At 70.4% G+C, this 57,671-nt stretch carries 45 protein-coding genes (1 of these 45 running past the window's edge); 27 read left to right on the top strand and 18 right to left on the bottom strand.

The features are described 5' to 3' along the window. From ACFY9N_RS13780 to ACFY9N_RS13715, 14 genes are all read left to right on the top strand, one after another. A protein-coding gene (locus tag ACFY9N_RS13780) for a CaiB/BaiF CoA transferase family protein (protein ID WP_391479306.1) crosses the window boundary here: on the top strand, positions 1-126 show its 3' portion. The gene continues 1,140 nt to the left of window position 1, outside the view; only the last 126 of its 1,266 coding nucleotides appear in the window; the start codon falls outside the window, past its left edge; its stop codon occupies positions 124-126. Continuing rightward, positions 126-902, top strand: coding sequence for an enoyl-CoA hydratase/isomerase family protein (locus ACFY9N_RS13775; RefSeq protein WP_391479305.1), 777 nt, complete (start codon positions 126-128; stop codon positions 900-902). The genes ACFY9N_RS13780 and ACFY9N_RS13775 overlap by 1 nt, the downstream gene beginning before the upstream one ends. A gap of 221 nt (positions 903-1,123) precedes the next feature. Beyond that, a complete protein-coding gene (locus tag ACFY9N_RS13770; protein WP_391479303.1) occupies positions 1,124-3,046 on the top strand; it encodes a helix-turn-helix domain-containing protein in 1,923 nt (640 codons plus the stop codon). 245 nt (positions 3,047-3,291) lie between these two features. Next, positions 3,292-4,920, top strand: a complete 1,629-nt coding sequence (locus ACFY9N_RS13765; RefSeq protein WP_391479302.1) for an ABC transporter substrate-binding protein — start codon at positions 3,292-3,294, stop codon at positions 4,918-4,920. Positions 4,921-5,045: 125 nt separating this feature from the next. Continuing rightward, positions 5,046-6,149 (top strand): ABC transporter permease, encoded by a 1,104-nt coding sequence (locus tag ACFY9N_RS13760; RefSeq protein WP_391479301.1) that lies wholly within the window; start codon positions 5,046-5,048, stop codon positions 6,147-6,149. Further along, complete coding sequence (locus ACFY9N_RS13755; protein ID WP_391479299.1) at positions 6,146-7,018, top strand: ABC transporter permease; 873 nt, start codon at positions 6,146-6,148, stop codon at positions 7,016-7,018. The genes ACFY9N_RS13760 and ACFY9N_RS13755 overlap by 4 nt, the downstream gene beginning before the upstream one ends. After that, positions 7,015-8,706, top strand: coding sequence for a dipeptide ABC transporter ATP-binding protein (locus ACFY9N_RS13750; RefSeq protein WP_391479297.1), 1,692 nt, complete (start codon positions 7,015-7,017; stop codon positions 8,704-8,706). The genes ACFY9N_RS13755 and ACFY9N_RS13750 overlap by 4 nt, the downstream gene beginning before the upstream one ends. 233 nt (positions 8,707-8,939) lie before the next feature. Continuing rightward, on the top strand, positions 8,940-13,136 hold the full coding sequence (locus ACFY9N_RS13745) for a discoidin domain-containing protein (RefSeq protein ID WP_391479296.1): 4,197 nt from the start codon (positions 8,940-8,942) through the stop codon (positions 13,134-13,136). A gap of 256 nt (positions 13,137-13,392) precedes the next feature. Next, positions 13,393-14,721: a carbohydrate ABC transporter substrate-binding protein gene (locus ACFY9N_RS13740; RefSeq protein WP_391479294.1), complete on the top strand. Its 1,329-nt coding sequence runs from the start codon at positions 13,393-13,395 to the stop codon at positions 14,719-14,721. Positions 14,722-14,787: 66 nt separating this feature from the next. Next, complete coding sequence (locus ACFY9N_RS13735) at positions 14,788-15,693, top strand: carbohydrate ABC transporter permease (RefSeq protein WP_391479293.1); 906 nt, start codon at positions 14,788-14,790, stop codon at positions 15,691-15,693. Further along, positions 15,693-16,583, top strand: a complete 891-nt coding sequence (locus tag ACFY9N_RS13730; RefSeq protein WP_391479291.1) for a carbohydrate ABC transporter permease — start codon at positions 15,693-15,695, stop codon at positions 16,581-16,583. The genes ACFY9N_RS13735 and ACFY9N_RS13730 overlap by 1 nt, the downstream gene beginning before the upstream one ends. Beyond that, complete coding sequence (locus tag ACFY9N_RS13725; RefSeq protein ID WP_391479290.1) at positions 16,580-16,780, top strand: DUF6903 family protein; 201 nt, start codon at positions 16,580-16,582, stop codon at positions 16,778-16,780. The genes ACFY9N_RS13730 and ACFY9N_RS13725 overlap by 4 nt, the downstream gene beginning before the upstream one ends. Next, positions 16,777-18,219, top strand: coding sequence for an alpha-L-fucosidase (locus ACFY9N_RS13720; protein ID WP_391479288.1), 1,443 nt, complete (start codon positions 16,777-16,779; stop codon positions 18,217-18,219). Before ACFY9N_RS13725 ends, ACFY9N_RS13720 begins: the two co-directional genes overlap by 4 nt. Positions 18,220-18,299: 80 nt before the next feature. Then, positions 18,300-19,325 carry a LacI family DNA-binding transcriptional regulator gene (locus tag ACFY9N_RS13715; protein WP_391479287.1) on the top strand — a complete coding sequence of 342 codons (1,026 nt, stop codon included), beginning with the start codon at positions 18,300-18,302 and terminating at the stop codon, positions 19,323-19,325. 3 nt (positions 19,326-19,328) lie between these two features. Here the strand turns inward: ACFY9N_RS13715 and ACFY9N_RS13710 are convergent, their stop codons facing one another. Continuing rightward, a complete protein-coding gene (locus tag ACFY9N_RS13710; protein ID WP_391479285.1) occupies positions 19,329-21,161 on the bottom strand; it encodes a beta-galactosidase in 1,833 nt (610 codons plus the stop codon). Between the two features lie 146 nt (positions 21,162-21,307). On the opposite strand from ACFY9N_RS13710, the gene ACFY9N_RS13705 reads away from it, so the two are divergent. Both ACFY9N_RS13705 and ACFY9N_RS13700 read left to right on the top strand, forming a co-directional pair. After that, on the top strand, positions 21,308-22,225 hold the full coding sequence (locus ACFY9N_RS13705; RefSeq protein WP_391479284.1) for a peptidyl-prolyl cis-trans isomerase: 918 nt from the start codon (positions 21,308-21,310) through the stop codon (positions 22,223-22,225). A gap of 50 nt (positions 22,226-22,275) precedes the next feature. Further along, positions 22,276-25,581, top strand: a complete 3,306-nt coding sequence (locus ACFY9N_RS13700) for a discoidin domain-containing protein (protein ID WP_391479283.1) — start codon at positions 22,276-22,278, stop codon at positions 25,579-25,581. Between the two features lie 150 nt (positions 25,582-25,731). Here the strand turns inward: ACFY9N_RS13700 and ACFY9N_RS13695 are convergent, their stop codons facing one another. The 8 genes from ACFY9N_RS13695 to ACFY9N_RS13660 all read right to left on the bottom strand — a co-directional run bounded on the left by ACFY9N_RS13695 (position 25,732) and on the right by ACFY9N_RS13660 (position 31,968). Next, positions 25,732-25,857 carry a hypothetical protein gene (locus tag ACFY9N_RS13695; protein ID WP_281732843.1) on the bottom strand — a complete coding sequence of 42 codons (126 nt, stop codon included), beginning with the start codon at positions 25,855-25,857 and terminating at the stop codon, positions 25,732-25,734. 77 nt (positions 25,858-25,934) lie between these two features. Next, positions 25,935-27,479, bottom strand: a complete 1,545-nt coding sequence (locus tag ACFY9N_RS13690) for an MFS transporter (RefSeq protein ID WP_391479281.1) — start codon at positions 27,477-27,479, stop codon at positions 25,935-25,937. A 171-nt stretch (positions 27,480-27,650) separates the two neighbouring features. Next, positions 27,651-28,235, bottom strand: coding sequence for a TetR/AcrR family transcriptional regulator (locus ACFY9N_RS13685; RefSeq protein ID WP_391479280.1), 585 nt, complete (start codon positions 28,233-28,235; stop codon positions 27,651-27,653). Positions 28,236-28,287: 52 nt separating this feature from the next. Next, positions 28,288-28,794, bottom strand: coding sequence for a hypothetical protein (locus ACFY9N_RS13680; RefSeq protein WP_391479279.1), 507 nt, complete (start codon positions 28,792-28,794; stop codon positions 28,288-28,290). Between the two features lie 54 nt (positions 28,795-28,848). Continuing rightward, complete coding sequence (locus ACFY9N_RS13675) at positions 28,849-29,613, bottom strand: hypothetical protein (RefSeq protein ID WP_391479277.1); 765 nt, start codon at positions 29,611-29,613, stop codon at positions 28,849-28,851. Positions 29,614-29,694: 81 nt separating this feature from the next. Then, positions 29,695-30,309: an HD domain-containing protein gene (locus tag ACFY9N_RS13670; protein ID WP_391479276.1), complete on the bottom strand. Its 615-nt coding sequence runs from the start codon at positions 30,307-30,309 to the stop codon at positions 29,695-29,697. A gap of 40 nt (positions 30,310-30,349) precedes the next feature. Next, complete coding sequence (locus ACFY9N_RS13665) at positions 30,350-31,003, bottom strand: alpha/beta fold hydrolase (RefSeq protein WP_391479275.1); 654 nt, start codon at positions 31,001-31,003, stop codon at positions 30,350-30,352. Between the two features lie 80 nt (positions 31,004-31,083). Beyond that, complete coding sequence (locus ACFY9N_RS13660; protein WP_391479273.1) at positions 31,084-31,968, bottom strand: LysR family transcriptional regulator; 885 nt, start codon at positions 31,966-31,968, stop codon at positions 31,084-31,086. A 131-nt stretch (positions 31,969-32,099) separates the two neighbouring features. On the opposite strand from ACFY9N_RS13660, the gene ACFY9N_RS13655 reads away from it, so the two are divergent. After that, entirely contained in the window at positions 32,100-35,552 is a 3,453-nt protein-coding gene (locus ACFY9N_RS13655; RefSeq protein ID WP_391479272.1) for a bifunctional proline dehydrogenase/L-glutamate gamma-semialdehyde dehydrogenase, read from the top strand. Positions 35,553-35,845: 293 nt separating this feature from the next. Continuing rightward, a complete protein-coding gene (locus tag ACFY9N_RS13650; protein WP_391479271.1) occupies positions 35,846-36,331 on the top strand; it encodes an FBP domain-containing protein in 486 nt (161 codons plus the stop codon). A gap of 11 nt (positions 36,332-36,342) precedes the next feature. Here the strand turns inward: ACFY9N_RS13650 and ACFY9N_RS13645 are convergent, their stop codons facing one another. Genes ACFY9N_RS13645 through ACFY9N_RS13630 form a run of 4 tightly spaced genes read right to left on the bottom strand, consistent with a single transcriptional unit; the run spans position 36,343 to position 40,313 of the window. Continuing rightward, a complete protein-coding gene (locus ACFY9N_RS13645; RefSeq protein ID WP_391479270.1) occupies positions 36,343-37,185 on the bottom strand; it encodes a PaaX family transcriptional regulator C-terminal domain-containing protein in 843 nt (280 codons plus the stop codon). Continuing rightward, the gene (locus ACFY9N_RS13640) at positions 37,182-38,456 is read right to left on the bottom strand and encodes a kynureninase (protein ID WP_391479268.1); all 1,275 of its coding nucleotides are present in this window, start codon (positions 38,454-38,456) and stop codon (positions 37,182-37,184) included. Before ACFY9N_RS13640 ends, ACFY9N_RS13645 begins: the two co-directional genes overlap by 4 nt. A gap of 1 nt (position 38,457) precedes the next feature. Next, a complete protein-coding gene (locus tag ACFY9N_RS13635) occupies positions 38,458-39,414 on the bottom strand; it encodes an amidohydrolase family protein (RefSeq protein WP_391479267.1) in 957 nt (318 codons plus the stop codon). Further along, positions 39,414-40,313 carry a tryptophan 2,3-dioxygenase gene (locus ACFY9N_RS13630; protein ID WP_391479266.1) on the bottom strand — a complete coding sequence of 300 codons (900 nt, stop codon included), beginning with the start codon at positions 40,311-40,313 and terminating at the stop codon, positions 39,414-39,416. Before ACFY9N_RS13630 ends, ACFY9N_RS13635 begins: the two co-directional genes overlap by 1 nt. Positions 40,314-40,404: 91 nt before the next feature. Here ACFY9N_RS13630 and ACFY9N_RS13625 point away from each other — a divergent pair, with 91 nt between their 5' ends. Beyond that, positions 40,405-41,898 carry a glutamate-cysteine ligase family protein gene (locus tag ACFY9N_RS13625; RefSeq protein WP_391479265.1) on the top strand — a complete coding sequence of 498 codons (1,494 nt, stop codon included), beginning with the start codon at positions 40,405-40,407 and terminating at the stop codon, positions 41,896-41,898. A 187-nt stretch (positions 41,899-42,085) separates the two neighbouring features. Here ACFY9N_RS13625 and ACFY9N_RS13620 read toward each other — a convergent pair whose 3' ends face one another. The 5 genes from ACFY9N_RS13620 to ACFY9N_RS13600 all read right to left on the bottom strand — a co-directional run bounded on the left by ACFY9N_RS13620 (position 42,086) and on the right by ACFY9N_RS13600 (position 48,194). Further along, on the bottom strand, positions 42,086-43,165 hold the full coding sequence (locus ACFY9N_RS13620) for an alpha/beta hydrolase (RefSeq protein ID WP_391479263.1): 1,080 nt from the start codon (positions 43,163-43,165) through the stop codon (positions 42,086-42,088). A 127-nt stretch (positions 43,166-43,292) separates the two neighbouring features. Continuing rightward, positions 43,293-43,847, bottom strand: coding sequence for an ECF transporter S component (locus tag ACFY9N_RS13615; RefSeq protein ID WP_391479262.1), 555 nt, complete (start codon positions 43,845-43,847; stop codon positions 43,293-43,295). Next, positions 43,847-44,590: a siderophore-interacting protein gene (locus tag ACFY9N_RS13610; RefSeq protein WP_391479261.1), complete on the bottom strand. Its 744-nt coding sequence runs from the start codon at positions 44,588-44,590 to the stop codon at positions 43,847-43,849. Before ACFY9N_RS13610 ends, ACFY9N_RS13615 begins: the two co-directional genes overlap by 1 nt. Further along, complete coding sequence (locus ACFY9N_RS13605; RefSeq protein ID WP_391479259.1) at positions 44,590-46,359, bottom strand: ABC transporter ATP-binding protein; 1,770 nt, start codon at positions 46,357-46,359, stop codon at positions 44,590-44,592. Before ACFY9N_RS13605 ends, ACFY9N_RS13610 begins: the two co-directional genes overlap by 1 nt. Then, complete coding sequence (locus ACFY9N_RS13600; protein ID WP_391479258.1) at positions 46,356-48,194, bottom strand: ABC transporter ATP-binding protein; 1,839 nt, start codon at positions 48,192-48,194, stop codon at positions 46,356-46,358. Before ACFY9N_RS13600 ends, ACFY9N_RS13605 begins: the two co-directional genes overlap by 4 nt. Positions 48,195-48,326: 132 nt before the next feature. Here ACFY9N_RS13600 and ACFY9N_RS13595 point away from each other — a divergent pair, with 132 nt between their 5' ends. The 8 genes from ACFY9N_RS13595 (at position 48,327) to ACFY9N_RS13560 (ending at position 57,329) form a co-directional block, all read left to right on the top strand. Continuing rightward, entirely contained in the window at positions 48,327-49,028 is a 702-nt protein-coding gene (locus tag ACFY9N_RS13595) for a TetR/AcrR family transcriptional regulator (RefSeq protein ID WP_391479256.1), read from the top strand. Continuing rightward, positions 49,025-49,822, top strand: a complete 798-nt coding sequence (locus tag ACFY9N_RS13590; protein WP_391479255.1) for a helix-turn-helix domain-containing protein — start codon at positions 49,025-49,027, stop codon at positions 49,820-49,822. The genes ACFY9N_RS13595 and ACFY9N_RS13590 overlap by 4 nt, the downstream gene beginning before the upstream one ends. Before the next feature lie 141 nt (positions 49,823-49,963). Continuing rightward, positions 49,964-50,980: an ABC transporter substrate-binding protein gene (locus tag ACFY9N_RS13585; protein ID WP_391479254.1), complete on the top strand. Its 1,017-nt coding sequence runs from the start codon at positions 49,964-49,966 to the stop codon at positions 50,978-50,980. Further along, positions 50,980-52,050 carry a FecCD family ABC transporter permease gene (locus tag ACFY9N_RS13580; protein ID WP_391479253.1) on the top strand — a complete coding sequence of 357 codons (1,071 nt, stop codon included), beginning with the start codon at positions 50,980-50,982 and terminating at the stop codon, positions 52,048-52,050. The genes ACFY9N_RS13585 and ACFY9N_RS13580 overlap by 1 nt, the downstream gene beginning before the upstream one ends. Next, a complete protein-coding gene (locus ACFY9N_RS13575) occupies positions 52,047-53,096 on the top strand; it encodes a FecCD family ABC transporter permease (protein WP_391479251.1) in 1,050 nt (349 codons plus the stop codon). Before ACFY9N_RS13580 ends, ACFY9N_RS13575 begins: the two co-directional genes overlap by 4 nt. After that, positions 53,093-53,944, top strand: a complete 852-nt coding sequence (locus ACFY9N_RS13570) for an ABC transporter ATP-binding protein (protein ID WP_391479250.1) — start codon at positions 53,093-53,095, stop codon at positions 53,942-53,944. The genes ACFY9N_RS13575 and ACFY9N_RS13570 overlap by 4 nt, the downstream gene beginning before the upstream one ends. Then, a complete protein-coding gene (locus tag ACFY9N_RS13565) occupies positions 53,941-55,599 on the top strand; it encodes an ABC transporter transmembrane domain-containing protein (RefSeq protein ID WP_391479249.1) in 1,659 nt (552 codons plus the stop codon). The genes ACFY9N_RS13570 and ACFY9N_RS13565 overlap by 4 nt, the downstream gene beginning before the upstream one ends. Further along, complete coding sequence (locus tag ACFY9N_RS13560; RefSeq protein ID WP_391479247.1) at positions 55,596-57,329, top strand: ABC transporter ATP-binding protein; 1,734 nt, start codon at positions 55,596-55,598, stop codon at positions 57,327-57,329. Before ACFY9N_RS13565 ends, ACFY9N_RS13560 begins: the two co-directional genes overlap by 4 nt. The last annotated feature ends 342 nt before the right edge of the window (positions 57,330-57,671 follow it).

Raw genomic sequence — 57,671 nt, 5'->3', positions numbered from 1 at the left:
CGCACGCCCGCTCAGACCGCGGGCCTCGCGCCCGACATGGGCGAGCACACCGACCGGGTGCTGGGGGAGTTCCTCGGGTACTCCGCCGACCAGGTCGCGGCGCTGCGCACGGGTGGGACGATCTGATGGGCATCCGTCTCGACCGCACGGGCGGCATCGGCGTCATCACGATCGACCGCCCCGAGAAGCTCAACGCGCTGACCCTCGCGATGTACGACGAGCTCGGCGCCGCGTTCGCCGAGGTGCAGGGCGACCCGGGCATCGGCGTCGCCGTGCTCACGGGCGCGGGGGAGCGCGCGTTCTGCGTCGGCGCCGACCTGGGCGAGTCGATCCCGGCGCTCACCGAGGAACGCTTCGACATCAGCGAATGGGATGCTGCGCACCAGAAGCACTCCACGCTCGAGAAGCCCGTGGTCGCCGCGATCAACGGACTCTGCCTCGGCGGCGGGTTCGAGATCATGCTGTCGACCGACATCCGCCTCGCGTCGGCCGACGCGCAGTTCGCGCTGCCCGAGACCGGCGTCGGGGTCGTGCCCGCGGGCGGCACGCTCGTGCGGCTGATCCGGCAGATCCCCTACGCGTTCGCCATGGACCTCATGCTGCGCGGTGACCGCATCGACGCCGAGACGGCGCTGCGGTACGGGCTCGTGAACCGGGTCGTTCCGGCATCCGCTCTGCACGACGAGGCGATCGCGGTCGCCGAGCAACTGCTCACGAAGAGCGCCACGGCTCTCGCGACCGTGAAGCGCGCGGTGCGGGCGCTCGCCGACCTCCCCGAGTCCGAGGCGTTCCGTCTCGAGGCGGTGCTGGGACAGCAGGCGTTCGCGAGCGACGACGCCCGCGAGGGGCTCGCGGCCTTCGCCGAGCGCCGCCCCCCGCAGTTCCCGTCCCGCGGAGCCTGACTGGCTCCCTGAGCCGGTCGAAGGGTCCCGCTCGCCGCCGAGTAACTGGGTCCCTGAGCCTGTCGAAGGGTCCCGCCCCGTGCCGCCCGAACCCGCCCAGCCGTCGAAACCCACCACCCCCGTCGAGACCCACCACCTCCGACGTCGGAGGTGGTGGGTCTCGACGCCGCCGATGGGTTTCGACGACTCGGGCATGGGAAGGTGGGGGTGAGAGGAGCCTCATGGTCGAGAACGCCGCTTCCGCGCTGGTGCGCGAGGTCGTCGCAGCGGCGCGCGCCGAGCCGGGGGAGCGGATGCCGGCGCTCACCCAGTTGCTCCTCGAGGCGGATGCCGCGGCATCCGATGTCGAGGAGGTCCTCGCCGCGGTGCAGGAGTCGCAGCAGCAGACGGCACGCCTGCGCCGACGCACCGTCGAACTCGAAGCCCTGTTCTCCACCGCCCGCGAACTGGTGCGGCTGCAGGACGTGACCGACGTGCTGCGCCGCCTCGTCGAGCGCGCGCACGAACTCATGGGCACCGACGTCACCTATCTCTCGGAGGTCCACAACGCCCAGGGCGATCTGCGCGTGCGGTACTCGGCGGGCACGGTCACACCCGAGTTCCGCGACCTCACGGTGCCCGCGGGGTTCGGCCTCGCGAGCCTGGTCGCCGACTCCCGAGAGCCGGTCTGGGTGCGGCAGTACACGCGCATGGCGGATGCTCCGCACGATCCGTCCATCGACGACGCGGTCGCGCGCGAGGGGCTCGTGTCGTTCCTCGGGGTGCCGCTGGCCGTCGGCGACGAGGTGCTCGGAGCACTCTTCGCCTGCAACCGCTTCCCCCACGACTTCACCCCCGACCAGGTGCTGCTGCTCTCGGCGTTCGCCGATCACGCCGCGGCCGTGCTGCACAGCGCGCGCGTGCTGGCCGAGAGCGCCGCGGCCCGGGCGCGCGCCGAGGAGGCGTACGCCGAGCTCGAGCGGCTCCTCTCCGCGACCCGGATCGTCGACGGCATCCACGAGGAACTGACGGCGGCGGTCGTCTCGGGGGCGACGCTGATCGATCTCGTCGCGACCGTGTCGGATCGACTGGGCCGCCGGGTGCGTGCCGTCGATGAGGCCGGTCGACCCCTCGACGCGGGAGCGGATGCCCGGGCGGGCCTGCCGCGCCGGCGCCCGCTGACCGATGCGATCCGGGAGAGCAGGGCGAGTGGTCACGCCGTCGCGGTCGTCGACGGAGAGCAGCACTGGTTGGTCGTCGCGATCCTCGGCGCCGACCGGGTGCTCGGGGCGATGGTCGCCGACGATCCCGCACCGCGTGGCGACGATGTCGGGCGGCACGACGACGTCGCCCGGCCCACGCTCGAGCGGGCGGCCCAGGTCGCCGCGCTCGTCTCCTTCAAACGCGATGCCGTGTCGGCGATCCGCGCCGAACGGCGGGCGCGGCTGCTCACGGCCCTGCTCGACGGCGGGGCCGAGGCATCCGCTCTGGCCGCCGAGGGCGCGGTGCCGCCGTCGTCGGTCGCGGTGATCGATGTGCGCGGGCGCGAGGGTGCGCTGACGCTGGCGGCGGATGCGGTCGGCGACGACGGCCTCGTCGCGATGCGCGAGGGTGCTGTCGTGGTCGGCTGGGCGGTGGCTGGCGCGGGGGTGGCGGATGCTGCGGCGGCGACCGAGCGTGTGCGCGGGTTGCTCGCCGAACGTCTCGACGCTGCAGAGGTCGCGGCCGTCCTCGGCGGGCCGGTGGCGGATGCTCCGGCGCTGCGCTCCTCGGTCGATCGCGCGCTGCGCGACCTGCGGTTCCTCGGGCCGCTGGGGATCGGCGGGGTCACAGTGCGATCCGACGCCTTCGCCCCGTACCACGTGCTCACCTCGGGCGAACCGGAGGCTGCCGCGCGCTTCGTCGATGGGGTGCTCGGGCCGGTGCGCGACTGGGACGAGCGGCGCGGCACCGCCCTGGTCGAGACGCTCGTCGCGTACTTCGACGCGGGGGAGAGCCGGCAGGGCGCGGCCGCGGCGCTGCGCGTGCACACGAACACGGTGCAGCAGCGGCTCGACCGCATCTGGACGCTGCTCGACGGCGACGCATCGGATGCCGAGTTCCGCTTCCGCCTCCAGGCCGCGGTGCGCCTGGAGCGCCTGCGGCGGGAGCTGCTCGGGCACTGAGGTGGTGTCACTCCCTGCTTTCGAATCGCTCACTTTGCCATTCCAGCGCGGGAAAACGGCAAGGTGAGCGATTCGAAAGCCGGAGGGCGCCCACCTGACGAAGCGCCGACCCTATCGGAACGGATGCCGCGGCACACCCGTGTGACGCAATCTGACGCACGGTGTCGCCGCGTGTAGCCCGGCGCGACCGGCATCCGCTGGCGTGGATAGCGTCGGAAGCCCGTGTCGACCCGAGAGGACCCATCGTGGCATCCGGAATCCCCCGTCGCCTCGGCGCTGCCGTCGCAGCAGCCGTGGTCACCGCTCTGACCCTGACCGCCTGCGCGTCCGCCGCCCCCGAGTCCTCGGGTGGCGACGGCGAACCCGTCATCGGCGGCGACCTCGTCGTGGCGGCGCGCTCCGAACCGCCGCAGCTCAACCCTCTCGTCGACCAGATGGGCGGCGCGCACGTGCTGACCCCGGTCGTCGACTCCCTCGTGTGGGACAACGGCGACGGCACCTACGGCTCGTGGCTCGCGACCGACTGGGAGGTGTCCGACGACGCCCGCGTGTACACGTTCACGCTGCGCGACGACGTGACGTTCCACGACGGCACGCCCTTCGACGCCGAGGCCGTGAAGGTCAACTTCGACTACGTCGCCGATCCGGCCAACAAGTCCACGGGTTCGGTCGCGAAGCTCGGCCCGACCGCCGAGGTGCTCGACGAGTACACGGTGCGCATCACGCTCGAGCAGCCGGAGTCGAGCTTTCTCACGCTGATCGCCGCCCCGTATTTCGGCATCGTGTCGCCGACCCAGCTGCTCGACGACCCCGACTCGCTCGCGTCGACCGTGGTCGGCACCGGACCGTTCGTCTTCGACGAGTGGGTCAAGGGCCAGAGCATCAGCTACGTGCGCAACGACGACTACGACTGGGGCCCCGAGGGCACCCACGAGGGCACCGCGTACCTCGACAAGATCACGTACCGTTTCCTTCCGGAGGACCAGACGCGCTACAACGCTCTGCTCACGGGTGAGGCCGACATCGTCGATTACATCGCTCCCGAGTACGCCGAAGAGGTCAAGGCCGACGACCGCTACGAGTCCGACGAGTTCCTGCTGCCGGGTGTCGGCTTCACGCTGCACCTGAACACGCGCACCACGCCGTTCGACGACGTGAACGTGCGCCGCGCGCTGCTCACCGGCATCGACCGCGAGGCGATCGTGAAGAGCGCCACCTTCGGCGCGTACCCGGTGCAGGAGTACCTGGCCACCACGACGCCCGACTACAAGACCGACCTCGAGAACGTCATCGAATTCGACGCGGATGCCGCGGGCGCCCTGCTCGACGAGGCCGGCTGGACCGGGACGGATGCCGAGGGCTACCGCACCAAGGACGGCGAGCGTCTGAGCACCACCGTCCCCTACGCCGATGAGGATCAGCTCGCGCAGCGCACGCTGGAGCAGGTGCAGATCGATGCGAAGGCGCTCGGCTTCGAGCTCGTGCTGCAGCCGGTTCCGGCGGCGGACTTCTCGCAGCGTCTCTACTCCGGCGAGTACGGCATCATGCCGTCGTTCCAGTCGGAGGCGACCGGCATGCAGCTGTGGCGCCTGTACGGCGGCGACAACGTGTCGGACGGGTCGTCGATCGGCTCGAACGCGTCGTTCTTGGCGGATGCCGAGCTCGACGGCATCCTGGCCCAGGCGCGCGCCAGCGCCGACCCGGCCGCCCGCGCCGACTTCTACGGTCAGGCGCAGGAGCTGCTGCCCTCGCTCGCCCCGTCGATCCCGCTGTACTCGCGGGCTCGCGTGGTGGCGTGGCAGCCGAACGTGCACGGCGTCGCGTGGGACTACGCGTGGCCGCAGCCGTACCTGTTCGACGCCTGGAAGAACTGAGTCGCACGGGGTGACCGCCCGGGGATGCTTCGACAGGTTCAGCAACCCGGGCGGTCGCTCTCGTCGCTACTGGGTCCCTGAGCCTGTCGAAGGGCCCCGCCACAAGCCCCCGGAGGAGGAACGACATGAGCACGGTCTGGCGAGTACTGCGCCGTCTCGGCGTGAGCCTGATCACGCTGTGGGGTGCCGCGACGCTCACGTTCTTCGCGCTCCGGCTGGTGCCGGTCGACCCGGCGTTCGCGATCCTCGGTGCCGGTCAGCAGCAGGTCGACATCAGCCCCGAGGTCCTCGCCGTCGTGCGGCAGGAGTACCACCTCGACGAGCCGCTGATCGTGCAGTACTTCCTCTACCTCGGCCGCCTGCTGCGCGGGGACCTCGGCATGTCGTACGTGCAGGAGCAGCCGGTCGCTCCACTGCTCGCCGCGCAGGCAGGGCCGACGATCGCGCTGGCGCTCGCCGCGATCGTGCTCGCCGTCGTGATCTCGCTCGCGGGCGGCATCCTCACCGCCGGTCGCCGGCTGCCGAGCTGGATCTCCTCGGGCGTCGAACTGGTGCTCGCCTCGACTCCGGTTTTCTGGCTCGGTTTCGTGCTGATGCTGGTCTTCGCGGTGTGGCTTCGAGCCCTCCCCATCCTCGACAGCGGCGATCTGCGCTCGCTGATCCTGCCCGCTCTCACCCTCGCCCTGCCGACCGCGGCTCTGCTGCTGCAGGTGCTGCGGCAGTCGCTCGACGACGCGCTCGAGCAGCCGTTCATCCTCTCCGCTCGCGCTCGCGGGCTCGGATCGCTCGCCGTCACCGTCCGCCACGCGCTCCGGCATGCCGCGGTGCCCTACCTGACCATGCTCGGATTCTCGTTCGGGGCGCTCCTTGGCGGAGCCGCGATCACCGAGACCCTGTTCAGCCGTCCCGGACTCGGACGCCTGCTCGTCGACTCGGTCGCCGCGCAAGACATCCCTGTCGTGATCGGCGTGGTGCTCGTCGCGACCGCCGTCTTCATTCTCGTCAACACCCTCGTCGATCTCTCCTACGGCCTGGTCGACCCGCGGGTGCGCGACGCCGACCGCGCGACGGGCGGCCCGATCGTGCCGGCGGCCGACGGCAGCGCCGCGGACGCGGAGGATGGGGCCACGGCATCCGATCGCACGGATGCCGGAGGCGGCGTTTCCGCGGATGCCGACCGAACGGATGCCGACCGGACGGACATCGACCGGACGGAGGTCACCGCATGAGCGGGGGAGTCGTCGCCGAAGCCGTCACCGCGCGGCAGCACGTGCGCTGGCGCGGCTGGGTGCGCCTGGCCGCGGACCTCGGCACGCTGCTGTGCGCGCTCGTGCTCGTGCTGTTCGTGCTCGCGGCCCTCTGGCCGCAACTGCTCACCGGGCAGGACCCGCTCGCGGCCGACCGCGCGTTGATCCTCGCGCCGCCCGGCCCGGGGCATCCGCTCGGTACCGACGAGATCGGACGCGACGTGTACGCCCGCATCGTCTTCGGCGCCCGCAGCTCGCTCGTGCTCGGCTTCGGGGCGGTGCTCATCTCGCTCGTGATCGGCACGATCTTCGGCCTGATCGCGGGGCTGTCGAACCGGGCGATCTCGACCGTGACCCTGCGCCTGACCGACATCGGGGCGGCTTTCCCCGAGCTCGTGCTCGCGATCCTGATCCTGGCGCTGTTCGGCGGAGGGCTCGCCACCGCCACCATCGCGATCGGCATCGCCGGCATCCCGTACTACGTGCGCGTGGTGCGCGGCGAGACGCTGCGCGTGCGCTCGTCGACGTACATCGAGGCGTCGCGCGGAATGGGTCTCGGCCGTGCCCGCGTGCTCGGCCGGCACCTGCTTCCGAACGCCGTGCGCCCGGTCGTCGTGATCGCCACGATCGGTCTCGGCGGGGCGACGCTCGCCGGTGCCGCCCTGTCGTTCCTCGGTCTCGGCAGCCCGCCGCCCACTCCCGAATGGGGCTCGATGCTCTCGAACGCGCGCAACTTCCTGACGCTGGGGTGGTGGGCCGCGGTGTTCCCGGGGCTCGCGATCACGCTGTTCGTCATCTCGACGACCGTGCTCGGTCGGCGTCTGCAGGCACGTCTGGAGGGTCGCGGATGAGCGCGCTGATCCGGGTCGAGGGGCTCTCCGTGTCGTTCGGAGGTCGCACGGCCGTCGAGGGCGTCGGATTCGAGATCGCGCCCGGCGAGTGCGTGGCGCTCGTCGGGGAGTCGGGTTCGGGCAAGTCGGTGAGCGCGCGCAGCCTGCTGGGTCTCGTCGGTACGGGATCGCGGGTGGATGCCGCGGTGCTCGAGATCGACGGCGCCGACGCGCGTCGGTTCACCGAACGCCGCTGGCGTCGCGTGCGCGGGCGCCGGATCGGGTACATCCTGCAGGACGCCCTGTCATCGCTCGACCCGCTGCGCACGGTCGGCGCGGAGGTGCGCGAGGCGATCGCCGCGACCGGCGGCCCGCGCGGACGCGCCGGTCGTGAGCGTGCACTCGAGCTGCTGCGCCGCACGCACGTGCCCGACCCGGATGCTCGGATCGACGAGCGTCCCGGGCAACTGTCGGGCGGGCAGCGCCAGCGCGCCCTCATCGCCGCAGCGCTCGCCGGAGACCCCGCCGTGCTCATCGCCGACGAGCCGACCACCGCGCTCGACGTGTCGGTGCAGAAGCAGATCCTCGCCCTGTTCAGCGAGCTCAAGGCGCAGGGCATCGCGCTGCTCCTCATCAGCCACGACCTCGCCGTGGTGTCGCAGCTCGCCGATCGTGTGCTCGTGCTGCAGGCCGGCGCCGTGGTCGAGAAGGGCGAGACCGCCGCCGTGCTGTCGAACCCTCGGCATCCGTACACCCTCTCCCTGATCGACGCCGCCCCCCGCTTCGACGACGGCTCTCTGACCGAACCCGAACCCCTGTCCGAGACTGGGTCCCTGACCGAAACTGGGTCCCTGAGCCTGTCGAAGGGCCCCACCCCGCACGACACTGGGTCCCTGACCGAAACTGGGTCCCTGAGCCTGTCGAAGGGCCCGACATCGCACGACTCCATCAGCCCGGAAGCATCCGACGTCGTCCTCGCCGCCGAGCACGTGAGCAAGACCTTCCGCCTGCCGAGCGGCGCGACCCGCACCGCGCTCCGCGACGTCTCGATCGCCGTGCACCGGGGTCGTTCCCTCGGCGTCGTGGGCGAGTCGGGGTCGGGCAAGACGACGGTCGCCCGCATCCTGGCCGGGTTCGAGACCGCGGACGCCGGCACGGTCAGCCGCACGAGCGACGACCCGCGCGACGTGCAGTTCGTCTACCAGGATCCGGGTTCGTCGTTCGACCCGCGCTGGACCGCCGGACGCCTTCTCGACGAGGCCGTCGGGCTGCGGCATCCGTCCCTGTCGCGCGCCGAGCGCGGTGCGCGCGTGCGGGACTGGCTCGAGCGCGTCGGATTGCCGGCGGACTTCGCCGACCGCCGTCCCTCGTCGCTGTCGGGCGGTCAGCGCCAGCGTCTCGGGATCGCCCGGGCGCTCGCCGTGGAGCCGGCGGTGGTCGTGCTCGACGAGCCGGTGTCGGCGCTCGATGTGGCGGTGCAGAAGCAGATCCTCGAGTTGATCGCGCGGCTGCAGGCTGAGACCGGTGTCGGATACCTCTTCATCTCGCACGATCTGGGCGTGATCCAGAAGGTGTGCGACGAGGTCGTGGTGCTGCAGGGCGGCGAGATCCGCGAGCAGGGACCCACGTCGCAGGTGCTGAGCGCCCCCGAGCATCCGTACACCCGCTCGCTGATAGACGCCGTTCCCTCGCTACCGGCGGTCAACTGACCTCTCCCCGGGATTCGAATCGCTCACCTTGCAGAAATCCCGCCCTGAGAACTGCAAGGTGAGCGATTCGAAAGCCGGGTGGGGCGGTGAAATCGGATGCTTGACGCCCACGCCGCGCCCGCGTTACTGTTGCTGCACCCGTTCTGACAGCGTTGTCATTCCGAACCATCTCCGATGACTCCTGTCGATCCGCACGCGGCGCCCGAAGGCCGCTGATCCCAGGAGACACCCCCATGGCCCGCTCCGGTCCCACCCGCCGCGAAACAGCAGACCGCGCGACCACCCCCGACCCGACGAACTCTCGCCGCCGCGGCCTCCTCCGTCGCGCGACGACCTTCGCCCTGGCCGCCGCGCTCGCGGCGCCGCTCGCCGCCCTCGCCCCGGCAGCGCAAGCATCCGCCGCCCCGGTCGTGAAGACCGCGGCCTTCGGTGCCCCCGACGACATCGCCGCCGACTACTACGCGGCCCTCCTGCGCCACACCCGCTGGACGAACACCGTCTGGGATCCGGCGATCGGCGCCTACCAGTTCAAGGACTTCAACTTCGCGGTCGTGCTCGGCAACGCCGTGATCCTCACCCACGGCGAGTACGACGCCGAGGTCACCGGCATCCCGAAGAACCAGTTGCAGCAGCGCACGGTCGACACGATCCGCTACTACGCCGCGAAGAACCGCTTCGTCGATCCGAACGGTACGTGGGGCAAGAAGCTCTTCTGGGACTCGACGTTCCAGTCGTACTTCCTCGATGCCGGCCGAGTGCTGTGGGACCAGCTCGACGCCACGACGCAGAAGAACCTCGAGACCATCGCGATCGGTCAGTCGGCGTACACCTCCGATCTGAACTACGGCAACGACCCGCTCTCGGGTTCGTGGACCGCCGACTGGCCCACGGGCAAGCACGAGGGCGACACCGCGCAGGAGGAGGCCGGCGTCTACACGCAGGCCCTCGCGCCGGGCCTCGCCTGGGCGCCCGGCCATGCGGATGCCGCGCGCTGGGATGAGCAGCTCGGCGACTGGGCGCGCAACGCCGCCGGCCAGCCGACCGCCGACCTCAACAACCCGGCGATCGTCGCCGGCAAGCCCGTGTCGACCAACACGATGCAGACCATCTACGACACCTACCTCGTCGAGAACCACGGATCGTTCGGCCCGCACTACCAGTCCGACATCTGGCGCTCGGGTGGACGCAACGCGATCCAGTTCGTGCTGAACGGCCAGCCGATCCCCGAGTACCTGAAGCACCAGCCGAACTCGGCGGAGCTCTGGGAGTCGATCAAGATGGTGATGTCGAACCAGGGCGAGCCGTTCATGCCCATGGTCAACGACCGCGAGTACCTGTACGGGCGCGACGTGATCCCGATGGCCTTCCTCGGCCAGGTGCTGCGCGACCCCGACGCCGTGCGCGCCGAGGCGAACATGGCCGCATCGCTCGAGGCCTACCAGGCGTACGCACCGGTCGACCGGCTGGCGAAGTTCTCGGGAGAGCCGAAGTACGAGCCCGAGGCGCGCGCCGAGATCGCGATCTCGTACCTGCTGCACGTCGCCGCCGCCGAGTCCGACGAGGGGCCGGTCGCACCGACCCCGCAGGACGAGTTCTTCGCGAAGCTCGCCGGTGTGCGCGACTTCGGCGCGGGCCCGGGGCTCTCGGTGCAGCAGACGGCGGATGCCTGGGCCGCGGCATCCAGCAAGAAGGGGTTCCTGAAGTTCCCGTGGGTGCCCGGCCACGACTCGTGGATGTTCGCGCTCTCGGGCGCAACCCCGTACCTCTACCCGAACTCGGCCGCGACGGTCGACGACCGCCGCACCAGCACCTACACCGGTGCCCGCGACGGCTTCGAGGGCACGGCATCCGTCTTCCGGGTCGGCGAAGGCTACGCCGGGCAGGTCACGCTGCCGACCGGTGCGGCGCTCTACGCGTCGACGGGCGCGGGCTGGCAGGACGGCTCGGTGTCGGTGCGCAACCTCGACATGGGCGGGTACAACGGCCTCGACGGATCGAGGACGTACTTCACGGCCGAGGGCTCGGTGACCGACACGATCCCCGTCGTGACGCCGCCGAACCCGGCCGATGCGAACGCCGCCCGCATCGACGATCTGTCGTTCGACCCGGTGTCGGCGCGCTACGTGCGCATGCAGGGCCAGCAGGGCAACGCGCAGTTCGGCTACTCGCTGTACTCGTTCCACGCCTACGGTGCGGATGCCGAGGCCACGACCGACCTCGCCGCCGGCCGGCCCGCGACCGCGTCGAGCGAAGACCCGGCGCGCCTCGCGTCGACCGTCACAGACGCGAACCCGACGACCCGCTGGGCGGTGTCGCGGGCCGATCGCACGCGTGCCGACTCGTGGATCCAGGTCGACCTCGGCAGCGAGCGCACCGTGTCTTCGGTGCGTCTGGCGTGGGAAGCCAGCGCCGGAGAGCGCTACCTCGTGCAGACGTCGGTCGACGGCGAGCACTGGACGACGCAGACCGCGTACACCGGCGGGGTCGACGCCAACGTCGATCGCCTCGACACGGTCGACCTGACGCCGGCGGGTGCGAGCGCCCCGGCCCCGGTCGAGACGCGGTTCGTGCGCATGCAGGGCGTGCAGGGCGACCCGGCCTACGGATACTCGCTGTACACGATGCGTGCGCTCACCCCCGCGGGTGTCGACGCGGCGGCGGGCAAGCCGGCGACGGCATCCAGCGCTGACACGGGCCGCGCCCCGTCGAGCGTGACCGACAACGACGCCGCCTCGCGCTGGGCCGTGTCGAAGACGGATCGCACGCGTGCCGACTCGTGGATCCAGGTCGACCTCGGTGCCCCGACCGCGATCGCCCAGGTGCAGCTCGGGTGGGAGGTCTCGGCCGGCCGCGAGTACCGCATCCAGACCTCCGCCGACGGCGTGACGTGGACGGATGCCGCGAGCTTCCGCTACACCGGCGACCAGGTGACGTCGACCGAGGGATCGTGGATCAACGTCGAGGATCAGGCCGGGTTCGTCGTGCGCGGCGGCCAGGCCCCCATCACGGTGTCGGCTGAGAAGCCCGGCATCAACGCACTCCGGCTCGGCGGCGGCGATCGCCCGCTGCTCGTCGAGATGGTGCCGGGCGACGCTGCGGCGACGGCGGCTCAGGACGCCGCGCCGCAGCCGTCGGCCGAGGGGCTGCTCGTCAGCTCGCTCGACGGCTACCTCACCGCGTTCAACCTCACGGGTTCCGACGTCACGACCGACGTCACGATCCCCTACGCCGGGGAGACGGTGGCGCTGTTCGCCGGCGACCAGACATTCGGGGCGGATGCCTCGACCCTGACCGTCACGGTTCCGGCCGGAGACGCGGTCGTGCTCGCTCCGCGGGCGACGGTGGCCACCGAGGTCGCGAAGGCCGCGGGCGTCGGCGTCTCGGTCGTCGACGGACGCACGATCCGGATCGCGGATGCCGCGGCCGACGTGCGCGTGGAGGCAGCCGCCGCGGTGCCCACGATCGACGTCACGAACGCCGAGACGGGGGAGACGCGGGCGCTGCCCGTCGGCGAGCCGGCCGTGGCCGCCGCCGCGAGCTTCCCCGGCGCGACCCCGTTCCCGGTGCCCGATCGGGCGCTCGACACCCTGACGTTCCCGGCATCCGTCCTGCCCGACGGCATGACCCCGCCCCGGAACGCGGTCGACGGCGATCCGGCCACCGCGTGGACCCCGGGCGCGGACGGGCGGATGGTGACCGACCTCGGCGCCGCGCAGCCGATCGGCACCGTGACGACGCTGTGGGCGGGCGAGGGCGCGCCTGCCGCCACGGTCTCGGTGAGCGATGACGGCCGCACGTTCCGCGACGTCGGATCGATCGAGGCCGGAACCACGCACGGTGCGGTGGCCGTCGATGCGACGGCTCGGTACGTCGCGCTCAGCACGGGATGGAGCGAGGGCGACCCGTCTTTGACAGCGCTGCGCGTGCTCGTTCCCGGAGCGGTCGATGATGCTGCTCCCGGTGCGATCGAGGGCGAGATCCCCGCGCTGGTCGCCGGCACGGCGATCACGGGTGTGCTGCAGGCATCCGGTGTTCCGGCGCCGACGTATGCGGTCGTGGCCGGGGCGCTGCCCGACGGCCTGACCCTCGATGCCGCGACGGGCGAGCTGGTCGGCACGCCGACGACGGTCGGTGCCTACGCCTTCACGGTCTCCGCCGACAACGGGATCGGCGAGCCGTCGACCCGCGCCTTCGCGGGTGAGGTGACCGCGGTGCCGGTCGACCCGGGTGAGCCGGGCGAGCCCGGGACCCCGGGTGGCGGGTCGGGTGGGGGTGCCGACGGCGGCACGGGCGGCTCGGGTTCCGACGGCGATCTCGCCGCCACGGGCCTCGTGCTCGGCTGGTCGCTCACCGCGGCGCTCCTGCTCCTGGCCGCGGGCGGACTCCTGGTGATCCGCCGCCGCCGGCTCGCCCTGTCGTCCGAGGACTGACTCTCCGGTACCCGAGGGGTCGAGACACGCCGCATTCGCGCTCGCGCGCGCGGCGTGTCTCGACCCCTCCGTGCGTTCCGGACGCCCGGGATTGAACATCGGATGTTTATGTTGGCATCGATGCCAAAGTGTGACACACTATCTCCACGGCTCCTCTCTGAGCCGCGGAACGACGAAGTCTCACACCCCGATCACGACAGCACCGGGCTGCACCCTCGCCCGGGCGATGATCATGCAGAAACCCGAGAGGACCCCCGTGAAGAAGAAGACCATCGCAGGCGCGGTCGCCATGATCGCCAGCGTCTCGCTCATCGCCGGCTGCAGCGGCGCCGGAGGGCAGGATGCCGACTCCGGCGACACGCTCAAGGTCGCCGCGTTCGAAGGCGGCTACGGCGCCGAGATGTACGCCGACGTCGTCGCAGCCTTCGAGAAGGCGAACCCCGACATCGACGTCGAGCTCGTCACCAGCAAGACCCTCGCCCAGGAGCTGACGCCGCAGGTCGCCGCGGGCGACTACCCCGATGTCGTCGTGCTCGGGCAGGGCGCGAAGGAGGGCTTCACCGAGGGCTTCATCCGCGACCGCGGCCTCGAAGACCTCTCCGACGTGCTCGACCTCACCGTCCCGGGCGAAGACGTCACCGTCGGCGAGAAGCTCACCGAGGGCATCGTCGGCAACCTCAACACCAACCCCTACGGCGACGACAGCGTCTACCTGCTGCCGATGTTCGCCTCGCCCACGGGTCTCGTCTACGACCAGGGCCTCCTCGACGCGCACGGCTGGGAGGTGCCGACCGACTTCGACGAGTTCTTCGCCCTCGGCGAGGCCGCGAAGGCGGAGGGCATCTCGCTCTTCACGTACCCGACCGCCGGATACCTCGACTCCTACTTCTTCTCGCTGCTCGCGGCCGCGGGTGGGGAGGACTTCTACACCGACGTCATGACCTACCAGGAAGACGTCTGGATGCAGCCGGAGGCACGCGAGGTGCTCGAGCTCACCACCGAGCTGCTCACCGAGTACACCGCGCCCACGACCGTCGGCTACGCCAACGGCCAGGACTTCACCAAGAATCAGCAGACGATCCTCGACGGCACGTCGATCTTCATGCCCAACGGCACCTGGATCGCGAACGAGATGGCGGATGCTCCGCGCAGCGACGGTTTCGCGTGGGGTCTCACGGCGGTACCCGCCCCCGAGGCAGGCGGCGAGCGCTACCTCACCACGTTCGTCGAGTCGGCCTGGATCCCGTCCGAGGCGACCCACAAAGAGGAGGCCAAGACGTTCCTCGCCTACCTCTACTCCGACGAGGCGGCGGAGATCTTCGCCGGAACCGGCGCCATCCAGCCGATCGTCGGACTCGCCGACGGACTCAGCGGAGACTCCGCGCAGTTCTACGCCGGGTACTCCGGCGACGGGGTCAAGGCGCTCGTCGGCAGCTTCGCGGCGACCACGCCGGTGCCGGGTGTCGACCTCAAGGCGACGCTGTTCGATTCGGCCAACAGTGTGATCTCGGGCACCATGAGCCTGGACGAGTGGCAGGCGGCGGTCAACGACGCCAGCAACAAGCTCGGCGCAGCCGCCCAGTGACACGCTGCGGGGCCGCCGACCCGTCGGCGGCCCCGCATTTCCATCCCCACGCCCGAAGGACACCCCGTGGCCAAAACCCGCTCCGCGATGCATCGAGGTCGCGGTCGTTTCATCCTGTTCTGCCTGCTCCCGGCGTTCGTGCTCTATTTCGTCTTCATGGTCGTGCCGACTATCGACGTGTTCCGCATGTCGCTGTTCCAGTGGACCGGCTTCGGCGGCTCGCAGACCTTCATCGGTTTCGACAACTTCACAGCCCTCCTCGGCGACATGCAGTTCGTGCGCTCGTTCCAGAACACGATCCTGTTGCTCGTGATCGTCACCATCGTGACGATGGCCGGGGCGCTCGGTATCGCCGCGATCATGGTGAACCCGCGCATCCGCGCCCGCAACTTCTACCGGTTCGTGCTGTACCTGCCCAGCGTGCTCTCGATCGTGGTCGTGGCCGCGATCTTCTCGGCCGTGTACGACCAGAAGAACGGTCTGATCAACGGATCGCTCAGCGCCGTCGGGCTCGAGAACCTCACCCAGGTCTGGCTCGGTGACGAGAAGATCATCATGTACAGCATCGCCCTCGCCATGCTGTGGCAGTCGCTCGGCTACTACGTGCTGCTCTACATGGGCGGGATGAGCTCGATCCCCGCCGATGTCTACGAGGCCGCGGCCCTCGACGGCGCAGGCGCGCTCCGGCGATTCTTCGACGTGACCCTTCCGCTGGTGTGGAGCACGCTGCGCACCACGCTCACGTTCTTCATCATCTCCTCGGTCAATCTCGCCTTCGTGCTCGTGCGGGCGATGACCGACGGAGGTCCGAACGGCTCCTCCGACGTGCTGCTCAATTATATGTACAAGCAGGCGTACACGAACTCGAGCTACGGATACGGCATGGCTATCGGCGTCGTGATCTTCATCTTCTCGTTCGCGCTGGCGCTCATCATCAATCGGTCAACCAAGCGAGAGGTGCAGCAGTTCTGATGGCCTTCCTCACCCCGACCCGAGGCCGCGCGGCGAGCGATCGCACCTACCGCGTGCTGGTCAACATCCTGCTCGGCGCGATCTCCCTCGCCATCCTCATCCCGGTCGCCTGGGTCTTCATGGCCTCGATCAAGACCAAGCCGGAGTTCTACGAGAGCCCGTGGGCGATCCCGCTCGGCGTGCATTGGGACAACTTCGTGCAGGCGTTCGTCAACGCCCGCATCGGCGAGTACTTCCTCAACTCGGTGCTCGTGACGGCTCTCGCCCTCGCGATCTGCCTGGTCGTGGCCGTGCCCGCCGCTTACGTGCTGGCGCGCTTCGACTTCCGCGGGAAGTCCGTGATCGAGGTGCTGCTGCTCGCCGGACTCTTCATCAACGTCAACTACATCGTCATCCCGATCTTCCTGATGCTGCTCGGCTGGGATCGTGCGCTGAGAGACGTCCTCCGCGGCGGGTTCTTCATCGACAATCTCGCCGTGCTCGCGCTCGTCTACGCGGCCACGTCGCTGCCGTTCACGATCTACCTGCTCACGTCGTTCTTCCGGACGATCCCCGTCGAGTACGAAGAGGCGGCGACGCTCGACGGCAGCTCGCGTCTGCGCACGATGGTGTCGGTGATGCTCCCGCTCGCCTCGCCCGTGATCAACACCGCGCTGCTGTTCAACTTCCTGGCGTACTGGAACGACTTCATCATCTCGCTCACCCTCATGCCGGGCGAGAACAAGACGGTGCAGGTCGGGCTCCTCAACCTGTTCCAGGCGCAGCGCGCGGCGGCCGACTACGGCCAGCTCTACGCGGGCATGGTCATCGTGATGGTGCCCGTCATCGTCTTCTATCTCATCGTCCAGCGCCGACTGCTGCAGTCCGTCGGCGGGGGAGGCATCAAATGACCGCTCGTCCCACCCGCCGCACGATCGACGTGCAGGCGCTCGTCGTCGGCATCGTCCACGCCGTCGTGTTCGTCGCCGCGATCACGACGATCATCGTCGCGCAGCAGACGACTGGTTGGCCCCAGCTGCTGACGATGCTCGGTGCCCTCGCCGTGCTCATCGCGCAGCTCGCGATCTTCAACCGGAGGCACAAGTGACCGCGGCACCGTCGACCACGGCATCCGCCCGTCTCGCCGAAGCCGCGGCCGTCGTGCCCACTGACCGCCAGCTCGCCTGGCAACGACGGGAGTTCTACGGCTTCCTGCACTTCGGCATGAACACCATGACCGACCGCGAATGGGGGCTCGGGCACGAGGACCCGGCCCTGTTCGATCCCGCCGACGTCGATGCCCGCGCCTGGGTGCGCGACCTCGCAGCCGCCGGGATGACCGCGGTGATCCTCACCTGCAAGCACCACGACGGCTTCGCCCTGTGGCCGAGTGCGCACTCCGCGCACACCGTGGCGGCGAGCCCATGGCGGGGTGGCGCGGGTGACCTCGTGCGCGAGGTCGCCGAGGCGTGCGCGGCCGAGGGGCTCGGTTTCGGGGTCTACCTCTCGCCATGGGACCGCACCGAGGCGACCTACGGCACGGGAACGCCGTACGACGACTTCTTCGTCGCGCAGCTCACCGAACTGCTCACCGGCTACGGGCCGATCTTCTCGGTCTGGCTCGACGGCGCCAACGGCGAGGGCGCCGACGGTCGCCGCCAGTACTACGACTGGGACCGCTACTACGAGCTCGTGCGTCGCCTGCAACCGGATGCCGCGATCAGCGTGTGCGGCCCGGACGTGCGGTGGTGCGGCAACGAGGCGGGGCACACCCGTGCCGAGGAGTGGAGCGTCGTGCCGGCCTCCCTCCGTGAAGCGGAGTCGACCGCGTCGCGTTCGCAGCAGGTCGACGACGGCTTGTTCTCGCGCATCGTGCGCAGCGACGAGGAGGATCTCGGTGGTCGCGATGCGCTGCTCGCGTCGACGGAGCCGCTGGTCTGGTACCCCGCCGAGGTGAACACCTCGACGCGGCCCGGATGGTTCCACCACCCTGTCGAGGACGACGCGGTGCGCTCGCCCGACGAACTCTTCGAGATCTATCGGCGCAGTGTCGGTGGCAACGCGACGTTCCTGCTCAATGTGCCGCCGGCGGCCACCGGACGCATCGCCGAGTCCGACCGCGTGATGCTCGCGCGCCTGGGCGATCTCATCCGCTCACTCGATGAGAGCGACATCGCCCCGACGGCTACGGCCGATTACTCGACGGCGCCGTTGTCCGCCGCGCCGGGCGCCGGTGGGGGGTGGTATGTCGCGACCCGCGACGTTCCGGCATCCGTCACTCTGCGTTTCGCAGCGGATGCCGACATCGCCGGGGTCGCGCTGCGGGAGGACATCGCTCTGGGGCAGCGCATCGACGGATTCGCGGTGCGTTTCCGTGCGGCCGACGGCACCGTGCTCGCGGAGCGCCGCGGAGCGTCGGTGGGTGCCCAGCGCATCATCGACGCCGCGGTCGACGGCGTGCGCGCGGTCGAGGTCGAGATCGTCGGATGCCGTGGCCCCGTGGCTATGTCGCAAGTGCGGGTCTTCCGCCGGACGGGGGCCTGGTGACGTCCCCGGCGGCACCGATCACATCCGCTAACATGAGGCAACACGCCACCAGGGGCGCTGTCGATCCCACCGGAACGGATATGCCGAAGACCACCAACGCGGGCCGCGTCCGCCCTCCGACCATGGCGGATGTCGCCGCCTTGGCGGGAGTGTCTCCGCAGACCGTCTCGCGCGTGCTCCGCGACCACCCCAACGTTTCCGAGGTGACCCGCCTGCAGGTCGAGAACGCCGTCGAGAGCACGGGCTATCGGCGCACGGGCCTCGCGCGGGCGCTCGTCACGGGCCGCAGCATGACCATCGGCGTGCTCACTCACGAATCGGATCAATACGCGGCGAGTTCGATCATGCTCGGCATCCACCGGGCGGCGCGTGCACGCGGCTACTTCGTCTCCTCGGCCGGCACGACCTCGGTCTCGGCTGCGGCCATCGCCGGCGGAATCGGACGGTTGCGCGACCAGGGCGTCGACGCCCTCGTGATCGCGGTGCCGATCTGGGATGAGCCGGCCCTCGCGAAGGCCGTGCACGGCATCCCGACGGCCGTCATCGACGCCGATACCTCGGCCGCCGACGTCGTGGTCGACCTCGATCAGGAGGCTGCGGGTCGCCTCGCGACACAGCATCTCATCGACCTCGGGCACGAGACCGTCTGGCACATCGCCGGGCCGGCGAACTGGAAGGACGCCTCGGGGCGCACCCAGGGGTGGGCCGCCGCGCTAGCCGAAGCCGGCAAGACCGCGCCGCCCGTGCTCAACGGCGACTGGACCCCGGCATCCGGCTATCAACTGGGTCTCGTTCTCGGCAGGGTGGCCGACGCGACCGCCGTGTTCGTCTCGTCCGACGAGATGGCGATCGGTGTGATCCATGCGCTGCGCGAGCTGGGGCGCGACGTGCCGGGTGACATCTCGGTCGTCGCCATGGACGACATCCCGGTGGCGCAGTACGTGTCGCCGCCTCTGACGACCGTTCGGCAGCCGTTCGAGCGCATGGGAGAGCTCGCGGTCGAGAGAGTGATCGCCGAGCTCGACGGCGCGGGCGACGAGCAGCGCAACGCGCACATCGCGCCCGAGCTGATCGTGCGCGGCAGCACCGCACCCCCCGCGCGCTGACCCTCAGAACTCCTCGACGTACTCCTCTTCGGGGCCGAGCTCGGCGGTCGCTCGCAGCTCGAGGGCTCCGCCGCGACGGCGCAGCTCGAGCAGCGCGATCTCGTTCGCGCCGGCGCGCAGCAGCGGTGCGGGCACGTACAGCGTCTGCTGCGGTCCGACCTCGGCGTAGCGCCCCAGCAGGAAGCCGTTGACCCAGACGATGCCGGTGCCCCAGCCGGGGAGGGCCAGGTGCGTGTCGCGCACGGCATCCGTGATCTCGAAGGATGCCGTAGCGAAGCCGGGTCGTACCGAATCGGCGGCCCCGGCATCCGTGTGTGCCGAGAGGCGTCGCCGGGCGTCGACGTCGAACGACGTGGGATCGACGGCGGATGCCTCCCAGTGCTGCACGATCCGACGATCCACCAGCACGGGGCCGAGCATTCCCTTGCGCTCGCCGATCGACGACCCGTAATTCACGCGCCCGCGGTTCTCGACCAGAACGACGATGCGCGCACGAGTGCCGTGTCCGCGCACCTCGATCTCGCCGCGCTCCTCGATCTCGCCGACCGGCTCGCCGTCGACGAACACGAATGCGCGGTCGGCGATGCGCTCGAAGACCAGGCGCACATCGCGATCGGGGAGGAGGGCGTCAGCCGTGTAACGGACGAAGCCGTCGTCGGCACCGAGCTCCTCGAAGCTGCTCGTCGCCGCGACCGGGTGCGAGGCGTCGGCCGCGGCATCCAGGATGGCCAGCAGGTCGGCGCCGCGCGCGACATCGATCCGCCGCGGGGGGAGGAACTCGGGCTGGGTGCTGCGTACCGGCTCGGTCGCACCGAGCACCTCGCGCATGGCGAAGAACTTCGGAGTGAGAGTGCCATCCTCGGCGATCGGGGCGTCGGAGTCATAGCTCGTCGTCGTCGCCATCAGGCGCCCGTCGACACGGTTCGCCCCCGACCAGAGGCCGAAGTTGGTGCCGCCGTGGGCCATGTAGATGCTGACGCTCCCGGCGTCGTCGATGATGCCGGCGAGCGTGCCGGCCGCGCTTGCCGTGCCGCGCACGTGGTGCGCCGTGCCCCAGTGATCGAACCAGCCGTTCCAGAACTCAGCGACGAAGAAGGGCTCGTCGGGGCGTCGGCGGCGGATGAGATCGCGTGCGGCTCCGGGCTGCGAGCCGAGTGTCAGCGCGGCGAGGGTGTCGGGCAGCATGCCGGCGTCGAGCATGAGGTCGGTCGGGCCGTCGGCCGTGTAGAGCATCTCGGTGATGCCGTGCGCGCGCAGGAGTCGTGCGACCTCGGACACGTACGTCGGGTCGTCGCCGTAGCTGCCGAACTCGTTCTCGACCTGCACTGCGATCACCGGGCCGCCGACGTTCGCCTGCAGGTCGGTGATCCGGGGGAGCAGGTCGGCGAACCACGCATCGACCGCTTCGAGGAAGCGCGGGTCTGCGGTGCGCAGGGGGATGCCGGATGCCGTGAGCCAGGTCGGGAGTCCGCCGTTGGTCCACTCCGCGCAGATGTAGGGCCCGGGGCGCACGATCGCATCGAGGCCGACCTCGGCGGCGATCGTGAGGAAGGCGACGATGTCGCGCCATCCGGTGAAGTCGGGGGCCTCGCCCGCGCGCGGTTGGTGGAAGTTCCACGGCACGTAGGTGTCGACCGTGTTGAGCCCCAGGTCTCGCAGTCGCTGCAGGCGGTCGCGCCACTGGTCGGGGTGCACGCGGAAGTAGTGCAGCGATCCCGCGAGGATGCGGGTGGGCGTGCTCTCGCGCAGGAGGCGGTTCCCGGCCCAGGTGAGCGTCGGCGCGGGTGACGCCGGAACAGTCGCGTCGGGCGCGGGGGTGACGAGAGCAGAAAGCATGAGATCCATTATGGGGTGTGATTGGCATCGATATCACCCATGGCTTTCCGGGGTTGAAGCCGAACGGGTGATGTTCTGTCGTAACTATTGTCATCCATCACAATTTGTGCCATCCTCCTGAACACGGATCCGACGAGGGAGACAGCGTGGACAGACGGCAGCATCGGCGGCGGCTCGCCGCGTGGGGCTCGGGTGTGCTCGCTCTGGTGGCGGTGGGTGCCGTGGCTATTCCGCTCGCGGTGTCGTCGCCGGCGCGCGCAGAGATCGACGGGATCGTGCTCACCGACGGGGAGCTCGCGATCGGGATCGACCGCGCCGGTCGCGCTGCCGAGCAGGCCGGTGGCGACGACGACGAGGTGCGCGCGGCCGCGATCGACTCCCTCCGAGATGACGTGGCGCTTCTCCAGGTCGCCCGCGAGGCGGGAGTGACCGACCTCGAGCGCCCGGCCGACATTCTCGATGCGCTCGACGAGGTCAACGCCGCACGCGCCGAGGCGCAGCGGGCGGGTGAGGTCGTCTACGGGCCGATCGCCTACAGTGCCCGCACGTTCTACTCCAAGAGTCTCACCGATATCCGCGAGGCGACCGCCCGCGCGCTCCTCTCCTCCGACGACCCCCGCTTCGCCGTCGGCGACGACGAGGTGCGCGCGCGCTTCGATGCCGAATCGTCGGAGTGGGCGTCCGCGGCGACGACTCATACTCTCACCCGGATCCGAACCGACGATCCCGACCCGGGCGCGGCTCAGGCGGTGCTCGATCGCGCGATGACGACCGGCGACACCGCAGGCGTGCAGGTCGAGACGATCACCGTTGCGGATGCCGAACTTGTCGACGGGGCCTGGAACCCCGAGACCGCCGCCGCGATCCGCGCCGCCGACATCGGCGGAACGACCGGCCCCGAACCGTCTCGTTCCGGGTGGGCGATCTACCGCGTGGACGCCCGCGATGTCGACACCGACGCCGCCTACGAGCGCTATCGCGAACGCATCCGCAGCGTCCTGCTCGACGAGAAGCTCACCGCCGCGATCGACGACGCCCGCGCGCGCCAGAACGTTTCCGACTGACGGCCCCCGCCGTCGTGCTCCCCCAGCAACCTCCGAAGAAGGGATCCGCAATGACACGACACAGCCCCCCGAGGCATCGAGGGCGGCGCTTCGGCGCCTTCACTCTCACGAGCATCCTCGCGACGACCGCCCTCGTCGGCATCGCTACTGCCCCCGCCGTCGCCGACGTCGACGACACCGGCTGGGCGGGCGCCACGGCCAACCCCTACGGTGGCACCGACTACTTCCTCGACGCCACGGACGGTGACGACGCGGCATCCGGAACCTCCGCGGCCACCGCCTGGCAGTCGCTCGACAAGGCGAACGCCACCACCTTCCTTCCCGGCGACCGCATCCTGCTCAAGGGCGGGGAGACGTGGAACGACCAGCAGCTCTGGCCCAAGGGGTCCGGCGAGGCGGGCAAGCCCATCGTCATCGACGCCTACGGCGACCCGGAAGACGGCCTGCCCTACATCGCCACCAATGGCAATGTGCCGAGCCCCTTCACCTCGGGCACGACGAAGAACATTCAGACCGTCGGCCTCACCGGCGCCGTGAACCTGCGCAACCAGGAGTACGTGCACATCGCGAACCTCGAGCTCAGCAACGACGACGACTTCGCCACCGACATCACACGCGGCTCCTACGTGCGCGACGGCGTCTCGGTGTCGATCAACGCCGACCTGCTGCCCGCCGGCGCCGACACCATCATGGACGGCATCGTCATCCGCGACCTCCACGTGCACGACATCGACGGCCCGAGCGTCTGGCAGCGCATCCACTACGGCGGCGTGAACTTCCAGGTGTTCGGATCTCAGCAGTACGGGGCCTACGCGACGGGCGGCCACCACTTCCGCGACATCGAGATCGTGAACAACACGTTCGAGCGCGTCGAGCTGCATGCCATCCAGTTCGGCTTCAACTGGTTCGGCGACCAGGTCGGCTACAACGACGAGAGCGGCAAGTTCCACGAGGGGTGGGAGCAGCTCTGGGTGCGCGACCGCGACCTCTACAGCCGCAACGTGCACATCGCCCACAACTACGCCGAGAGCATCGGCCAGGGGCCGTACCAGTTCGCGAACACCAAGAACCTGCTCGCCGAGTACAACGAGGCCAACGGGTGGCTGCAGCGCTACGAGCAGGTTTCGGCTGGGCTCTACCTCTGGGCCGGTGCTGAGTCGGTGATGCGGTTCAACGAGATCTACGACGGCCCGGCGAACCAGTACGACGCGACGCCGTGGGACCTCGAGTTCACCAACTTCGACGTGACGTACGAATACAACTACTCGCACGACAACAAGGGCGGCTGGATGGCCTACATGGGCAACAGCGGCAACTCCGTGGCTCGGTACAACCTCAGCGTCAACGACAACGGCGTGATCTGGAAGAACATGCTGTCGAGCAACTACTCGCCGACGTACGTGCTCAACAACGTGTTCGTCTACGACGGGTCGATCCTCGAGTCGGTGCACGACGAGGTGCTGAAGGACCGTGTCTACTTCGCGAACAACATCTTCTACAACACCTCCACCACCGACACGACCACGTGGGCGGCGAAGCCCGGCGGCCTCGATCGGGCGGTGTTCTCGAACAACGCGTACTACGAGGCGAGCGGCGAGTACTCGACGCAGCAGCCGCAGGACGACCGGGCCGTCATCGGTGATCCGCTGTTCGTCGGCGACCCCGCCGACTACGCGCAGGACGCGGGGGTCGAGAACATCCGCCAGTCGGCGAGCCTCTTTCGGCTCGACGACGCGTCGCCGCTGGTCGATGCTGGGCGCTACAACGAGCGCATCGGCGAGTTCGACTTCTTCGGCGACCCGTCTTACCGCGGTGACGCCCCCGACATCGGTCTGCACGAGACTGCGAACGGTGCCGTGGTGACGAACCCCGTCGACGACGACCCGATCGAGGAGGAGGGCATCGACACCCGCGTCGATCTCGCACTGGGCAAGACTGCGACGGCGAGCTCGACGCATCCGCACCAGAACTTCGTGCTCTCGGCCGACAAGCTCGTCGACGGCGATCCGACCACCCGGTGGGCGGCCGCGGACGACGCGAAGTTCCCGCTGACGATCGACATCGACTTCGGTGCCGAGACCGAGTTCGACGAAGTCGTGCTCGATGAGTTCACCGACTCGGGCACGGGACTGCGGGTGAAGGACTTCACGCTCCAGAACTGGAACGCCGAGACCGAGCAGTGGGAGGCCTTCGTCACCCGTGACGCGGGCATCGGTCGTGATGCCGTGGTCGATGGCTTCGGCACGATCACCTCGTCGAAGCTGCGTCTCTCGATCACGAGCATGCTGCCCGGCGAGATCTACAAGCCGACGCTCACGCGCATCTCGGTCTACCGCAACGCTGACGGCGCCCAGCCGGTCGTCACGCCCGCGATCGGAGTGTTCGACCGCAACCCCGCGCAGGCCGACAACCCGAACAACGTGGTGGAGTTCACCGCGGATGCCGACGGCGCCACGCTCGACGCGATCCGCTACGTCACGACGTCGGGGGCGGTCGTCGGATCGCTTGACACCGACGACTACACGGTCGCGGCCGGCGCCGAGGGCGTCGACGTGTACCGCCTGACGCCGGCCTTCTACGCCGACAAGATGCTCGGGACCTCGGGTCTGATCTTCGAGTTCAGCGCCGGCACCCCCGTGCGCGTCACGGTGGAGATCGTCGACACGAGTGAGATCGAGGCGCTGATCGCCGAGGGTGACGCGCTCGCCGCAGCGGTGTCGGATGCTGCGCTCGACACGGCTCTCGACGATGCGCGTGCGCTCGTCGCGAAGGTGAACCGCACCACGCCCGGCACCGGCAACGCCGAGGTCAGTCAGGTGGAGGTGGAAGAGGTCGCGGGAGTGCTCTCGACCGCGATCGCCGAGGTGGAACCGGGTGAGGGCGAAACCCCCGCGCGGAACATCGCGGTGGAGGGAGGTGCGCTGCAGATCGGCGTACCGGCGACGATCGACATCGCAGGCTTCGTCGCGGGTGAGGAGGTCGAGCTGGTGCTGCACTCCGAGCCCGTCCTCCTCGCCACCCTCACGGTGGGCGCCGACGGCGCGGCCAGCGCGGTCGTCTCGATTCCCGATTCGGTCGACGTGGGAGCGCACACGCTCGTCGCGACCGCACCCTCCGGGGTCGCTTCGCTCGCGGTCACGGTCGCTGCGGCGCCGACTGCGGGCGGTGGCGCGACGGACGGCGACTCCGCCGGCGGAGCGGCTGCGGGCGGCCCCGACGGGCTGGCGTCGACCGGTTCGGATTTCCCCGCGGTTCCCGTCGGCATCGCCGCAGCGCTTCTCCTCGCGCTCGGTGTGCTGATGGTGCGGCGCCGTCGGTCCGTCCTGGCCGGCACGTCGGAGGCGGATGCTTCCTGACCTGAGGGAATGAAAGAGGGGCGGGGTCGTGGGTGCGACCCCGCCCCTGTCGTCTCCGGTCTTCCCGTTTCCCGTCTTCGAATCGCTCACTTTGCAGAAATCGGATGCCGAGAACGGCGAAATGAGCGATTCGAAAGCCGGATCGGACCTTCAGTCCTCGTCGGGCTCTTCCGGGGCGCCGCCCGAGGCCGTGTCGGCCTCCTCGTCGGCGCCCGGAGTTCCCTGGGTGTTCTGGTGGTCGTCGTCGTGCAGGTCGTTGCTCACGGGATCGCTCATGTCGTCCTCCTTCGATGCGTGTGTTCGACGGTACGTCCGATCCGACGCGGACCCGGAGGGGGTTGACGCCCCGGACGTCAGTGGTCGTGCTCGACGCTCAGGTCTTTGGTGGCGGATGCTCCGCGCAGCGTCCACGCGGCCCAGGCGACCGCGAGTCCCATGATCCCGGCGCCGACGGCGCCCGTGATCACGATGCCCTCGGTGAACGCGGCCTGCGCCGTCGACAGCAGCAGCTCGCCGGTGGCGCCGCCGATCTCCCGGGCGACCAGCGTCGCCTCGGCGATCGTGGACTCGGCGCGGCTGAGCAGGTCGGCGGGGACGTTCGCGAGTTCGCGTGCTCCGGCGACGGCATTCGCGTACCAGGCCACCAGCACGCTCCCGAGCACGGCCGTCCCCAGCGTGGTGCCCAGCTCGTAGGCCGTCTCCGAAGTCGCGGCCGCCTGGCCCGCCCGCTCGGGCGGAACCGAGCTCATGATGATGTCATTCGTGAGGGTCATCCCCACGCCGGCGCCGAGTGAGATCAGGCAGAGAGCAGCGGCGACGACAGCGGGATGCGAGTGCGGGGTGAGCGAGAGCAGCACGAGGAATCCGGTCGTCGCGACGCCGAGGCCGATGCTCACGACCACGACGGGGGCGATGCGCTTGACGAGCGCCGCCGCGATGAAGGCCGCGACCGCGGCGATCGCCGCCTGGGGCAGCAGCCAGAGCGCCGACTCGAGCGGGCCGAGGCCGAGCACCAGCTGCATGTACTGGGTGAGGGCGACGAGCGCACCGACCAGTGCGAAGATCGACAGCAGATCGCCGACCACGGCTCCGCGGAAGTGCCGCCGTCGGAAGAGGCGCACGTCGATCAGCGGCGTCGGGAGCGCGAGCTGCCGTCGCACGAAGATCCAGAATCCGACCGCGGCCAGGAGGAGGGCGGCGATCCCGAGCGGAACGTCCTTGCCGCCCGCGACCGACTTGATGCCGTAGACGAGGGCGAGCATCGAGACGAGCGAGACGCCGACGCTGAGTAGGTCTATGCGGCGCAGATCGGGGTTCTTGCTCTCGGGCAGCACGAACGGGCCGAGCACGAGCAGGAGCAGCATGATCGGGATGTTCATGAGGAAGGCGGCCTGCCAGGAGAAGTGCTCGATGATCCAGCCGCCGACGATGGGGCCGGCGGCGGCGCCGACGGATGCCATCGCTCCCCAGACCGCCATCGCGAAACGCCGCTGCTCGCGGTCGAGGAACATGTTGCGGATGAGCGAGAGCGTCGACGGCATGATCGTCGCTCCGGCGATACCGAGCACGGCGCGCGACAGGATGAGCACGAGTGGCGTGGTCGACAGCGCGCCCATGACCGAGGCGATCGTGAAGAACACGGCACCGATGAGGAGCACGCGGCGGCGGCCGAAGCGTTCGCCGATCGAGGTCATCGTCACGAGCAGGCCCGCGAGCATGAGCGAGTAGATGTCGATCATCCACAGCTGCTCGGCTCCGCTCGGCCGCAGATCCGCGGAGATCTGCGGCAGCGCCAGGATCAGCACGGTCGCATCGATCCCGATCAGCAGCAGGGGGAGCACGAGCACTCCCAGGCCGAACCAGCTCCGCGTCGTCGCCCGCGGGGGCGCTGCATTCACCACGATCTTCTCCAGACAGTCCGTATGATCTTCTTTACAGACTATATGGTCGGTTAGCTGGGAAATCGCCCGTGATGGTGGGGCGGCGGGGCGCGCCGAGGGGGAGCATCCGTCGGCGGACGCCGAGGGACGGATGCCGAACGGATGCCGCGCAGGGCTCTGTGCGGAGGCTCAGTCCTGGTCGGCCGAGCACATCCCGAGCAGGATGTCGCGTCCGGCGAGCACGCGCTCGGGTGTCTCCTCGCCGAAGGCGGCCGCGGCGGCGATACCCTCGGCGGCGCGGCGCACGACCATGATGCGATCGGCATCCATCCCGTCGGAGGACAGTTGCGTCGCCCACCACTCCGCGTCGGCAGCGATGACGTCGGCGATGCCGGGAATCTCCAGTACCCCGTTCCACATCGGCGCCGAGGCGAAGAACTGCGCCGTCTCCTCGCTACCGCCGCACAGCGCCCGCACGTACGCGCGCAGCACCTTGCCCGGGTGGTTCTCCGACAGGTCGAGGTGGGTCATCACCGCCGCGCGGAATCGTTCGTTCGCGTCGTCGACGACCGCGATGAGCAACTGGTCGCGGCTGCCGAAATGGTGCAGAAGGCCGCTCTTCGAGACGCCGGCGGATGCCGCGACCTCGGCGATCGACAGGGCCGTGCCTTTGTGCGCCATGGCCTCGGCGGCGGCGGTCAGGATGGCGTGGCGCGTACGTTCGGCGTTGCGCGTCTGGCGAGTGCCCGGGTCGGGATCGGAGGTCGCCATCATGCCTCGTAGTTTACGGCGTGGCGAGTGGCGGGCCGGGAGAGCCGACGGGCGATCAGAGCAGCGCCTCCGACATCAGTTCGCGGATGCTTTGCGCGCGGAGGTTCTTCGATCGCACGACCATCTGGTCTCCGACCACGATCGAGCGCTCGGCGAGTTCGTGGAGCCGCTCGGCGACGATGGTGCGGTCGGCATCACGACTGATCGTGATGCCGAAGGTGGTGACATCGCGGCCGAGGTGGATGCCGGCGAAGACGTCGAGCTCCTTCACGAACGACGAGGTCAGACGCAGCGAGCGGCGGCGGGCGCGGAACGTCTTCGCCGACGACGCGTCGACGACGATCGCGATCGCCCGCACGCCGCTGAGGCGCAGGGCGCGCAGGGCGTCGTCCCACCATGCGTCGTGCGCGCGGCGCGTCGCCTCGGCATCCGCATCAGGATCCACGATCAGCGCGCCGACGAGCAGCCGCGGATTGGCGTCGGCATCGCCGGCGGCCGCGGGTCGAAGGTGGGCGAGGAACTCGTGCGCGTCGCCGAAAGCGGCGATGGCCGGGCGGGTCATCCTGGTCTCCTAACAGACTGTGTGGTCGGTTAGCCTACCGCGTCCGCTCGGGAATCAGGCGATACCCCATCCCCGCACCGCATGAACCCGCGCGGTCTTCGGGTACTCGCCGCCCGGCTCCCCGATCTCGAACAGGTCGATCATCAGGAACATCGGATGCTCGGGGCTCTGCGCCGCGCGGAACACCACGGCGCCATCGCAGCCGACGATCGTCTCGCCGTCGCCCCAGATCGCCGTCCACGTGTGCGGGGTGCGGGCGTCATGTTCGAGGGCGACCTCCCCCATGTCGGTCGTCAGCCGCTCATCGCCGTGCGTCTTGACGCCGGTGCGCGCGGTCCACCCGTCCGCACCTGCACGCGCATCGATCTCGAAGAGGCAGATCTCACCGCGGTCGCGCTCGGACTCGTGTTCGGTGCCGACGAGCCACGCCGCGAGCATGCATCCCGGGTCGTCGCTCGCGCTCACCGTGATGTCGACGCGTCCGCGTCGGGGCGCCCATGACAGGCGGGTCGGGACGGCGGTGCGCACGGTGAGTCCGTCGGGGCGGTGCCGGTGCGTGCCGCGGGTCGATCCGACGGGGCCGCTGAACGATCCGGTCTGCAGGTTCGACACCCGCAGCGGGGCGTCCTCGGGTCGCCAATCGAGCTGGTCGGCGTCGATCCGAAGCGCGAGACCGCCGGGGCCGGTCTCGTATCGTGCCTCCGCGCGCTCCGGCGTGGTCCAGTGCGCGAGGTAGCTCGTCACCCAGAGATCGGGGTCGGGGCCGTCGGCGAAGTCGTCGTCGACGTCGGGCGCGCGGTCGGGCGGGGGAGGGAGCATCTCGGGTACCCCCTCATCCTCCCCGGGGCGACCGACATCGGTCGAGGGCGGGATCGGTCACCATCGCCGCGACGTGGTGTCTCACGACTCGAGGGCACCCCGTTCCAGCGGGTTGTTCCGCAGCTTGTCGACCACGCCGCCCTCGACGAGCCGCAGTGCGGCGGTGTGCGGCTTGCGCCCGGCCTGATCGACGACGCCCGCGCCGAACTCCGCGGCGAGGTCCAGGCGCGGGTAGGCATCGAGCACCTCCTGTACGAACGCCGCCGGCAGGGCGTCGGGCCGAGCTCCCGAGATGTCCAGACCGGTTGCGATCTCGAGCAGATATCCCTCGCTGTCGAACGCGGGATCGACCGACGGCCAGTTGTGCCGGATGATCACGTCGAGCGCACGACCGCTCCGCTCGGCCGTCCAGCCCGCCCCGGCGGTCAGCGCCACGGCGACGTGCCCACCGGCCTCTTCGTACGACAGCGACACGTTGTCGAACGCGGGCACGATGCCGATGTCGTGCAACAGCGCCGAGACGTAGAGCAACTCATGGTCGATGTCGGTGCGCCCCTCGACGGCGGCGAAGGCCTCGGCCCAGAGCCACGAGCGGATGACGTGGTGGAGCAGCGAGGGCGAGTGGTACCGGGTCGCGATGTCGAGGGCGGCGGTGGCAGCCGGCGATGACGGCGGGAGGAAGTCGGCGAGGCGCATGCTCGTATCCTCTCGCCGATCGGGCGCGCAGGGCGAGTGCTCAGCGCAGGCCCGCAGCGAACCGGTCGAGCGCTGCGGCGACCTCGGCCGGATGCGTGAGGGCCGCGTAGTGTCCACCGGGCACCTCGACGGCGTCCGCCCCCAACCGCTCGCGGATGACTCGACGCATGAACGGCGCGGGGAAGAACTTGTCGTCGGTGCACACGATCCCGATCGTGGGGATGTCCGGCAGACGACCCCCGGCCCACGGCTTCGAGAGCCACGCCCCCTGCTGGTCGCGCTCGCGTCGCTTCGCCTCCGCAGCGAGATCGGCCGGCACGCCGTTGTAGAACGAGACCTCGGGGTCGTCGTCGATGCTCTCGCGGTCGTGGCCCGTGTTCGTCCACCACTCCATGAAGGTCTCTCCGGGCTGCGGGATCATCGCCGAGAAGAACACGAGACCGGACGCGTCGAGAGCCTCGGCCGCCAGCGGCGCCGTGAAGCCGCCGAGCGAGTGGCCCACGACGATGACGTGATCGCGGATGCCGACGGCATCCGTCACCGTGCGCACGTAGTCGGAGAGCTCGGCATCCGCTCGCTCGGTCGGCAGGTCGACCGCCACGGCCGCGTGCCCGGCGCCTTCGAGGTGCGGCGCGACCAGGTGCCAGTCCCAGCCCGTCGATCCGCCGCCGTGGATGAGCGCGAAGGTCGCCATGCGGGCCACGGTAGTCCGGTGCGCGGCATCCGCGCCAGGGGATGCCGGAGCCGCCACCCCGCCCGGCCCCGCCGACAGGCTCAGCGCGGATCGTGCGCGGCCAGCGCGTCGGCCAGCGCCTCGCGCACCGCCGTGACCGCCGCATCGTCGCGCGACGAAGACCGGGTGGCGGCGAAGATCTCGCGCACGGGCGATCCCGGCAGCTCGAGCAGCCGAACGGTCGCCCGCCCGCCCGTCCAGACGAGGTCGGGCAGCATCGCGACCGCGTGCCCGGCGGCCACGAGCCGCGCATGGGACACGAGATCCGTCGCCTCGAAGCGCACGTCGGGCTCGAACCCCGAGGCCCGGCACTGCTGCACGGCCCACCGCCGCACCGCCGCGCCCTGCGGCTCGAGCGCCCAGGCGCGGTCGCGCAGGTCGTCCAGCCCGCGGGCACCATCCCCGCGCGGCACGGCGAGACGGATCGGGTCGACGCCCAGCAGCGTGCGGTCGATCCCGTCCGCGATCTCGCGCGTGTGTCCGGGGTACTGCTCGGCGACGACCAGATCGAACGCGCGGGCCTGCAGCTCGAAGAGCGCGATCTCGGGCGGCAGCTCGACCATCTCGAGCCGCAGTCCCGGCATCCGCTCGGCGAGCAGCGTCAGTGCCGTCGGAACGAGCGCCTCCGCGGCCGTGGGCATGACGGCGATGCGCACCTGCGCGGGGGCCTCCTCCGACAGCTCGGCACGCGCCGCCTCGTCGAGCTCGAGCGCGCGGGCCGCATGCGCGGCCAGCAGGCGCCCCCGGGCGGTCAGGCGCACGCGCCGACCGTCCGGCTCGAGCAGTGCGACCCCGGCCTCGCGCTCGAGTTGCGCGAGCTGCTGCGAGATCGTCGAGGGGCTGAACGACAGTGCCGCGGCGACGTCGGCGATCGTGCCGCGCAGGTGCAGTTCGTGCAGCAGGCGCAGGCGGCGCAGCTCGAACACGGAGACCTCCCGAAAGCATCGAAAACCTCGAACAGTACCCATCGTAAACGTTCGCTTTTCATAACGGATGCTGCGCCCCACACTGAGACTCGACGCACGCGCGCCCCCGCACGAGAGCCCCGAGGACCCCGATGACGCAGACTTCCCCCGCCCCGACCGGCAACGCGACCGGCAACGCCGAGATCGCCGCCCTCGCCGACGACGCCGTCGCGCTCGTGCAGCGCTGGCTCGTCGAGAGCCGCGAGGTGCCCGCCGACACCGCCGCCAAGCGCCTCGCCGGCGTGCTGAGCGACCCGAACGGCCTCGACTTCACGGTCGGGTTCGTCGACGGCGTCGTGCGCCCCGAAGATCTGAAGGTCGCAGCATCCAACCTGCGCGACCTCGTGCCGCTCACCCCGGCGTTCCTCCCCGGCGCCCTGCGCGGTCTCATCAAGCTCGGCGGTGCGCTCGCCCCCGCGTTCCCCGGCATCGTCGTGCCGATCAGCCGCAAGGTGCTCCGCGGCATGGTGCGCCACCTCATCGTCGACGCCACCGACGCCAAGCTCGGCAAGGCCATCACGCGCATCAAGTCGACCGACGGTGTGCACCTCAACGTCAACCTGCTCGGCGAGGCGATCCTCGGCGAAGAGGAGGCCGCGCGCCGCCTCGACGGCACCCGCCGCCTGCTCGAGCGCAGTGACGTCGACTACGTCTCGATCAAGGTCTCCTCGACCGTCGCCCCGCACAGCCCGTGGGCCTTCGACGACGCCGTCGCGCACGCCGTCGACGCCCTCGCGCCGCTCTACCGCATCGCGGTGAAGCGCGGGAAGTTCATCAATCTCGACATGGAGGAGTTCAAGGACCTCGACCTCACGATCGCGGTCTTCACGACGCTCCTCGAGCGCGAGGAGTTCCGCTCGCTCGAGGCCGGCATCGTCCTCCAGGCCTACCTGCCCGACGCTCTGGGCGCGATGATCCGCCTGCAGGAGTGGTCCGCCACCCGCACGGCCGACGGCGGCGCACCGATCAAGGTGCGCGTCGTCAAGGGCGCGAACCTGCCCATGGAGCGCGTCGACGCCGAGTCGCACGACTGGCCGCTCGCGACCTGGCACAGCAAGGAGGCATCGGATGCCTCGTACAAGGCCGTGCTCGACTACGCCCTGCACCCCGACCGCATCGGCAACGTGCGCATCGGCATCGCCGGGCACAACCTCTTCGACATCGCCCTCGCCTGGCTGCTCGCGAACCAGCGCGGCGCCACCGACGGGATCGAGTTCGAGATGCTGCTGGGCATGGCATCCGCCCAGGCCACCGTCGTGCGCCGCACGGTCGGCTCGCTCCTCCTCTACACGCCGGTCGTGCACCCGGCCGAGTTCGACGTCGCGATCGCGTACCTGATCCGACGCCTCGAAGAGGGCGCGTCGACCGACAACTTCATGTCGGCCGTGTTCGACCTCGACGAGCAGCCCGCCCTGTTCGCCCGCGAGCGCGACCGCTTCCTCGCGTCGATCGCGTCGATGCCCATCGAGGTCCCCGCGTCGAACCGTGTGCAGGACCGCACGCAGCCCGCCGAGCCCGCCCCGCGCGACGGTTTCGAGAACACCCCTGACACCGACCCGAGCCTCGCCGCGAACCGCGCGTGGGGCGACGGCATCCGCTCGCGCATGGAGTCGTCGACGCTCGGCGACGAGACGGTCCGCACCCACACGCTGTCGGATGCCGCGGCCCTCGACGCGGTGATCGCCGAAGCGACCGCGGCCGGCGAGGCCTGGCGCGCGCTCGGCGCCGCCGGTCGCGCCGAGATCCTGCACCGCGCCGGTGACGTGCTCGAAGCCCGTCGCGCCGACCTGCTCGAGGTCATGGGTTCGGAGGCCGGGAAGGTGCTCGAGCAGGGCGACCCCGAGGTCTCCGAGGCGATCGACTTCGCGCACTACTACGCCGAGAGCGCCAAGCGCGCCGAGCGGATCCCGGGTGCGGAGCACCGCCCGGTCGGCCTGACGGTCGTCACCCCGCCGTGGAACTTCCCGGTCGCGATCCCTGCCGGCTCCACGCTCGCGGCCCTCGCCGCCGGCTCCCCGGTGATCATCAAGCCCGCCCGCCAGGCGCGCCGCTCGGGTGCCGTCATGATCGAGGCGCTGTGGGAGGCGGGCGTCCCCCGCGAGGTGCTGCAGTACGTGCAGCTCGACGGGCGCGAGCTCGGCACGCAGCTCGTCAGCCACCCGGCCGTCGAGCGCGTGATCCTCACCGGTGGCTACGAGACGGCGGAGCTGTTCCGCAGCTTCCGCCCCGACCTGCCCCTGCTCGCCGAGACCAGTGGCAAGAACGCGATCATCGTCACGCCCAGCGCCGACCTCGATCTCGCCGCGAAGGACGTCGCCTACTCGGCGTTCGGCCACGCGGGCCAGAAGTGCTCGGCCGCCTCGCTCGTGATCCTCGTGGGTACGGTCGCCGACAGCGAGCGGTTCCGCCGTCAGCTCGTCGACGCGGTCGGCTCGTACAAGGTCGGCGCGCCCAGCGACGGCTCCAGCCGCATCGGGCCGCTCATCGGACCGGCCGAGGGCAAGCTGCTCCACGCCCTCACGACCCTCGAGCCCGGCGAGAACTGGGTTCTCAAGCCGCAGAAGCTCGACGACGAGGGGCAGTACTGGCGCCCCGGCATCCGTTCGGGTGTCGCCGCCGGCAGCCCGTTCCACCTCACCGAGTACTTCGGTCCGGTGCTCGGCATCATGACGGCGAAGACGCTCGACGAGGCGACCGCGATGGTCAACGCGATCGACTACGGCCTCACCTCGGGCCTGCACTCGCTCGACGAGGACGAGGTCGCCCAGTGGCTCGCCACCGTGCAGGCCGGAAACCTCTACGTCAACCGCGGCACCACGGGTGCGATCGTGCAGCGCCAGCCGTTCGGCGGCTGGAAGAAGGCCGCCGTCGGCGCCGGAACCAAGGCGGGTGGCCCGAGCTACCTGATCGGCCTGTCCGACTGGGTGGATGCTCCCGTCACGGCGGATGCCCCCACCGACGCCCTGTCGAAGGCGGCGCTCGTCGCGGCCGGCGGCGCCTCGGCGGACGATGCCGCCTGGCTCGCGGGTGCGCTCTCGACCGACGTGGCCGCCTGGGCCGCGGAGTTCGGCGCCGTCGTCGACGCGACCGGCCTCGAGACCGAGCAGAACGCCCTGCGCTACGACGCCGTGCCCGTCACTGTGCGCATCGAGCGCGCGACCCCGGTGCACGCGATTCGCGTCCTCGCGGCGGGCCTGCGCACCGGAGCCGCGCTCATGGTGAGCACGGCGGCCGACCTTCCGGCATCCGTCGCCTCCTGGCTGCGCGCCGCCGGCGTCTCGATCGCCGTCGAGAACGACACCGTGTGGACCGCTCGCGCCGCGCGCCTGGCGCAGACCGGTGGACGCATCCGCCTCGTCGGCGGCAGCACGGCCGACACCGCGGCCCGCACCGGCGGCTCCCCGGCCGTCGCCGTGTACGGTCAGCCGGTCGTCACCGCCGGTCGCATCGAGATGCTGACGTTCCTGCGCGAGCAGGCCGTGTCGGTCTCGGCGCACCGCTTCGGCACCCCGCGCCGCTACGAGATCCCCACGCTCACGGCCTGACCCGCGCGCGTTCGCAGGCCCGTCCCGTCACGTACGGGGCGGGCCTTCGGCGTTCCGCCCCGGTCCGGCCCCGCCCGGCCCCGGGCCGGCGAGCCGGGTGTAGGCTCGCCGGGTGATGTTCTCGAGGAGCGCCCGGGTGGCGCAGGCAGGAGCCGCAGGCGCGCACAGCGCCGCTGGCAGAGGCTGACGACCAGCCGGAGGCGGATGCCGTCTCCGGTGCTTCATCGTTCCCTCACACTCCCTTCCTCGACTCGCCCTCCTGTGGCGAGCACCAGACGAAAGCATCCGTTCCCATGCGTCCCATCGACGAGCGCGCCATCCGCGCCTCCTTCCGCAATGCCTCTCGCAAAGAGGTCTCCGACCTGAACCTGCCCGCGGGCTTCGCCGACATCGACTTCGACCGCCTCGACTATCTCGGCTGGGTCGACCCCAAGGCGCCCCGTCGCGCCTACGTGATCGCCGAGTCCGGCGACGGGTTCACCGGCGCCCTGCTGCAGCAGGCCGAGCAGCGCGTGATCGCGCGCGCCCAGTGCTCCTGGTGCGAAGACGTCACGCTCCGCAACGACGTGCAGCTGTTCACCGCGCGCAAGACCGGTCCGGCCGGTCGCAAGGGCGATACGGTCGGCACCCTCGTGTGCGCGAACTTCGGATGCTCCGCCAATGTGCGCCGGCTTCCCCCGCTCGCCTACGAGGGGTTCGACCGCGAGCTCGCGCGCGACCTGCGCATCGTGAAGCTCGGCGAGCACGTGCGCGCCTTCCTCGCAGGCCTCGACGGCTGAGGAGACGCTCGTCAGCCCCCGGCCACCGCGCGCACGTGCGCGGTGGCCGGGCCTTCGAGCGTCTCCGACAACCACGCGAACTCGGCGAAGCTGCGGGTGCCGGGCCAGTCGTCGGGCAGCATCGACGGCGGCAGGCCCGGGTCGAGGTAGGGGAGGGTGCGCCAGCGATCGAGCAGGTGCACGTACGCGGCGAACGGCTCGGCGGGCAGCGTCGTGAGCGACTCCTGGAACCGGCGGTGCTCCGTGGCGAGAGCCTCGAGATCCCACCAGCGCGCGGCGGCCTCAGCCGGGGTGCCCGACCCGACCGGCATCCCGGCGGGGAAGAGCGTGACCCACTTCCGCGCCCCGACCTCGTCGACGATCTGCCGAACCTCGTCCTGCAGGTGCCCGGGGCAGATCCACAGGGCCGACGACACGACCCCCGCGCCGATCCAGTGCAGGCGACGCCGCAGCTGATGCCGCACCGCCCGCTCGGTCTCGGGGATCGAGAACGACACGAGGCACCAGGGGTCGGCGTCCGTCATCTGCCGCATCGCGAAGATGCGCCGATCGCCGCGCTGCAGCATCGCCAGGGCCGCCGGGTTCAGCCGGTAGCCGACCGCGTCGCGCCGCTCGGGCAGCAGCAGGCCCTTCTGCTTGAGGCGCGTGATGCCCGTGCGGGCCTGCGCGGGCTCGATGCCGAGATCGCCGGCGAGCGTGACGAGATCGGCGGTCGAGATCCAGCCGAGCGGCCGCAGGAACAACCCGACGACCGTGCGCAGCAGCGAGGCGGTGCTGCCGGGACGCGCATCGATGTCGTCGACGACGGCTGCCACCACCGTCGTCCCCGTCGCGCCCTCGGCCGTCGTCGTCATGCGCGCAGGGCGTCGCGCACCGCGAGTACGCCCGTCACGGTCTCGACGTGCGAGGTGCTCAGCGGCGACAGACCCAGGCGGATGCCGTCGGGGAACCGGAAGTCGGGGATGATGCCCTCGGACCAGAGCTTCTTCGTGACCTCGCGGAAGTCGGGGTGGCCGATCGTCACGTGGCCACCGCGCAGGTCGGCGTCGCGCGGGCTGAGCAGCCGCACGTCCAGCGGCGCGAGCACCTCGTCGAACGCCCGCACGGCGAGATCGGTGAGCGAGCGGGACTTGGTGCGCACGGCGTCGATCCCGGACTCCTCGATCAGGTCGAGCATTCCCTGCATCGCGAGCATCGAGGTGACCGGCGGGGTGCCGCTGAGCAGCTGGCGGATGTCACCGGCCGGCACGTACTCGGGGCCCATCGCGAAGATGTCGGCGGCGCTCCACCATCCCTGGATCGGCTGGCGCAGCGTGCCCTGGTGGGCGCGGTTGAGGTAGGCGAACGCGGGGGACCCGGGACCGCCGTTCAGGTACTTGTAGGTGCAGCCGACCGCCATGTCGACACCCCAGGCGTCGAGCTGCATCGGCACGACGCCGGCCGAGTGGCACAGGTCCCACATCATGAGCGCGCCCGAGGCGTGCACGGCATCCGTGATCGCGGGCATGTCGGCCAGCGCGCCGGAGCGGTAGTCGACGTGACTGAGCGAGACGAGCGCGGTGCGCTCCGACACCACGGCCGCGACGTCGGCGACGCTCACCCCGAGCACGGGGTCGGGCTCGATCCAGCGCAGCGTCATCCCGGTCTCGGCGGCCACGCCCTCGGCGAGGAAGCGGTCGGTGGGGAAGTTGCCCTTCTCGATCACGAGCTCGGTGCGGGCGGGGTCGGCGGCGGACGCCGCGCGCATGAGCTTGTAGATGAGCACGCTGGTCGAGTCGGCGACGACGGTCTGCCCGGATGCTGCGCCGAGGGCCACGCGACCGATGCGGTCGCCGAGCTCCATGGGCAGTGCCATCCACTGCTCGTCCCACGAACGGATGAGGCGCGTGCCCCAGTCCTCGCGCGCGAAGGCCGCGAGGCGCTCCGGGATGTCGCGCAGGGGGCGGCCGAGCGAGTTGCCGTCGAGGTAGGCATCGACGCCCGGGGCATCGGCGAAGGCGTCGAGGTGGGCCCGGAGCGGGTCGGCGGCGTCGAGGGCGCGAGCGCTGTCGAGAAGTGCGCTGTCGAGAAGTGCGCTGTCGATGAGGGCGGAGTCGCGGGGCTCGGAGTCGCGGAGTTCGGTCATGTCACACCTTCAGGTCGGTGGGGGAGAGTCGGCGGGCGTGCAGGAGGTCGGCGGTCGCGGGTGATGCACCGGGGAAGAAGAGGAGGCTCTCGGCGCCGCGGGCGTCGACGGGAGCGAGTGCCCGGAGGAGGGCCGCGTCGTCGAGCCCGGCGTCGCGCAGCGCGTTCACTTCGGCGGGATTGAGATCGACCGGCGTCGGACCGTTGCCCATATCGGTGCCGTAGAGCACCGCACCTCCGGCCGCGTGGAAGCGGCGGACGTTGTCGATCGCCGTGACGCGGGCCGCGTCCTCGTGGATGGCGAGGGTCGAGATCCACGCGACGGATGCCGCCTGCGCGGCGATCTCGTCGTCGTCGAGCACCTCGGTGAACGGCGCATGCGCGAGGCGCGCGACGCCGAGGCGGGCGATCCGCTGCGCCTCGCCCGGACCCTCGGCATGGGCGGTGACCGGGAGGCCGCGGGCCGCCGCGAGATCGACGATCGTGCGGACGAGCTCGTCGCCGAACACGGGACCTGCGGCCGTGTTGCTGGCCACCTTGACGCAGTACGCCCCGGCATCCGCCATCTCGGCGACCGCCTCGGCGGCCTGAGCCGCGTCGATGATCTCGCGCACCGATCCCGCGGGCGCCCATGCGCGGTCGGAGGGGTAGCCGCCCGGGGCGGTGAGGAAGGCGCCGGCGTACTCGAGCCGGACGGGGGCGATCCCGGCGCCGAGCCGTGCGATGTCCGTCACATTCGCCCCGAGGTCGACGACCCGACCCAGGAGCGACCCCGACAGGCCCGCGGTCTCGACGAGCTGCAGGTGCACGTGGTGGTCGGTGAACCCGCCGGTGACGACGCCGTCGAGCCGGGGCAGCCCGGTGGTGGCGAGGTCGTCGCGCACGAGCATCCGATCGCCGACCGTGTCGACCACGCCCTCGCGCCATCCCTCGCCGTCGAAGAAGGTCGCGGAGAACATCAGCCGCCGATCTCCGTACGCACGGCGTACAGCTCGGGGAAGAAGGTGAGATCGAGCGCGCGCTGCAGGAATCCGACGCCGCTCGACCCGCCGGTGCCGACCTTCATGCCGATCGTTCGGGCCACGGTCTTGAGGTGGCGGAAGCGCCAGAACTGGAAGTTGTCCTCGAGATCGACGAGGTCTTCGCACGCCTCGTAGAGGTCCCAGTAGCGGCTCGGGTCCTGGTAGATCTCGCGGATCGCGGGAACGAGGTCGGGGGTCATCCGGTAGGGCTGGCGCACGTCGCGGTCGAGGATGTCGGCCGGGATCGGCAGTCCGCGGCGCGCGGCGAAGCGCAGGAACTCGTCGTAGAGGGTGGGCTTCTCCCACTCGGCGGTGAGCAGTGCGAGGTTCGCCGGGTGGTCGCGGAAGACGCCGAGCATCTTCTCGTTCTTGTTACCGAGGGCGAACTCCACCGCGCGGTACTGCACCGACTGGAAGCCCGAGGAGTTGCCCAGCGCCCCGCGGAATTGCGCGTACTCGGTGGGCGTGAGGGTGGCGAGCACCGCCCACTGCTGGGTCATGACATCTTGGATGCGCTTCACTCGGGCGATGCGCTTGAGGGCTTCGCGCAGGTCGTCGCGGGCGAGCAGCTCGCGCGCCGACGAGAGCTCGTGCAGCAACTGCTTGAGCCACAGCTCGGTGGTCTGGTGCTGGATGATGAACAGCATCTCGTCGTGGTGCTCGGGGCTGCTCACCGGGTGCTGCGCCGTGAGCAGCTGGTCGAGGGCGAGGTACGACCCGTAGGTCATCTTGCCCGTGAGGTCGGTCACGATCCCGCCCTCGAGCGCGCGCGTGTTCTCGCCGGTGATGCTCTCGGTGGCGGGGGTGCTCTCGGGATTCGGATGCTCGACGCTCATGCGGCCAAACATATAACGCATGTGCCGCTCGTCACAATGGTGAAATGTCAAGGGGTGGGGACGTTCAGGGTGCGGCCACTACCGTCGAGGGATGGGTGACAGCATCGACGAGCGCAGCTTCACGCGCCAGGACCGCACGAGATTCCGCGCCAAGAACGAACGCTGCCTCGACGCGCTCGCCGAGATGCTCGCCGACGGACGCTTCGACGACGCCGCGCCCCAGCTCGGCCTCGAGATCGAACTCAATCTCGTCGATCCGTCCGGCGACCCGGCCATGGCCAACGAGCAGGCTCTCGAGGCGATCGCGAGTCCCGCGTTCCAGACCGAGCTCGGTCGCTTCAACATCGAGCTGAACGTCGCGCCGCGTCCGATCGGCGGCGGGCGCACCCGAGACCTCGAGACCTCGTTGCGCCACGCCCTGAACGAGGCGGATGCCCGGGTGCAGGCCGCCACCGGCAACGCGATCGCGATGATCGGGATGCTGCCGACGCTCGACGAGCACCACTTCACCGAGCGCTGGATCTCCGATGACCCGCGGTACAGCGCGCTCGGCGAGCAGGTGCTCGCGGCGCGCGGAGAGGACATCGAGCTGAAGCTGGAGGGCGTGCCGCTCCCGGGCGGACCCCGCGAGAACCTCGACATCGTCACCGACACGATCCTCCCCGAGGCCGCCTGCACCTCGGTGCAGTTGCACCTGCAGGTCGAGCCCGACTCCTTCGCCCCGTACTGGAACGCCGCGCAGGCCATCGCCGGGGTGCAGGTCGCGCTCGCCGCGAACTCCCCGTTCTTCGCGGGCCGCGCCCTGTGGCACGAGACCCGCATCCCGATGTTCGAGCAGGCGACCGACACCCGCTCCCAGGAGCTGAAGAACCAGGGCGTGCGCCCGCGCGTGTGGTTCGGGGAGCGCTGGGTCACCTCCATCTTCGACCTCTTCGAGGAGAACTCGAGGTACTTCCCCGCCCTGCTGCCCGCCGTCACCGACGAGGACCCCTTCGCGGAGCTCGCCGCCGGCCGCGCGCCCTCCCTCGCCGAGCTGCGCATGCACAACGGCACGGTGTACCGGTGGAATCGGCCGATCTACGACACGGTCGACGGCACCGCGCATCTGCGGGTGGAGAACCGCGTGCTGCCGGCCGGGCCGAGTGTGGCCGACGTGCTGGCCGACACGGCGTTCTATTACGGCCTCGTGCGCACGCTCGCCGAGGCCGATCGTCCGCTGTGGACACAGATGAGCTTCGATGCCGCGCGCGAGAACCTGCACGCCGGCGCTCGCGAGGGCATCGATGCCCGGCTGTACTGGCCCGAGGTGGGCTGGGTCGGCGCGCGCGAGCTCGTGCTGCGACGACTGCTGCCGATGGCGGCCGAGGGACTCGACGCCTACGACGTCGATCCGGCCGCACGCGATCGGTATCTCGGCATCATCGAGCAGCGCTGCGTGACCGGGCGCAACGGGGCCACGTGGCAGCGCGGGAACGTCGCCGCGCGGGAGCAGGCGGGCGAGTCGCGGGTCGATGCTCTGCACGGCATGCTGCGCGACTACCTCGACCGCGCCGCCGACGGCGGCCCCGTGCACACCTGGGACTGACGCCCGCCTCTGCGCGCACGCGTGCCCTGCCCCCCTGCGGATCCGCGACACGTATGTGTGTCGAAACCCATCGCCCGCGTCGAAACCCATCACCCGCGTCGTCGGCGACGGTGGGTCTCGACGCGCATGGTGGGTTTCAGTCCACACCGGCCAACCGGCCAACCGGCCAACAGAGCGGCGCCCCGCGTCAGCGGGTCGTGTGCGCGTCGAGGAAGTCGAGCGTCTTCTGCAGGGCGGTCCGGGCATCCGGCATATCGAGGTGGAACTGGTACTCGTGGGGGAGCGCCGGTTCGTGGTCCCTCGGCCAGAACTGGTCGGTGACCTCGACCCCGAGCTCGTCGAGCCGCTTCGCCATCGGGATCGACTGCAGCCAGGTGAGGCCGTCGCCGTTGCCGCCCGAGATGTAGGTCGCGGGGAAGTCGGCGGTCACCCAGTCCACAGTCGACATCGTCGCGCCCGTCGAGTCCTCGGCCCAGGTCTTGGTGCCGGAGTACGCCCACATCGCCGACTTGAAGCCCCAGCCGGCGATGCCGTCGAGCTGCGCGAGCGCCGACAGGTCGTGGACACCGCAGTTGAGCACGGTGGCGACGAGCTGCGATGCCTCGATGGCGGGGGTGACGTCCATGATCTCGGCGTAGTCGGGGCTCGTGATGAGGGTCGCCATCTGGCTGGCGAGCTGGGCTCCGGCGGAGTCGCCGGCGAGCACGATCTGCGTGGGGTCGACGCCCAGGTCCGCCGCATGCTCGTCGATGTACGCGAGCGCCTCGTTGAGCTGGTTCACGGCGAGCGGATACACACCCTCCGGGCCGATCGTGTAGTTCACGCCGATGGTCGTGTACCCCTCGCCGGCGAGGATGCGCAGGTACGGATCGACGTTCTCCTTGGCTCCCGAGATCCAGGCGCCGCCGTGGATCCACACGACCGTGGGCAGTGGGCCGGTGGCGGATGCCGGCGAAAAGACGTCCATCGTGGTGTCGCCGCCGCGGTCGCCGTAGGCCACGTCGAGCTGCTCGGTGAGCTTCGTGTCGGGCACGTGCTTGTCCATCTCGGCGGCGGTCTCGTCGCCGCCCTTCGTGAAGACGGCGCGGATGATCATCGCCGATGGCCACGGGGTGAGCGTGCCCACGATCGCGACCACCGCGGCCACTCCGGCGACGCATGCGACGGCGATCTTCGTCCGCCGCCACGGACGCCGCGCTTTCCCGGCATCCGCGTTTCCGGCATCCGTCTTCCGGTGCCGGGCGGTCTCGTCTCCGTGCGCGCTCATCCGATTCCCTCTCCGCGCACCAGTGTGGCAGGTTCACACCCTTTCGAATCGCTCACTTCGCAGTATTCGGGGCGGAAGAACGACGAAGTGAGCGATTCGAAAGCCGGAAAGGGACGGATGACGGACGTCAGGCCGTGGCGCGCTCGCGGCGCAGCCCGCGGGTCACGCCGGTGCGGTCGAGCTGCTTCGCGGCCGCGCGCGCGATCCAGGTCGTCGCCACCGCGCTCGCCGCAGCGAGCGGGTAGACCGCGAGACGCACGGCATCCGGGGTGTCGGCGGCGAAGATCGCCTGCGCCGGGAACGCATAGGCGAGCCCGATGAGTCCGTTGGCGACGTAGAACAACCACGTCGGCCACTTGCGGTACAGCGTGGCGAGGAACGGCAGCTCCTGGCACAGCCCCACGGTGGCGGTCGACAGCACGGTCGAGAATCCGTAGGGCGTGAACGGGCCGATCACGAGGCCGGCGATGAAGGTGGTCAGCAACGCGACGCCGGGGCGGTGCGTGAGGGTCTGCATGAGCACGCCGCCGAAGAACCAGAAGCCGAGCAGCACGGTGTACACCAGGGGTGCGGCGGCGATCGCGGCGCTCGAGAAGATGCCGAAGATCGGCAGCAGCAGGATGCCGTTCGCGACGCCGATCGCGGCGCACGTGAGCAGGACGCGGGTGGGGAGGTTCTTCATCAGCCGGTGGCCTTACCTTCGATCCAGTAGAACTGCGTGAAATGGTGACCTCGGTCGAGGCCCAGGTGTTCGCGGAATGCTCCGCGCACGTTCTTGACGAGCGTCTTCTCGCCCGCGCCCCAGCCGTAGATCCCCTCGCCGGGAGACACGGCGGCGCGCACGGCGTCGGCAAGGGCGGCCCCCCGGTCGCCCTCGCGCGTCACCCACTCCCACGTGCCGTTCTCCCGGATGATCTGGGGCAGGGAACCGCGATCGGCGTGGTCCTCCTCGACGAACACGCGGCAGGTGACGGCATCCGGCACGGATTCGAGCCACGTGTTGATCGCGGGCAGCGCCGTCGAGTCGCCGGCGAGCACGAGCGTGGTCGTGCCGTCGGGGATGTCGATGCGCGCCGGGGTCAGCGCGACTTCGAGCGTGTCGCCGAGGGATGCCGTCTTCGCCCAGTCACCCGCGGGGCCGGCGACGTCGTGCAGTACGAAGTCGAGGCTGAACGTCGAGGTCTCGGCATCCAGGGTCACGAACGTGTAGCCGCGCTGCACGAGGAATCCCTCGCCCTTCGCGGGATGCGGAACCCAGAGCCGCAGCCACAGCGTGGGGAACCCGTCGACGGACGCCGTGACCTCCGGGGCCCGGAAGACGATCCGCCGGTACCAGGGCGTGTAGTCCTCGATGGCGACGACCTGGGCGGGGTGATTGGCGATGCGCATCAGGCGCATCATCCCGCGCTGCCAGTTCGCGGCCATCAGCGCACCGCCTCGGTCGCGGCGGCATCGACGGCGTCGGATGCCGGCGCCAGATGCCACCCGGATGCCCGGGAGCGCTCGTTCCAGAAGTCGGCGTAGCGTCCACCGGCGGCGAGCAGTTCGTCATGCGTGCCGCGCTCGACGATGCGCCCCTGGTCGAGGAACAGGATCTGGTCGGCGTGCCGGATCGTCGCCAGTCGGTGCGCGACGACCATGACGGTCTTGTCGCGCGTGAGCTCGTGGATGCCGCGCACGACCGCCGCCTCGTTCTGCGGATCGAGGGCGCTGGTGGCCTCGTCGAGCAGCACGATGGGGGCATCCTTCAGCAGCGCGCGGGCGATCGAGACCCGCTGGCGTTCGCCGCCCGAGAGCGAGGTGCCGCCTTCGCCGACGTTCGTGTCCCAGCCCTCGGGGAGGCGCTCCACGATCTCGTCGACGCGCGCGACCTCTGCCGCGCGTGCGAGGTCGTCGGCCGAGGCATCCGCTCGTCCGATGCGCACGTTCTCGGCGATCGACTGGTGGAAGAGGTAGACGTCCTGGAAGACGAGCGAGAACTGCTCCATGAGCGTGGTCGAGGAGTAGTCGGAGATCGCGTGACCGCCGACCTCGATGCCTCCTGCGTCGACGTCGTGGAAGCGCGAGGCGAGCCGCAGCAGCGTGGTCTTGCCGCTGCCGCTCGGGCCGACGAGCGCGGTCGTCGTGCCGGCCGGCACGGTGAAGGAGACGCCGTCGATCACGCGCTCGCCGGACCCGTACGCGAACGAGACGTCGGTGAAGCGCACGCCCGCGTCGCGCGGCTGTACGACGGCATCCGTCTCGGGCAGCGTCGGGGTCTCGAGGAGTTCGGTGATGCGGTCGGCGGCGTTCGCCGCACCGCGCACGGCGGTCGACAGTTCGGCGGCCTGGTTCAGCGGATCGATGAAGCGGGAGCTGACCGCGATCAGCGCGATCGCCGCGGGGACGGAGAGCGTGCCGCCCGAGGCGAACGAGATCACGAGGTAGACGAGCGCGATGAAGGTGAGCTGCACGAGGAACGAGAACACGACGAGACCGGGCACCGAGGCGAACACGAGTCCGCGGCCGACGCGGCGCTGGGCGGTGAGGGCGTTCTGCAGGCCGCGGTTGCCCGTGGTCGCCGATCCGAAGGCGCGGAGCACGGGCTGCGCCTGCGCGAACTCGATCACCCGCGAGTTCGATTCCTCGGCCGCGGTGTGCGCCCGCGCCTCGGCCCGCGAGTACACGCCCTGGCCCCAGCGGTTCACGAGGTAGAGCAGCGGGGCACTGATCACCATCGCGAGCGACACGCGCGCGTCGAGGAACAGCATGCCGACCACGACTCCCGCCGGTACCAGGATGCCGGTGACCAGCGGCGTGAGGAGATGTGCGAACACGCCCATCGCGTCCTTGACGCTGCTGCTGATCAGGCGCGACACCCGCCCCGCGGTCGCCGAGCCGAACCAGCCGAGGGGGAGGGCGGCGATGTGGTCGCCGAGGCGGGTCTGCAGCGAGTGCATCATGCCGGTGCCGATCTTCAGGCCCTGGACGGCTTGGCGGTATCCGGTGACGAACACCACCACGACGGCGACGGCGATGCCCGCCGTCCACGCCCACGCGGTGACGAGGTCGCCCTGGAAGAGCGCGTCGAGCAGAGGCATGAGGAAGACGTAGGCGGTGGACTGGGCGAGTGCGTAGACCACGATCGTCGCCAGATACAGCGGGATCATCCCGCGGTACGGGTCGGGCACGAGACGCAGGACCTTGCGGATCATGCGGTCACCTCCAGGCTGTCGAGTTCGGTATCCGCGTCGTCGAGGCTCTCCACCTCGGTGAGGGCACGCTCGTTCGCGGCCCACAGGCGCGAGAAGAGTCCGTCACCGGCGCGGAGTTCCGCGGGGGTGCCGCGCTCGACGATGCGCCCTTGGTCGAGCACGACGATCTGGTCGACGTCGACGATGGTGTGCAGTCGGTGCGCGATCACGAGCACCGTGCGGTCGGCGACGAGCACGGCCAGGGCGTCCTGGATCGCGGCCTCCGACTCCGGGTCGGCGAACGCGGTCGCCTCGTCGAGCACCAGCACCGGGGCATCCGCGAGCAGGGCGCGGGCGATCGAGAGACGCTGCGCCTCCCCACCGGAGAATCGCGCGTCGACGCCGATCTCCGAGTCGTAGCCGCGGGGCAGTTCGAGGATGCGGTCGTGGATCTGGGCGGCGCGGCATACGGCCTCGAGCGCGGTGTCGTCGGCATCCGCCTTCGCCAACCGCAGGTTCTCGCGCACCGTGCCGGCGATGAGCTGCACGTCCTGCAGCACGAACCCGACCGAGCGGTACAGGTCGGCTGAGCGGATGTCGCGCAGGTCGTGTCCGTCGAGGGTGATGCGTCCGCCGGTCACGTCGTAGAACCGGGGCACGAGGCGGGCGAGGGTCGACTTGCCCGAGCCGCTCGGGCCGACGAGGGCCGTGATCGTGCCGGGGCGCAGCTCGAGGTCGACGCCGTCGAGCACGGTCTGGCCCTCGCGGTACCCGAACGTCACGCCCTCGAACCGCACCAGGCCCGAGGAGGGCGTGGGGCCGGTGGCGGGGTCTGCGAGCTCGGCGGTCTCGCCGAGTTCGTACAGCCGCACGGATGCCGACGACGCCTGGCGCAGTGCCTGCACGCCGTAGCCGAAGGTGAGCACGGTGCCGCCGATGCCGAGTCCGAGCAGGATGAACGGCACGAGGGAAGCGGGCTCCATCAGATCGGCGCCGATGAGGCCGAGCGACGCAAGCAGCACGAGCAGCAGCACGACGACGGGGTTGAGCAGCTGGCTGCCGATCCCCTCGAGACGCGTGATGGGCTTCACCCACGCCTGGAAGAAGGTCGCGTAGCCGTCGACCGCCTCCTGGTAACGGTGGTGGCCCTTGCGGGGCTGGCCGAATGCCCGCACGACCTGGATGCCGTCGACGAACTCGATCGTGGTCTCGGCGACCTGCGTCTGCCACGACTCGTAGGTCGCGAGCTTCGCGCTGTACTCGGGGCCCATGATGCGCGACATCACGCCGGCGTAGAAGACGATAGGCACGATAAGCAGGAGGGCGAGCCGCCAGTCGACGAACAGCAGGTAGGCGAAGGTCGCCAGCGGCAGCGTGAGGGCGCCGATGAACTCGAGGCGCGCGTGGGCGACGAGGTAGTGCAGGGCGTCGACGTCGTTCTGCAGGAGCTTCTTGATCTCGCCCGAGCTGCGCTCGGTGAACCAGCCGAGCGGAACCCGCGAGAGCTTCGCGGCGAGCAGTTGGCGCAGCGTGTACTGGTGCCCGGCGTCGATCAGGTGCGACCAGAGCAGGGCGCCGGACTGCAGCAGTCCGCGCACGCCGAGAATGCCGAGGGCGGTGAGCAGCAGCGCCCACACCCGACTCCAGTCGGGGGTGGAGGTGAGGAGCTCACGGCACACCTCGGCGATGAGGACGAACGGCACGACGGCGCAGAGTGAGGCGATAGCGACGATCGTGCTCGCGATCGTGAGGCGCGTCGACACGGGCCCGAGGATCGCGCGGTCGGCAGCGCGCTGGCGCTGCGTCGCGGTACGGCGTGCGGCCTTCGCGGCGGCGCGTTCGGTGGTGTCTGTCATCCCGGGCCCTTCTTTTGCAAATGTCTATTGCAAAACAGATCGAGCGTAGCGGATGACCGACTCTCCAGGCAAGGTTAGCCTTACCTGACCGCATTCGGGACGGTCGTGGGGCTCCCGAGTACGATGGGGCGGATGCCTGCTCAGCCGCGCCGTGGCCGCCCCCCGCTGACCTCCCGGGAGGCGATCCTCGACGCCGTCCTCGAGATCGGGCTCGATCGGGCGACGACCTCGGCGATCGCCGAGCGCCTCGGCGTCGATCAATCGACGCTCTACCGCCACATCGCAGGCCGCGAGGACATGCTCGACGCCGCCGTCGGGGTCGCGGCAGCCCGTGCGGTCTGGCCCGAGCCCGGCGACGACTGGGCGCAGTACCTGCGCGACTGCGCGCACGCGATGTGGGACATGTTCGCCGCCACGCCGGGCCTCGCCCAGCGCGTGCGGGGCATGACCTCGATGCCCGACGCCTTCGTGTTCCAGGCGTACCGGATCGTCGAGTACCTCACGGTGCGCCTCGGCTTCACCTTCCGCGAGGCCGCGCTCATCGTCGACACGATCGGCGACATGACCGCCGACTCCTACCTCACCATCGAGCTGCTCGACCGTGAGGTCGACGGGGATCGCACGTTCCGCGACCTGGCGATCACGACGATGGAGGATGCCGGGGGAGCGGTGCCCGATCAGCGGATGGCCGAGGAATACCTCGCGGTGATGCGCGACGCGATGGGGCAGCAGGGCGAACCCAGTTCGTGGTGGACCGACAAGGTCGAGCTCGTGATCGACGGGGTGCGCCTGCGGCTCGAACGGCGAGATCGGCTCGATCGGCGAGAACCGTGAGTGAGCCGCTCGAGGGCGACTGGATCCGGGTGCCGCCCGGTTATCTGCTCACGACCTTCGAGTACGACACCGATGATCCGATCGTCTGGCCCGAGCATGCCCACGAGGAGCACGAGCTGCTGTGGTCGGCAGGCGGTATGGCGCGCCTCGAGGCCGACGGCCGAGTGTGGGCGATCCCGCCGGCGCTCGCCGTGTGGGTGCCCTCGCGCATCGTGCACCGGGCCTCGGCCGAGCGGGGAGCGCGCGTGCGCGCGACGTACTTCACGCCCGGTGGTCCGAACACCGTCGCGATGCCGGGAGTCGTCACGGGCGTGGCGATGACCGAGCCGCTGCGCGTGCTCCTCGATCACAATCTGCTCGGCTCCCTCGCCGACGACGCCCGGCTCCGGCTGCAGCGCGTGATCCTCGATCTTCTGATGCCGGCACCTCGGGAGTCCTTCGACCTCGTGATGCCCCGCAGCACCCACCTGCACATGGTCGCGAGCGCGATCCTCACCGACCCCGCCGACAAGCGCACGACCGCCGACTGGGGCTACGAGTGCGGGATGCACGGGCGCACCCTCGCGCGTCAGTTCGAGGCGGAGACCGGGATCACCTTCACGCAGTGGAGGATCCTCGCGCGGATGCAGCTCGCGATCCGCGAGCTCACTCACGGGCGGTCGATCGTGTCGGTCGCGCGTCGGGTCGGCTACCGCAATCCGTCGACGTTCATCGACCATTTCCGATCGCTCACCGGGCAGACTCCGGCGGAGTACGTGCGGGGATCCCGCGGAGAGAAGCCGAACGCGGGCTGAGTGCGTGTACCGAAACCGGTACAGATCGTCCCCTCTGCGGCATGGGTGATCGTCTAGCTTAGGTCAGGCAACCCTTACCAACGCCGGCCGGTTCTCCGCCGGCGTTCTCTCTGCACTCACACCCGCATTCACAGGAGCACCATGTCCCCCCTCTTCTCGGCGCGCCCGAACCGCGCCGTCCGCGTCCTCGGCCTCGCCACGGCATCCGCCGCGGTCCTCGCGCTCGCCGCCTGCAGCGCCCCCGCAGAGGGCGATGCCGCCGGCAGCACCCGCGTCTACGAGAACGAGTTCGGCAGCGTCGAGCTGCCCGAGTCGATCGAGCGCATCGTCTCGGTCGACTTCTACACCCCGGCCGCTCTCATCGACCTGGGCGTGACGCCGGTCGGCGTCGTCAACAGCTACTTCACCGACACCGAGGGCGAGGGAATCCCACTCGAGTACATCGACGCGATCGCGGAGTCGGATGCCGAGTCGATCGGCGAGTACTACGAGCTCAACCTCGAGGCGATCGTCAAGGCCGATCCCGATGTGGTGATCGCGACACAGGACTTCCTCCCCATGGACGACCCGATGCGCGAGGAGATCGAGAAGATCGCCCCGATCATCACGTTCAATGCCCGCGACGGGGAGGCATGGCGCACGCGGGCGACCGAGCTCGCTACGATCCTGGGCAAGGAGGACGACCTCGAGCCCCTCGTCGAGGCCTACGACACTCGCCGTGACGAGGTGGCTGCCGAGTACCCCGAGATCCTGAGCGACTACGCCGTCACGGTGTTCGGGCCCGAGCCCGACGAGTGGGGTACATACTCCGACACGCACTTCATCACCCCCATCCTTCGCGATCTCGGGGCGACCTTCCGCGAGCAGGCGGAAGAGGAGGTCACCGAAGACGGGTTCCCGAGCTGGTTCTCCTACGAAGAACTCGACCGCATCGCCAACGCCGACATCATCTTCATGCGCACCGGCGTCTCGGACGAGCAGCAGGCGGCACTCGACGCGAACACCATCTGGCAGAACCTGCCGGCCGTGCAGAACGGAATGGTCTTCGAGTACATCGACCGCGGACCCACCGGATCGTACGGCTGGGCAATGGGCAATCTCGACGACCTCGAGGCACTGTTCGCCGAGGTGCAGGCGAAGCTCGACGCGCAGGGCTGATGACCGCACCGCTCGCCGACGAGACGACGCGCACCGACCGGCCGACGCCGGCCCCGGTGCGCGTCGTCTCGCGCATCCCCTTCACGCGCGCCCTCTTCCTGGTCGCCGCGGCGATCCTGCTCGTGGTCGTGTTCCTGCTGAGCCTGTGGGTGGGGGCGCGCGGCATCGGCTTCGCCGAGATCTGGCAGGCGCTCTGGCACCCCGACGGCGGCGAGACGTCGTACATCGTGCACGGGATGCGGATGCCGCGGGCGGGCCTGGCGCTGCTCGTCGGCGCCGCTCTCGGCGTCGCGGGCGCGCTGATCCAGGCCCTCACCCGCAATCCGCTCGCCGACACCGGCATCCTCGGCGTCGGGGCGGGCGCGAACGCGGCGGTCGTGGTGGCGATCGGCCTGCTCGGGGTGACCGCGATGTCGCAATACCTGTGGTTCGCCTTCATCGGGGCGATCGTGGTGACCGTACTGGTGTACGCGCTCGGGTCGATCGGCGCGGTGGGGGCGACGCCGATCCGTCTGACGCTCGTCGGTGTCGCGCTCGGCGCCCTGCTCGGCGGCTTCTCGTCGGCGATCACCATGCTGAACCCGAACTCCTTCGACGACATGCTGCGGTGGAGCGCGGGCTCGCTCGCGGGGCGCGGGTGGGACACGCTCGCGACCGTGGCGATCCCGATCCTGCTCGGGCTGCTGCTCGGCGCGGTCTCCGGGCGTCCGCTGAACGCGATCTCGCTCGGCGACGACCTCGCCCGCTCGCTGGGTGCGCATGTGATCCGCACCCGCGTACTCGTGATCATCGCCGTGACGCTCCTCGCGGGCGCGGCGACCGCAGCCGCGGGGCCGATCGGTTTTGTCGGGCTCATGGTGCCGCACGTGGTGCGCTGGTTCACCGGTCCCGATCAGCGCTGGATCATCCCGTTCTCAGCGGTCGGCGCGGCGCTGCTGCTCCTGACCTCCGACGTCGTCGGCCGCGTGGTGCTCGCCCCGCAGGAACTCGAGGTCGGCATCGTCACCGCGTTCGTCGGCGCACCGGTGCTCATCCTCCTCGCCCGCCGAACGAAGGTGAGCGGACTGTGACCTCCACCGTCGACTTCGGCTACCGCCAGCTCGTCGTGCAGCGGCGCGGCGTCTCGGCATCCGTCTCCCTGCGCGCCGTGCTGGTGGTGCTCGTCCTGCTGCTGCTGACCGCGGTCGGGGTCGTCGCCTCGATCGCGACGGGTACCTACGACATGCCGCTCGACGAGGTGATCGGCGGTCTGCTGGGTTCTGCCGACCGCGGTGTCGTGCTCGTCGTGCGCGAATGGCGGATGCCGCGGGCCCTTCTCGCGGCCCTCCTCGGACTCGCGCTGGGGATGTCGGGGGCGATCTTCCAGTCGCTCACCCGCAACCCGCTGGGCTCGCCCGACATCATCGGGTTCTCCTCCGGCTCGTACACCGGGGCCCTGATCGTGCTCCTGGTCACCGGGGGCGGGTACTACGCCATTGCCTCGGGTGCGCTGATCGGCGGCATCGTGACCGCGCTCGTCGTCTTCGTGCTCGCGTACCGGCGGGGTGTGCAGGGGTTCCGCCTGATCATCGTCGGCATCGGGGTCTCGGCCCTGCTCGCGGCGGTGAACACCTACCTCATGCTCAAGGCGACGCCCGAGGAGCAGCTCACCGCGGGGGTGTGGGGCAGCGGGTCGCTCAACGGCGTCTCGATGGCCGAGCTCCTCCCGGTGCTGGTGATCCTGGCACTGCTCGTGCCCGCATCACTCGCCCTGTCGCCCGCGCTACGCGTGCTCGAACTGGGCGACGATGCGGCGGGGTCCCTCGGCGGGCGCCCGACGCTCGTGCGTCTCGCGTCGATCGTGCTCGGCGTCGCGCTGGTCGCTCTCGTGACGGCGGCCGCCGGACCGATCGCCTTCATCGCTCTGGTCGCCCCGCAGATCGCGCGGCGGCTGACCCGCTCGACCGGTGTCGGACCCGTCGCGGCGGGGGCGATGGGGGCGCTGCTCCTGGTCGTCAGCGACTTCCTCGCGCAGCGCGCGTTCGCACCGCTCCAACTCCCCGTCGGCATCGTCACGGTGTCGGTGGGCGGTGTCTACTTCGTCTGGCTCCTGATCCGCGAGACCCGGCGCCGATGACCTCCACTCCGACCGATGACCTCGATGAAGGGTGCCCCGTGGCGACAGCATCCGCCCCGACCTCCCGCCTGCACGCCGACGGCGTGACGATCGGCTACGACCGGCGGGTGATCTCCGAGCGCCTCGACGTGCGCGTGCCCGATCACTCGTTCACCGTGATCGTCGGGCCGAACGCGTGCGGCAAGTCGACGCTGCTGCGCGGCCTCGCGCGTCTTCTCAAGCCCTCGCAGGGAGCGGTGACGCTCGACGGGCGGTCGATCGCGCAGATGCCCTCGAAGGCGCTCGCGCGGGAGGTGGGGTTGCTCCCGCAGACCTCGCTCGCGCCCGACGGCATCGTCGTCGCCGATCTCGTGTCCCGCGGGCGCTACCCGCACCAGAAGCTCATCAAGCAGTGGTCGGCCGACGACGCCAGAGCGGTGGCGGATGCTCTCGCCGCGACGAACACGACCGAGCTGTCGACCCGACTGGTCGACGAACTCTCGGGCGGTCAGCGCCAGCGGGTGTGGGTCGCGATGGCGCTGGCGCAGGAGACGCCGATCCTGCTCCTCGACGAGCCGACCACGTTCCTCGACATCGCGCACCAGATCGAGCTGCTCGAGCTGTTCCGGAGGCTGCACCGCGAGGGCCGTACGCTGGTGGCCGTGCTGCACGACCTGAACCATGCCGCCCGCTACGCGACGCACATCATCGCGATGAAGGACGGCGAGGTGGTCGCCGAGGGTCCGCCGCGCGAGATCGTCACGGCGGAGCTCGTCGAGGAGGTCTTCGGGTTGGAATGCCTCGTGATCGAGGACCCGGTGGCGGGGAGTCCGCTCGTGGTGCCGCTCGGATCGGCGACGCTCCCGTGAGTGCGGGCTCTGCCGGTGCGCTGACGACCGTCGGCGGGGTGTTCCGCGAGGGCGTCTGGGGGCGCGGGCGACGGTTGCGCGCGGCGCTGTCGATCGCGGGTTTCTGCGGGCATCAGCTCGCCGAGGTCATGGTGCCGGTGGCGGTGGGGGTCGTGATCGACCGCGCCATCGCACCGCGCGACCCGGTCGCGCTCGGCTGGGCGCTGGGGTTCCTCGTCGTGGTCTTCGCGGTGCTGATCTGCTCGTGGCAGATGGGTGACCGTTCGGGCACCGTCGTCTACGCCCGGGGCGAGCACGCGCTGCGCCAGGGCGTGCTCGGGCTCGCTCTGCGTCGTCGTGTGCGGCGCCCGGCCGGCGAGGTGCTGACGATCTCGTCGTCGGATGCCGGGCAGACGGCCGGGTTCTTCTGGGTGATCGCCGAGCAGGCGGCCGCGGCGACGGCCGTACTCGTGGCGTGCATCACGCTGCTCGTGATCGCGTGGCCGCTCGCGATCGCGGTGGTGATCGGCACCCTCGTGCAGGCGTTCGTCGTGCACGCGGTGAGCGGTCCGCTGCGGCGGCGCGGGTACGCGGCGCAGAAGCAGGCCGCACGGCTCGACGCGGTGAGCACCGACTTCGCGACCGGACTGCGTGTGCTGGGCGCCCTGGGTGGGGCTCCGCGGGCAGCCGAGCGCTACGTCGCCGAGAGCGCGGTCGCGGCCGAGGCCGCCTACCGCGCCGAGAAGGCGACCGCGGGGCTCACGGCGTTGAACCTGCTGGTGAGCGGTCTCGCCTTCACCGGCATCGCGATGCTCGGCGGATGGCTGGCGCTGGAGGGCGCGATCACGATCGGCGGATTCGTCACGGCCATGGGTCTCGCGCAGACGATCCGGGGACCGCTGCAGTCGCTCGGCTATCTGCCGGCGCAGATCGCGAGCAAGCACGGGTCGGCCACGCGCATCGCCGAGTTCACGGCGGAGGCGGGCGAGGATTCCGCCGAGCGGATGCCGGTGACGGATGCCGTCGGGCCGGCCGCGGGCGGGGTGGTCGCGCGTCTCGACATCGACGGGCGGTTGATCGAGATCCGCGCGGGGGAGGTCACGGGCATCCGTGCCGACCCCGAGCGGATCGCCGACCTCGCGCGCCTGTTCGGCGGGCAGCGCGAGGCCGAGGCGGGCGAGCTGGAGTTGGGCGGGACGGATGCCGCGCACCTCGACGCCGAGGATCTGCGCGCCCGGGTGTTCGCGCCTCCGCACGACGCTGCGGTGTTCAGCGGCACGGCGGCCGAGAACATCGCCGATCCGATCGACGCCGCGCACCTGACGGCATCCGCGTTCGACGAGGTCGTCCGACGGCTGCCGGACGGGCTCGACGAGCGCGTCGGCGAGCGGGGACTGCGCCTCTCGGGCGGACAGCGCCAGCGCCTGTTGCTCGCCCGTGCGCTGCACCAACCGCAGCCGCTCCTGGTGCTGCACGAGCCGACCACGGCGATAGACCCGATCACCGAGGCGCAGGTCGCCGCGGGTCTCGCGGGCGACGGGCGCACGATGCTGCTGCTCACCGACCGCGCCTCGCTGCTCGCGGCGTGCGCTCGGGTGCACGACCTGCGGGACGATCATGATCCGGGCGACGACCGTGATCCGAGCGACGAACGCGACCGGGGGGACGACGCATGAGCGACGAGAAGTTGCCGATCGCGAGCCGTCGCGACACCGCGCGCGGGCTCCTCACGACCCTCGGGCATCGAAGGAGCCTCGTGGCCCTCGCGCTCCTGACGCTCTTCGCCGGTGTCGGGGCCGCCCTCGTCGCCCCCTGGATGATCGGGCTCATGGTCGACGACATCGTCGCCGGCGGCGGAGGTCTGCTGCCGTTCGGGCTGGTGCTCGCGGCATCCGTCTCCCTCGCCGCCGTGCTCACCTGGCTCGGGCGCGTGCTCCTGGCGCGGCTCGGCCAGGGCACGATCCGGGAGGTGCGCGAGGCGGCGTTCCGCACGGCGCTCGCTCAGCCGACGTCGCGGATCGAAGCCGCCGGCACCGGAGACCTGGTGGCCCGGCTCTCGGGCGACGTGCGGGCGGTGGGCGAGGTGGTCGAGGAGGCGCTGCCCGCCTTCCTCACCGCGGTGTTCGGCATCGTGCTGAGCCTGGTGGGTCTGGGGGCGCTCGACTGGCGCTTCGCGCTGGCCGCTCTGTGCGCCGCGCCGATCCAGTTCTTCTCGCTGCGCTGGTTCCTGCGCCGGTCGGCCCCGGTGTACCGCGAGCACCGAGTGGTGGTGGCCGAGCGGGGGCAGCGCACGATCGAGGCCGTGCGCGGAGTCGATACCGTCGCGGCGTTGCGCACCGAAGAGGCGCACCTCGCCCGCATCGCCGATGCCAGTGTGCAGGCGATCGGACTCGAGGTGCGGGCGACCCGGGTGCGCAACGACTTCAACGTGTTCCTCAACGGTGCCGAGCTCGTCGGGCTGTCGGCGGTGCTGGTGGCGGGATACTTCCTCGTGGCCGGTGGTCAGGTGGAGCTGGGGGCCGCGACCGCCGCCGCGCTGTACTTCCTGGGGTTGTTCGGACCGATGGGCAGTCTGCTCTACCGGATCGACGACCTGCAGGATGCCGGGGCCAGCCTCGCGCGTCTGTTCGGGGTGATCGGACTCCCGTCGCCCGCGGCGCGCACCCGTGAGGCTCCCGTCCGTCGCGGCGAGATCGACGTGGCGGAACTGCGGTTCGGCCATCGTCCGGAGCGCGATGACCTCGCCGGCGTCTCGCTGCGCGCGGCCGCGGGCGACAGGATCGCGGTGGTCGGTGCGAGCGGAGCGGGCAAGACGACGCTCGCCCGCGTGCTGGCGGGGGCGCTCCCGGTGGGTAGGGGCGACGTGCGCCACGACGGCCGCGCGATCGAGGAGTGGCATCCGCACGACCTGCAGGATGCCGTGATCATGCTCAGCCAGGAGCCGCACGTGTTCGCGGGAACGGTGCGCGACGACCTGAGTCTGTTCGCGCAGGCCGACGATGCGCGGATGCTCGAGGTCGCGGGTGCGTTGGGGGCGCACTGGATCGCGGCGCTGCCCGAGGGGCTCGATACCGAGGTGGGGGAGTCGGGGCATCCGCTCACCCCGGGGCAGGCGCAGCACCTCGCCCTCGTGCGGGTCGCCCTCTCGGATGCCTCGGTCGTGATACTCGACGAGGCGACTGCGGAGGCGGGGTCGGCCGACTCCGAGATCCTCGATGATGCGGCGGCTCGGGCGATCGGCTCGCGCACGGGGATCGTGATCGCCCACCGACTGTCGCAGGCCATGACAGCCGACCGCATCCTGGTGATGCAGGACGGTCGAGTGGTGCAGTCCGGCACGCACGACGACCTGGTCGAGACCGCCGGCCCCTATGCCGAGCTCTGGGCCGCCTGGACGGCCTGGTGAGGCGATTCCGCGGAAAACCGGGGCGACACGCCCGGCGAACGAGCCGGATTTGCCCGACCCCCGGAATCCACGTAAGTTATTACCTGTTCGCCCCACAGGGAAGCGGAGAGGCCGAGAGCCTCACCCCCCTCAAGCGGAGAACCACCCCCTCATCCACATCAACTCTTCTGAGTGTTCTGGATGCAGGAACTGCCTCATTCCGATGAGCGAGTCGCTGAGATGCGATTTGACAACAGGAACGAGATCAGTAAGATAGAGAAGTTGCCCTTCGGGCCTGGTTGTGATGACTGGGTCGTGGGAGCATCCGATCCTTGAGAACTCAACAGCGTGCACTTGTCAAAT

It is taken from the genome of Microbacterium sp. NPDC008134 (assembly GCF_042957055.1).
Taxonomy (GTDB): Bacteria; Actinomycetota; Actinomycetes; order Actinomycetales; family Microbacteriaceae; genus Microbacterium.
The sequence above is the reverse complement of the archived record's forward strand: the minus strand, read 5'-3'. Positions and strand labels throughout refer to the sequence as shown.

Bases quoted from the DNA above. Each gene is read 5' to 3' on its own strand.
- ACFY9N_RS13775 (WP_391479305.1), top strand. From the start codon at position 126: ATGGGCATCCGTCTCGACCGCACGGGCGGCATCGGCGTCATCACGATC.
- ACFY9N_RS13770 (WP_391479303.1), top strand. From the start codon at position 1,124: ATGGTCGAGAACGCCGCTTCCGCGCTGGTGCGCGAGGTCGTCGCAGCG.
- ACFY9N_RS13760 (WP_391479301.1), top strand. From the start codon at position 5,046: ATGAGCACGGTCTGGCGAGTACTGCGCCGTCTCGGCGTGAGCCTGATC.
- ACFY9N_RS13755 (WP_391479299.1), top strand. From the start codon at position 6,146: ATGAGCGGGGGAGTCGTCGCCGAAGCCGTCACCGCGCGGCAGCACGTG.
- ACFY9N_RS13750 (WP_391479297.1), top strand. From the start codon at position 7,015: ATGAGCGCGCTGATCCGGGTCGAGGGGCTCTCCGTGTCGTTCGGAGGT.
- ACFY9N_RS13745 (WP_391479296.1), top strand. From the start codon at position 8,940: ATGGCCCGCTCCGGTCCCACCCGCCGCGAAACAGCAGACCGCGCGACC.
- ACFY9N_RS13730 (WP_391479291.1), top strand. From the start codon at position 15,693: ATGGCCTTCCTCACCCCGACCCGAGGCCGCGCGGCGAGCGATCGCACC.
- ACFY9N_RS13725 (WP_391479290.1), top strand. From the start codon at position 16,580: ATGACCGCTCGTCCCACCCGCCGCACGATCGACGTGCAGGCGCTCGTC.
- ACFY9N_RS13715 (WP_391479287.1), top strand. From the start codon at position 18,300: ATGCCGAAGACCACCAACGCGGGCCGCGTCCGCCCTCCGACCATGGCG.
- ACFY9N_RS13710 (WP_391479285.1), bottom strand. From the start codon at position 21,161: ATGCTTTCTGCTCTCGTCACCCCCGCGCCCGACGCGACTGTTCCGGCG.
- ACFY9N_RS13700 (WP_391479283.1), top strand. From the start codon at position 22,276: ATGACACGACACAGCCCCCCGAGGCATCGAGGGCGGCGCTTCGGCGCC.
- ACFY9N_RS13695 (WP_281732843.1), bottom strand. From the start codon at position 25,857: ATGAGCGATCCCGTGAGCAACGACCTGCACGACGACGACCACCAGAAC.
- ACFY9N_RS13685 (WP_391479280.1), bottom strand. From the start codon at position 28,235: ATGATGGCGACCTCCGATCCCGACCCGGGCACTCGCCAGACGCGCAAC.
- ACFY9N_RS13680 (WP_391479279.1), bottom strand. From the start codon at position 28,794: ATGACCCGCCCGGCCATCGCCGCTTTCGGCGACGCGCACGAGTTCCTC.
- ACFY9N_RS13675 (WP_391479277.1), bottom strand. From the start codon at position 29,613: ATGCTCCCTCCCCCGCCCGACCGCGCGCCCGACGTCGACGACGACTTC.
- ACFY9N_RS13670 (WP_391479276.1), bottom strand. From the start codon at position 30,309: ATGCGCCTCGCCGACTTCCTCCCGCCGTCATCGCCGGCTGCCACCGCC.
- ACFY9N_RS13665 (WP_391479275.1), bottom strand. From the start codon at position 31,003: ATGGCGACCTTCGCGCTCATCCACGGCGGCGGATCGACGGGCTGGGAC.
- ACFY9N_RS13655 (WP_391479272.1), top strand. From the start codon at position 32,100: ATGACGCAGACTTCCCCCGCCCCGACCGGCAACGCGACCGGCAACGCC.
- ACFY9N_RS13650 (WP_391479271.1), top strand. From the start codon at position 35,846: ATGCGTCCCATCGACGAGCGCGCCATCCGCGCCTCCTTCCGCAATGCC.
- ACFY9N_RS13645 (WP_391479270.1), bottom strand. From the start codon at position 37,185: ATGACGACGACGGCCGAGGGCGCGACGGGGACGACGGTGGTGGCAGCC.
- ACFY9N_RS13640 (WP_391479268.1), bottom strand. From the start codon at position 38,456: ATGACCGAACTCCGCGACTCCGAGCCCCGCGACTCCGCCCTCATCGAC.
- ACFY9N_RS13635 (WP_391479267.1), bottom strand. From the start codon at position 39,414: ATGTTCTCCGCGACCTTCTTCGACGGCGAGGGATGGCGCGAGGGCGTG.
- ACFY9N_RS13630 (WP_391479266.1), bottom strand. From the start codon at position 40,313: ATGAGCGTCGAGCATCCGAATCCCGAGAGCACCCCCGCCACCGAGAGC.
- ACFY9N_RS13625 (WP_391479265.1), top strand. From the start codon at position 40,405: ATGGGTGACAGCATCGACGAGCGCAGCTTCACGCGCCAGGACCGCACG.
- ACFY9N_RS13620 (WP_391479263.1), bottom strand. From the start codon at position 43,165: ATGAGCGCGCACGGAGACGAGACCGCCCGGCACCGGAAGACGGATGCC.
- ACFY9N_RS13615 (WP_391479262.1), bottom strand. From the start codon at position 43,847: ATGAAGAACCTCCCCACCCGCGTCCTGCTCACGTGCGCCGCGATCGGC.
- ACFY9N_RS13610 (WP_391479261.1), bottom strand. From the start codon at position 44,590: ATGGCCGCGAACTGGCAGCGCGGGATGATGCGCCTGATGCGCATCGCC.
- ACFY9N_RS13605 (WP_391479259.1), bottom strand. From the start codon at position 46,359: ATGATCCGCAAGGTCCTGCGTCTCGTGCCCGACCCGTACCGCGGGATG.
- ACFY9N_RS13600 (WP_391479258.1), bottom strand. From the start codon at position 48,194: ATGACAGACACCACCGAACGCGCCGCCGCGAAGGCCGCACGCCGTACC.
- ACFY9N_RS13595 (WP_391479256.1), top strand. From the start codon at position 48,327: ATGCCTGCTCAGCCGCGCCGTGGCCGCCCCCCGCTGACCTCCCGGGAG.
- ACFY9N_RS13585 (WP_391479254.1), top strand. From the start codon at position 49,964: ATGTCCCCCCTCTTCTCGGCGCGCCCGAACCGCGCCGTCCGCGTCCTC.
- ACFY9N_RS13580 (WP_391479253.1), top strand. From the start codon at position 50,980: ATGACCGCACCGCTCGCCGACGAGACGACGCGCACCGACCGGCCGACG.
- ACFY9N_RS13570 (WP_391479250.1), top strand. From the start codon at position 53,093: ATGACCTCCACTCCGACCGATGACCTCGATGAAGGGTGCCCCGTGGCG.
- ACFY9N_RS13560 (WP_391479247.1), top strand. From the start codon at position 55,596: ATGAGCGACGAGAAGTTGCCGATCGCGAGCCGTCGCGACACCGCGCGC.